The organism is Pedobacter sp. GQ55, assembly GCF_059758925.1.
In genome coordinates this window covers 979,535-1,037,205 of sequence record NZ_JCAXEI010000001.1, presented here as the reverse complement: position 1 = coordinate 1,037,205, position 57,671 = coordinate 979,535, and the positions used below count along the sequence as shown (strand labels likewise).

Sequence of the window (57,671 nt, the reverse complement as noted above, 5' to 3'; positions counted from 1 at the left end):
CCGTAGCATTTATAAGCAGAGACATGAACACGCCGAAACATAAAGACCGTAATTTTTACCATGGAACGAGAGTCTTGTCTTATTACGTAAGATTGGAGACAATTGGACTTTTTGAGGAAAATGAACACGACCATAGTACGTGTCCATTATGTAATAGTAACCTTGACTGGATATACCAAGCATATCTGCTATTCAACGATCCTTAAACACTTTAAATAGAAGTTTAGAATCAACAGCTAGAGAAAAGCCAAGGTTAAAAAGATCTTTCCGGTTCTGTCTCCCAAGGTGGAGTACAATCTTACCGAATTCGGTAAAACACTCATCCAGTTGATCCATTCCATCGGCCTCTGGGGAGACGAACATCAGGAGCGGCTACGCAGGGTCATTTTAAAGCGTATTTCACCATCATCAGGTGAACCGGAAAACACTTGCAAGGAAATTGCGACAGTTAGCGCTGCGTTGTCTCGTTGAACTAGTTCATGTAGCAGTAAACTGATGATTTGGCCATACGCCGTTTTGAAATAATTTCTTTCGCTTTCCATCTCTTCCTCGTTTCAGGATGCTAGTGCGATTAGTTGATTGTCTAAAGTTATACCTACTAATCGCTTGTACAGCGTTTAAAAAACGATGTGATAAAAATCCTTTTACCCTGACTGTCAGTGATTTTTAATATCGCATTGACTAATAATTGTAAATCACCTGTGAAATGTTCCGAAATTCGTACTTTCGGGAGTACAAGGCCTCTTTACTAAATGTAAAGAGGCCTCTTTTTTGTTTAATCATGCACAGTATTATACAATACCCTGTGCTATCATAGCATCCGCAACCTTAACAAAGCCCGCTATATTTGCTCCTTTACCATAATTAACATAGCCATCATCCTCTTTGCCATATTTAACACAATTCTGATGAATCTGAGCTATAATTACTTTTAGTTTAATATCAATTTTTTCGCGATCCCATGAATAACGCAGTGAGTTCTGGGACATCTCGAGCCCTGAAACAGCAACACCACCGGCATTGGCAGCTTTACCAGGAGCGTATAAGATCTTAGCTTTTTCGAACACATGGATAGCATCTGGTGTAGATGGCATATTTGCACCTTCTGCAACACAAAAACAACCATTTTCTACCAAAATCTTAGCATCGTTCTCATTCACCTCGTTTTGAGTAGCATTAGGAAAAGCCACATCACATCTTATACCCCATGGTTTCTCGCCAGCAAAAAATTGGCAATTAAATTTATCTGCATACTCTTTAATTCTTCCTCTGCGGCCGTTTTTTAGCTCCATAATGTACTTAAGCTTTTCTGTGTCTATTCCATCAGGATCATAAACAAAACCTTCCGAATCTGACAGGGTCAATACCTTTGCTCCTACCTCAATACATTTCTCGGCTGTATATTGAGCAACGTTTCCAGAACCTGAAATCACAACGTTTTTTCCTTTTAATGAATTACCTTTCAGCTTCAGCATCTCTTCAACGAAGTATACCACACCATAGCCAGTTGCTTCAGGACGAATTAGACTTCCTCCCCACTCAAACCCCTTCCCTGTTAAAACCCCTGTAAATTCGCCCCTGATACGCTTATACTGACCAAACAGAAATCCTATTTCTCTTGCCCCTACACCAATATCTCCAGCGGGAACGTCAATATCAGCACCAACATGGCGATATAATTCAGTCATAAAGCTTTGGCAGAATTTCATCACCTCAGCATCAGATTTCCCTTTAGGGTCAAAATCTGAACCTCCTTTACCTCCACCCATAGGCAAACCGGTAAGGCTGTTTTTAAATACCTGCTCAAATGCAAGGAATTTAAGTACACTTAAGTTCACAGATGGGTGAAAGCGCAAACCTCCTTTATAAGGACCAATTGCGCTGTTCATTTGAACCCTAAATCCACGATTAATTTCTACTTCACCTTTATCGTTCAACCAAGGCACTCTAAAAATAATAACCCTTTCCGGCTCCGCAATTCTTTCTAAAATCTTGTTTATTTTATACTTAGAATTCTTTTCACTAAAGGGTATTATTGATTCTGCTACTTCATATACTGCCTGCAAAAATTCCGGTTCATGAGCGTTCCGAAATTCTATTTTACTCATAAATGTCTTGATCGATGAATCCATTGATAATTTAAATGTTATAAAAATGATGAGTTGGCTTAAACGTATAAAAATGTGCTAAGCCTGGAAGTCGTAAGTAAGCGGAAAATTCTTTATAGAAAAGTACAATCAATATTGAATTAGTGATTGTGTTATAACATGCTACAATTTCCTTTATTATTTGATTCCTGGATAAAAATATGTTTTTTTATTCTACTAACAAAGAGTAATGCGCTGATCACGGATAAGATCAAAAAAAAGGGCTGTTCTGGATGAACAGCCCCACGATATTGAGTGCGTTATTAGTAACCTGGATTTTGTTTCAACTCACTGTTTCTGTTGATCTCGTCACGGCTAAATGGTCTAAAATAAATCTTATCGTCCCATTTGCGATTTTCTTGTGCGGTTTCTACAGTTGGTGTGTATGTATAATCATAAACTGAAGTATCATAATGGTATTTCCCGGACAAGGTTTGACCTGCCTTGAAGGTGCCTGAAACTTTAATATAAGTTGCTTTTCTACCCAAAGTTGCAGGTGCTATCATCCATCTGCGGGCATCATGATAACGTTGTTCTTCATATGCCATTTCAATTCTGCGCTCATGACGATAAATTTCGGTTAAAACTTCCTTTGAGCTACCGGTAATTGCAGGCATTCCTGCTCTGAAACGAATGCGATTTAACCACAATACAGCCGAAGCAAAATCGCTTAGCTCTATACTGGCTTCAATATAATTCATTACCGCCTCAGTATATCTGAAGAATGGCCATGGCACAAATTGCGGCATAGAGGCATCCACAATATTCGGATCTGGATCTATAAATTTATGTGTATAATAGCCTGTCCAGCTTCCATTCCAGTTTTCAATGGACCCGCCTCTTGTATCAAGCCCTTTAAAACGGATCTTTTTCCCGTCTTCAATAAGATCATATTCACCGGTTTGTATCTGATTGGCAGGATCTACTGAGCCGGAAACTTTATCCCTGGGTTTCCAACCAGCTCCGTCATATAAAACAGTTGCATAGAAACGTGGATCACGATTTTGATAAGGAGCGGATTTCTGTGCAGTATTGGTCCAACTAAATTTAGTTCCATCACTCATCTCATAATCATCAACAAGCAACCCTATTGGCGTGTTACCTGCCCAGTTATGATAGCCATTTGGTCCATTTGCTCTTCCATAGCGTAAGTCACTACGATCTATAAAATATCTCGCAAAAATTAATTCAGAGGCAGCAGCGACATCTATGCCAGGTGCTTTACTACCACCGCCCATAGCTATGCTTTTATAATTATTACGCCCCTCTTCTGCGGAAACCTTTGCTGTAAGGTCTAACTTGTAACCCATTTTGGCATCCATAACTGCTTTTGCTGCATTTTGAGCAGCTCTCCAGCGTGCATTGCGATCGCCTCCATCATACCCTAATAATTCCAGGTTAGCATAACCTGAAATAAGTATAGATTTTGCCTTTAAAGTAGGAACATCATGAAGATCACTTGCTGCATATAACAAAACACGTGATTTCAATGCTAAAGCAGCCAAAGAACTAGTTTGCCCTTTAATCATTGTATGATCTTTTAAGAGATTAAAAGATTCATCACAATCTTTGACAATGAAGTTTACGCACTCTTCATAAGTGGCTCTTTTTACTTTATAATCATCATTAAGTCCATAGCTTTTTGTAATAAGTGGCACAGCACCATAGTACCGTAACAGCTGCTGGTAAAAATAGGCCCTTAAAAAATAAGCCTGCCCCAACAACTTCGATTTTACAGCTTCGTCAGTAATTGCATTATCGGCACCAGTTAACTTTTCTACAGTGATATTACAGGCACGGATACGATTATACATCTGATCATAGCCCCAGGTTGCATGAACCCAACCTAATGTTGTTGGATTAATGGTACTGGCATTAACCAGATCGATTCCTCTATTGGGATGCGTAAAAAGTGACTCGTCTGAAACTGACGACAACATCTGCTCATCAAATCCCCCCACATTTAACCCATTGTATATCTCGGTAACAAAAGCTTGCACCAATGCAGGGTCTTTCCACACCAGATCAGCATTAATTGCTGTTGGCGGATCTACTGCAAGAAAATCCTTTTTACAACCCGATCCGAACAGCGTTATAAGAGCGATGGAAAATATGTATGTATTTCTATTTATAGGTTTCATATAAAATATTTTAATTCTTTGAACTTAAAAAGTGGCTTTAATTCCTGTATTGATAACCCTTGCCTGTGGATAATATTGAGCACTAGAGTTTGTTGATTCAGGATCCCAAATTTTAATTTTATCCAGAGTTACAAGATTTAGCCCATTTACATATACCCTAAGCGCTGTTAATCCGATTCGTTTTACCAATTCCGGAGCAAACGTATAGCCCAGCTCAACATTTTTCAACCTTATATAATTGTTGCTACGCATCCAATAGGTATTACGTGCTGCATTATTAAAATCGGTATAATAGGTTTTACCACGGTTAGATAACCTAGGAAATTCACTACTCGGATTTTCGATGCTCCAACGGTTTTTGTATGACCATTCAAGGAAGTTACCAATATCACCAGATTCAGTTAATCCTACAATCTGTAAACCTCCTGAAGCCCCCTGAACTAAGGCAGAAAGATCGAATCCTTTATAAGCCAGATTCAAGTTAAAGCCCCCGGTAAAGGTAGGTGTGTTGGTTTTATCCATTCTGATTTGATCATCACCATTGATTTTACCGTCACCATTTATGTCCTGGAACTTCATGTCACCCGGCAGCAAATTGCCAGTAAATGCACTATAGTCGATTTCATTTGCGTCAATTTCTGCCTGATCTTTAAAAACCCCAGCATATTGATACACAAGTTCGGTTCCAGTTGGCATTCCAGTTGAACGCTGCCACGCTGGCGCGCCAGGTGTTTCATCCCAGAATATAATCTTGTTTTTAGAATATCCTCCGTTAACACTTACACCGTAGTTAAGTTCGCCTACATTGTCGTTATAGCTCAACTTAAATTCGAAACCTTTATTGTTTACTTTTCCAAGATTCACAGGAGGTAGTTTATCAGTAATACCTGAACTACCAGGGATAGAGTTACCTCTTGCAATAAGAATTTTTGTACGCTTGTTATAAAACGCATCAAATTCAAAGCTTAGTTTATTATCTAAGAATGAAGCGTCCAGACCTACATTGGAGTTGTTTGCTACTTCCCAACCGAAATCTAAATTAGGAACTCGGTTTTCAACTAAAGTTTGGCTTAACTGATCATTGATCACATAACTTCCAAAGCCCATGGTGCTCAGGTATTGATATTCGGCCAGTGCATCACCGAAGTATGCCTCTGCCCCCATCTGACCCCATGAAGCTCTGATTTTCAAATTATTAACAAATCTCACGTTATCTTTAAAGAAAGGCTCTTCAGATACTCTCCAACCCAATGAAAAGCCAGGGAAGAAACCAAAACGTTTGTCTTCCGGAAAGATGTAAGAACCATCGGCTCTCCATAAGAATTCGGCAAGATATTTTTCCTTGTAATTGTAACCCACCCTACCAAAATAACTCAAACGAGCTCTTTTATATAAATTATTTGGGTCACCTGGATTACTGATCGACTGTTCTTTATCGCTACCTGCTAACAGTTCCTGCAAAGCAGTAGAAATAAAGTACCTTCTAAAGGCAGAAAAGCCATCATTGTCAACCTTTTCTCTGGTTACGCCAGCCATTAAACCAATAGTATGATCGCCTATTTTTTTATCATAATTGATCATTCCCATTAAGTTTGTTGCCAATTGCGCTCCAGCGGTTTCAGTTAAACTAGGATCTGTACGTTCAGAACGTACGGAACCAGTAAGCACAGGCGTTACACCATCTGCTTCAAAAGATTTTTTGTCCCAATAATAAAGCGTCCAAGGCGTTTGCCATCTTTTTTGTCTGCCTGCAAATTTATCAATAGAAGCAGTTCCTGTTACTTTTAAACCATCAACCCATGGAATTCTGATTTCTACTTTACCGGTGGTTTGTAAGTAATCTCTGCGATCTCTGTTATAACCTGTAAGGTCTGTAGTTGTCACATATGGGTTATATCCATACTCAATATCAGGCCCTGGTAAACCATTTGGCCAAACCTCTATTTCTGTCGGTTTTCCGCGCATCAACATCCTGAAAACATCCGATGCATTTACAGTAGGGAAATTACGAACTTCCTCTCTACCGGTTACACCTAATGTTGCAGTTACATATTTGTTAATGTTCGCTTCGAGGTTAATCCTCAGATCGTACTGCTGATATCCGGTTGCGGATTTTTTATAATAGCCATCCTGATCCAGATATCCTAGTGAGATAAGGTATTTGATGTTTTCTGCTCCCCCATTAATTTGTAAGTTGTGTTTTTGTTGTGGAGACCAGTTTTTAAGTGTGGTATTAAACCAATCGGTATTAGGGTATCTCAATGGATCTGAACCATCACGTAGCTTCTGCATCTCATCAGGACGATAAGCCGCACTAATGGTATTTCCATTATCAGTGCGCGTATAAGAACCGGTTTCTTTGAATCCTTTCCAGGCCGCACTCCATTGATCCTGAGGCAAGTCGGCGCCGAATATGTTTAATTCATTCAATATTTCAGCATATTGGGATGAATTTGACATTTTAGGTGTTCTGGTTGGCTGTTGCAAGCCATAGCCATAATCATAAGATAATTGTGGTTTTCCAGATTTACCTTGTTTAGTGGTTATAAGGATTACACCATTTGCCGCCCTCGAACCATAAATTGCTGCAGAAGCATCTTTTAGTACCGATACGCTTTCTACATCATTTGGATTTAGGCGTTCTAAACCGCCTGCCCTGTTAGGCACTCCATCGATAACGATTAGGGCATTGTTATTTCCTAAGGAATTAACCCCACGGATGCGGATGGTTGATCCGTCATAACCCGGCTCACCACTTGCCTGAACGGCAGTTACACCCGGCAAACGACCGGCCAATGAGTTAGAAAGGTTTACCGTTGGTGTTTTTGCAAGCTCTGCTCCTTTAACTGAAGTTACAGCTCCGGAAACGACAGCTTTTTTCTGTGTTCCATAACCAACAACCACAATTTCAGATAGTGCCTGTGCACTTTCTACCAGCTTTACATTGATCGTTCCCTGTTTATTAACCGGAATTTCCTGAGTCTGATACCCCATATAAGAGAATACCAACGTACCATTGTCAGGCACCCTGATGCTGTACTTACCTGTTGCATCAGTAGTTGAGCCCGCTGTGCCTTCTTTTAATTTAACACTTACTCCGGGGATGCCGGCTCCATTGGCATCTGTAACCAGACCTTTCACCAAAATATCCGCCGCTGAAGCATTTCTTAGTCTTATCACTACCAGATTATCTTCCAATTCCTGGAACTCCAGATTAGTGTTTTTCAAAAGTAGCATCAGGGCATCAGAAACAAATATCTGACTCTTTACCAGTGTAACATCTTTACTACCCGAAAGGTCATCCTCGCTATATAAAAAGCGTATATTTCCTTTCTTCTCAAGCACATTCAGTGCTTCCTTTAATTTGACTCTGTGCAGCTCTAAATCAACTTTTGTACCTTGGGAGAAGGTTGAGGCTGATACCTGCAAACATAAGACAAACGATGAAACAAAGATCCAGTTTAGCATCATTATTAGTTTTTTGTTGAGAAAGTTGGCACATAGAACTTTATTGCACAGTTCTTTTTTTTTCATAGATTTGTGAATTTCAAAGTTAAAAATCTGTAATAGTAGCATTTAGCTACTCATGAAGGTTTAGGGGGAGAGAAATGTTAGCCGCATTTAACTCCCTTTTTTGTTAGTAAATGATCACGTCATGTTCTTTAAGTTTAAAGTTAAATGGTTTGATTAATTGCATTGCTTTCAGGGTCTCTTCGATTGTTTCATTTTTAAATACACCTGTAAAGCGATAAGATTTTGCTTGCTCGGTTTCAAAGTTGATTTGCACATTGAACCAACGTTCCAGTTTTGATTTCAGATCTTCTAATGATTCATTCTGAAACACAAGCTGACTATCACGCCATGAAGTTTCTTCGATATATTCGTTATTGCCTATTCGCACAGGCACCACATGTTGTATCGTTAGGGTTATGTCCTTTGGCACATCCGGCGAGGCATTAGACTTAACGTGAATAATTTTTTTATTTTCTACCAATGCAAATTTTTCTGACGGACTTAAAAGGATTTTTTGTTCCGATCTGTCGTTTACTGAAAGTTCAATAGAACCGCGAATCAACGTTGCCTCCGCTTTTTTATCAATGGGATAAGCCTTTATGTTAAATGCAGTTCCTAGAACTTTTATGCAAATTTTATCAGTACGTACAATAAAGGGATGAGATTTATGATGAGCTACATCAAAAAAAGCCTCACCTATCAGATAAACAATACGTTTCTTCTTTTGATTAATATTGCTCTCGTACGAAAGCTTACTATCAGAATTAAGCCAAACTATTGTACCATCGGGCAGTTTAATTTTTTTTCGGATACCTTTTCCCGCAACAATCTGAGTATCGGGAGAAAATTTATCAGCCCTATTGTAGTAAAGAAGAGCGGCAGAAACAATAACAAGTAATATTGCAGCAATGCCAATAAGATTTTTATATTTTTTGAAGCCAGTTATTTTTCGTGTTTCCTCCTTATGCCCAAACTCATCACGAAATTTAAGCCTGTGTAACAGATACGCCTGATCTACATCGGGCAAATCGGTTTGTCCTTCTGAGCTCAACCAGAGTTGTTCTAAAAATTCTTCGTAATAAACGGAATCTGGATACCCTTTTATGAGGTCATTCAGCTCTTCCAGTTCGCTTTTTGTGGCTTCACCGGCTAATTTACGAGCTAACAGTTCTATAATTCTGTTTTTATACATACAGATAATCAGGGTAAGTTTATATTGGTTTGTATGTATAGGACAAACCTTTTTAGAAAACTCCCTAGTCTTTCGTAAAAAAAAATAAAAGTTTTTTTACATAAGGTTAAATTCGGCTTTTAAAACAGTGCTCATTTTTTTAATTGCTGTTACCAGATGAGCATCTACTGTTTTAGGAGAGATATTTAAAATAGATGCCGTTTCTTTATAACTTAACCCGTCTTCTTTTATCAACTTAAATACCAACTTGCACTGAGAAGGAAGTTTTTCGGTTGCAACCTCGAGCTTTTTTTTCAATTCATCATTAATCAATATTTGCTCCGGATTCAGGTTGTCAAGAATAATTTCGAATTCAATATCATCAAGAGAGACCCATTCTTGCTTTGAATGTTTGTTAAGCACATTTAGGGATAAATTACGGGCAATTACAAAGGCATAAACTTTTATATTCCTTACCTCCGATAGTTTTTCTCTGTTCCGCCAAAGGGTAATCATAACATCACTAGCCACTTCTTCTGCAAGTTCTCTTGACTTTAATAAACAAAAACAAAAACGATATAAAGAAGGAAACAAAGATTTGAAAAGCTTCTCGTATGCGTTCTCATTATTATACAAAGCAATATGACTTATCAGACTATTTAGGTCGGGTAAATGTTTAGGCATAGGGTCTATATTTGATTAATCCAAATGTATGAATTAAACCATACCATCCAAATCCTAAAGCAATTCACTTGAAATTTACCTGGATATAAGTATCTGTTAGTCAACAATGGGTAACGAGAAACAAAACCTGCTTCCCTCTCCAATGGCACTTTCAACCCATATTAAACCACTTTCTGCAGTGATAAAGTCTCTAGATATAGCCAGTCCTAAACCAGAGCCAGATTTATTATTTCCATCAGTTGGCACCTGAAAATATCTATCAAACAGTCTCTTTTGGTATTGTTCATCAATGCCTTTTCCAAAATCCCGCACTGAGAATTCAATATTTTTTCCTGTTTCAATAACCTGAATTACTACTTTTGATTTTTCGGAACTGTACCTTAAGGCATTGGATAAAAAGTTGATTAACACCCATGCCGTCTTTTCGATGTCTACACTCACATGTGGGAGGTTATTTCTGCTGATCAACTCCAGTTCTATTGATCTTTGTTCTGCCTGAAATCTAACGGCATCCATAGCATAAATTGCTATTTTTCTTGGATCTGTTTTTACAAAATTCAATTGCAGATTACCGGTCTCTACCTGAGCAAGGTCCAACAACTCACTGGTAATTTTTAACAAACGGCTGCAATCTTCTTTAATGTGCTGTACCAGTTCTTTTTGCTCTGGATTCATGCTTCCTACCCGTTCATCATCCATTAATTTTAAGCTCATTTTTATGGATGATATTGGCGTTTTTAATTCATGAGAAACAGTTGCAATAAAATTGGTTTTAGCCTCATCCAATTCTTTAAATTGGGTAATGTTTTTAAGGATATATACCTCCCCTGCTTCCTTACCTGTTTGCACAGTAGCCTGTTCGCTGTTCTCATCATAGCTTGGCACTATAATTTTTCTACGTTCAAGCTGAAAATACGACTCCTTCTCATCAGCATAGATTTTCATTAATTTATCACCGCCGTCATTTTGCAAAACCCTGTTCAACAGGTCATTTTTTTTTCTCAGATCCAGGGCATTTAGCCCTATAACTTCTTTCTCATTTATGCCTATCAGCTGTGCTGCTACTTTATTCATAAACAGCACATCATTTTTCTCATTTAACCCTATAATAGCATCCTGCATTTGCTCAATAATAGCCTCAATTCTAAGTTTTTCAGACTGAACCTTGGCCAGATTACTACTTTCCCATTTATTAAGTTCAGTTGCCATGGCATTAAAAGAAACCGCCAGTTCAGCAAACTCATCAGAGCCATCAAATTCCAAACGCTGTTTGTAGTTCTTTTTACTTATCTCTTTAATTGCTTCAGAAAATTCGCGTAATGGGTTTGCAACAAAACCCGGAAAATTCACAATAAAAGAGAATAAAATAAGAAAGCACATTGATGCAGCAAAGATCAGATACATGCTCGCCCTTTCTACCGCTGCCTGTGCCGCGGCATTTTTTCTGACTATTGCATTCATGTTCAATTGATCAATAGCACTTAATTCAAGTCTGGCCTTACTTACGGCAGCTTGCCGGTGCTCAATTGTAGCTTCTGGTTTAATAATACCCTGATAAGCCGTGTTTAAATTGGCCACCGCAGCACCTTCACCAGGCTCCGTTATATTTTCACCTTCGAGTACAAGTAAGGCTGCAAATTGGTTGGATACAGTTGCCGGCAGCGGCAAGTCATTTACATCAAGTATCGCCCGCATTTTACGTGTAAAGCTTAATGTTTCATAATTATCTTTTAAAATAACCTTAGAGCTAACTGAAATCTTGTTCATGTAGAACAAAGAAATTGCACCGAAGAAGAGAACCACCACGAATAGGAATCCGAATCCGAGGCGTAATTTGGTTTTTATTTTCATTGGAATACAAATTTATTTTTTCAAGTCTTTCAAGATAGAATTACCAGATCTGTTTCGGTTGCAGAAATATTCCGTAAAAGTTGGTTAAAAATAGCGGTTCTCATAATAATCTGAAATAAATTTAAATGTGGTTTACCGATACAGATTGTTGTAATTTCCTTCTCTCTAGAGATATCAATAATGGTTTTTGTAATGTGATCACTTTTTATTTTTATTACTTCGGCGCCAAGCTCTGTCGCCAATTTAAAATTATTAATCAGATGACGTTGTAAATCAAGTTTAATCCTATCCCCGCTTTCCTTGCTACTCTGTACGTAGAGTACAATCCAGGGCGACCGATAATAAGAGGCTAGTCTGGCAGTTTTGCGGATAACAATTTTGGCCGTATGATTATTTGTAGATATACAAGCCATAAACCGTTCTGGTCTCAACTTAATTTGTGAGGGTATTTCGATGCTTATTTTCCGTTCTAAATGATGGGCCACTTCCTTCAAAGCCAATTCTCTTAGTTGTAAGATTCTTTCAGATTGAAAAAAATTACCCAACGCACTTTGAATTTTACTTTTGTCGTAAATTTTACCAGCTTTCAACCGGTCAATCAATTCATCTGCAGTGAGGTCAATATTTACAATTTCATCAGCCGATTCAAGTATTTTATCAGGGATTCGCTCGTTTATAGGAATACCTGTAATTTTCTCAATCTCGCCATTCATGCTTTCCAGATGCTGAATATTTACAGCAGAGATCACACTTATCCCCGCATCCAAAATATCAGAAACATCCTGCCATCTCTTTGTATTTTTACTCCCTTCAACATTTGTATGTGCAAGCTCATCAACAATAACCACTTCAGGGTGGATATTTATAATGGCCTGCACATCCATTTCTTCAAGTTCCTTGCCACGGTAAAAGATCTTTCTTCGCTGAATTAATGGTAAGCCATACAAAAGCACATGAGTTTCTGCTCTGTTATGCGTTTCTATATAGCCAATCTGTATGTCTATTCCATTTTTTAAAAGTGCATGAGCTTCCTGAAGCATCCTATATGTTTTTCCAACACCCGCACTCATACCTATGTAAACTTTAAATTTCCCTCTTCTGGATTTCTTTACCAAATCGAGAAACTTCCTTACAGAACCCGCTTTATTTTCATCTTCCATAATTCAGCTTAGTTAGATTCCAATCAATTAAAATGATACCGCAATACTTGCAGTTACCGCTGCATTATTATTTACAGGCAATTGTTCACGTACAAATATTTCATCCTTACTTTGATATAATTTACCTTCAAGTCTGATTACTGCATTAGCAATTGGAGCATAATCTACATTAAGGGAATAACCTTTTGTTTTAAAACCATTGGGTGTATCTGTAGATATAAAAATACCGCTTTTATCCTGATAATATTCAAACCTTCCGGCCAATGCCCAGGTGCTATTTATTTTATATTGAGCTATAGCAACAGGCGATAAAACTTCTTTTTTCCCACTATCCCCTTTGGTTTTTTGTTGAGTGCCATAATCCAGGCCAAGTGTTAAACCCAATTGCGCTGTTAACTGGAAAATACCATAAACATTGTTATAAAACCGGGTTACTCTTACTGAATCTACTCCTTCGGCACCCAGATAATTGCTATAATTTACCGTTATTTTATCAGTCGGTTTCCAGGTTAGCTGTACCCCTCCTGCAGGCTGACTATTTCCTTCTTGCCTGGTAATGCGTTGCCAGCCATTCAAATACAAAAGTGCAGCAGTAAACTTCCCATCATTTGTTCCGTAAGTAATTTTAGCGCCCGACTCATAGTAAGGGGTATTTTCTGAAGATATGTTTCTTGTTAACACCCAACAGTCTTTCGAAATTGCACTCTCAAATCCAATGTGCGATGAAAACACTCCTGCATCAAGCCATAAATTAGCCGTTTTGGAGAGTTTCACCCCTGCGTTCGCTTCATAAATGTTCTTTAAAACACCGGGTTCAGCAGCCAGATTTGCATTGGTATAAGTACCTGCCATTACTGCAACATTAGCGCGAATACCGCCATTATCATAACTTCCTTTAATGAAACCGAGGTTCAAATTCACTTCGTTATGGCGATTATGTGAATATATAAATCCAGGTCTGTTGTTATCAGCTGGTTTATTAAAGTCGAACCCATAATAGGTTTCTAAATAACCACTCACCTTAATTTTTGACGTTTCTTGACCGTTAGCAAATAATCCTGTTGATAGGGCTCCGGCTAATAATATTATTCTTTTCATTTGTTTATTTATTGTTTTTTAATTGTTGTTGTTTGTTATGCTATCGTCATCTCTCGATCCTCTAGATGACGATAGCTTTAAACAATCCGTCATTGATAATTTATTTCAGGACGATGATCGGCTGAGCACTTCTATTTTTTTAATTCGTCCAATGCAATATTGAGTTTCAATACATTTACTGACGATGGCCCAAACATGCCCATTAAAGGTCCCTGAGTATTTTTCACTACCAATTCTGCTACTATTCTTTCATCCAGTTTACGGTATCCCGCTATTCTTTTGATCTGGATTATGGCACCCTGCTCTGAGATATTCGGATCGAGCCCGCTACCCGATGCAGTAACCATATCTGCGGGGATATCCGCTCTTTTCAAATAAGGATGATATTTCAATAATGTATCAACCCTATTAGACACGTCCTTTAAATAATCCTGATTTGAAGGCCCCTTATTTGAACCACCAGAACCTGCAGCATTATAACCAACAGCCGATGGTCTGCCCCAGAAATATTCGGGTTTAGTAAAAGATTGGCCCAGTGCAGCATACCCTACCACTTTACCATTTTTGGTTATTTTCTCTCCACCCCCATTGCCTTTTGAAAAACCACCGGCAAACGCTACAATAAGTGGATAGATTACGCAAAGCAGTACCATTAGTACTACAGTAAGGCGTATAGATTGTATAATATATTTTTTCATGATTTCTATTTTAAACAAATAATCCTACTACAACATCAATTAATTTGATGCCGATAAAGGGCGCAATAACACCGCCTATTCCATAAATAAAAAGGTTCCTAAGTAACAGGGCACTCGCACCGATGGGCTTATAGGCAACCCCTCTTAAAGCAAGTGGAATAAGGAAAGGAATAATGATAGCATTGAAAATTACCGCAGATAAAATAGCGCTTTCCGGACTATGTAATCCCATTACATTTAAACTTTGCAATGCAGGAATGGAGGCGACAAATAAAGCCGGCACGATGGCGAAGTACTTGGCAACATCATTGGCGATTGAGAAAGTAGTTAAAGTACCCCTGGTAATTAACAGCTGCTTGCCGATTTCAACAATCTCTATAAGCTTAGTTGGATCGTTATCCAAATCCACCATATTTCCAGCCTCTTTAGCAGCCTGAGTTCCACTGTTCATTGCCACACCAACATCTGCCTGCGCTAATGCAGGTGCATCATTGGTGCCATCGCCCATCATTGCTACCAATTTACCCTGGGCTTGTTCCTCTTTAATGTAATTCATTTTATCCTCAGGCTTAGCCTCGGCAATAAAATCATCTACCCCTGCTTTTTCAGCGATAAACCTAGCTGTAAGCGGATTGTCACCGGTAACCATTACTGTTTTAACCCCCATTTTTCGCAGGCGTTCAAAACGTTCGCTGATACCAGGTTTTATGATATCCTGCAACTCTATTACTCCTAAAGCTTTTTCATTTTCCGAAACAACTAAAGGCGTACCGCCATTATTAGCAATAGTTTTAACCTGTTCTTCAATATCCAAAGGAAATGGATTCCCTGCCGCTAAAACAATATTTCTAATGGAATCAAAAGCGCCTTTACGAATCCTTCTTCCATCTGCAGTATCTATCCCACTTGACCTGGTTTCTGCTGTAAATTTGATAAACTTAGCGTCCTCAGGTGCAACTTTAAGTACTTTATTTTCCTGAGCCGCCGCAAGCTCAATAATTGATTTGCCTTCTGGGGTTTCATCAGCAAGCGAGCTTAACACGCAGGCATCTGTAAAGTTTTTAATTACAATTCCCGCTGTGGGGTAAAAGTTAGTTGCCTTACGATTTCCAATAGTAATGGTTCCAGTTTTGTCAAGCAGTAATACGTCAATATCACCAGCAGTCTCGACAGCTTTACCAGATTTTGTAATCACGTTGGCCCTTAAGGCCCTGTCCATCCCTGCAATACCAATGGCAGACAATAAGCCGCCAATTGTTGTTGGTATTAAACACACAAACAATGAGATTAACGCAGCTATGGTTATCGGTGTGTTTGCATAATCAGCAAAGGGTTTTAAGGTCACACAAACGATAATAAACACCAATGTAAAGCTGGCCAGCAATATCGTCAGGGCAATCTCATTAGGTGTTTTCTGACGGGATGCACCTTCTACCAAAGCGATCATTTTATCTAAAAAGCTCTCGCCTGGCTGAGTGCTTACCTGCACCTTAATTTGGTCAGACAATACTTTGGTACCGCCTGTAACAGATGATTTATCACCACCAGATTCACGAATCACAGGAGCAGATTCTCCGGTAATCGCAGATTCATCTATTGTTGCAATCCCCTCAATGATCTCTCCATCTGTTGGAATGATATCACCCGTTTCGCATACAAAAACATCACCTTTTTTAAGTTGATTAGATGAACGCATTTCAATTTTGCCATTGCTTAATACTTTAGCAGGCGTTTCTTCTCTTGTTTTTCTTAAACTATCGGCCTGTGCTTTTCCTCTGGCTTCTGCAATCGCTTCTGCAAAATTGGCAAAAAGCACTGTGAGTAGTAAGATGAAGAAAATACAGAAATTATATAGAGGAGAGCCCTGATCTGTATGACTCATAGAGTATACTGTAACATAAGCCATAATCAGCGTACCTATTTCGACAGTAAACATAACCGGGTTACGAACCATCACTCTGGGATCAAGCTTGATAAAGGATTGTTTTAATGCTGTTTGTACTAAAGCGGGTTCAAATAATTTATTATTCTGAGTTTTCATTTCTACTTTATTAATGTAAAATATTCTGCAAGAGGACCTAAGGCCAAAGCAGGGAAATAAGAAAGGGCATTTAACACCAGGATCACGGCAAAGGTCATCAGGCTAAATGTTAAGGTGTCGGTTTTTAACGTACCTGCAGATTCTGGTATATATTTCTTAGCACCAAGTAAACCTGCAATTGCAATAGGGCCAATTATTGGCAAGAAGCGACCTAGCAATAAAACAAACCCTGTAGCCACATTCCAGAATACATTATTATCGCCTAAACCCTCAAAGCCAGAACCGTTATTGGCATTTGAGGAAGTCATTTCATATAACATTTCAGAAAAACCATGGAACCCTGGATTGTTCAACCAGTTTTTAGGTTGCACTGCCCATGCTACATCGCCATGATTTGTAAATAGGTAACTAGCTATTGCTGTACCAGCCAAAATGAGGAATGGACTTAAAAGCGTTACCAGCGCAGCTATCTTAATTTCCCGTGCTTCTACCTTATGCCCTAGAAATTCGGGTGTACGGCCAACCATCAACCCGGAAATAAACACTGCTATAATCAGGTAAATAAAATAGTTCAACATACCTACACCACAACCTCCGTAAAAGGAGTTAATCATCATTCCCAACAACTGCCAGGTACCCGTTAATGGCATAGAACTGTCATGCATACTATTTACTGATCCTGTTGAAATAATTGTAGTTACGGTACTCCAGTACGCAGAAGCAGTAGGTCCGAACCTAACTTCTTTACCTTCCATTGCACCTGTGGCCTGAGAGATTCCCATTTTTGCAAGAGCAGGGCTCCCTCCCAATTCAGAATTAATGGATGGAATAAGCAGCATCAGCATACCAATAGTCATTACACCAAATATCATCCAGGCCATTTTTTTGCGGCGGATGAAATAACCGAAGGCAATAACCATAGCAATTGGGATGATCACCTGTGCAATCAGTTCAACCATATTTGTTAAGTAGTTCGGATTTTCCAATGGATGCGTAGAGTTTGCACCAAACCATCCACCCCCATTAGTACCCAAATGCTTGATGGCAATAAAGGCAGCAGCAGGGCCCCTGGAAACATTCACAGTATCTCCTTGGACAGAAACAAACTGATCTTTAGGCTCGTAACTTGAGGGACTACCATTAAAGGCAAGTACAATTGCCATTACGAGAGATAAAGGAAGTAAAAGACGTGTAATTGATTTTACAAAGTACTCCCAGAAGTTACCTAGTTTACTCGCTGTTTTATCTCTGAATGCTTTAAAGAACACAACAGCCGCAGCAATACCAGTAGCGGCACTCACAAACTGAAGAAACATCAACACAAAATGCTGTGTTAGGTATGTCACTCCGCTTTCTCCTGAATAATGCTGCAAATTACAGTTAACCACAAAGCTTATGATGGTATTAAAAGAAAGATCAGGAGACATTCCTGGGTTTCCGTCAGGATTCAACGGTAGTTTATCCTGATACATCAATACAAAAAAACCATAGATAAGCCATACCAGATTAATAGTAAGTAAAGCTTTCATGTGTTGTTTCCAATTCATTTCTTCCTTGGTGTTGATTCCGGAAAGTTTATAAATTCCGTTTTCAACAGGTTTTAAAAAGTCTGTCCAGACTTTTTCGCCGGCAAATACCTTAGCCAGGTATTTGCCTAAAGGAACAGCTATTACCAGTGTAAGCAGGTAAGTAGCAATAATTCCAAGTAATTCAGTGTTCATAGCTTTTAATTAAAATTTTTCAGGTTTGATTAGCACATATATCATATAGATGAATACGGCGATTGCGATTAGAAATAATACGATCATAATTTTTAGATTTTTTCGAACCAGTCGATTGATTTGTAAACCACCCAGCAGAGTATCAGCAGGGCTAGAAAGAGTAGTATTGTTAACATTTTAGTATATTTTAGAAACCAATAGCCAAGCTACGTACCAAAGCAGGAACAAAAAACTACAACTCACTGATTATCAATAAATAAAATATAAAACAACAAAAAGAGAATGGAATGAAAATAAAAAACCCTTCCATTTTGGAAGGGTTTTTTATCATTATGAAAGGCTATAGCTTTAAAGCTGAACAGTTATTTTTAGTTCTTCAATTTTGCGATATAGCGTGGTAAGTCCAATGCCTAACAAGCGGGCAGTTTCGGTTTTGTTACCTCTTGTATATTTTAATACTTTAATAATATGCTGTTTCTCAACAAGCTCCATTTTCATGGGATCTGTCTCCCCTACCTGTTGTTCCAAAACGTGAAACTCATAAGGTAACAGATTAGCAGTAACTGAGTTCCCATCTGCAAGAATAACCACACGCTCAATTACGTTTTTTAGCTCTCGGATATTCCCTTTCCAATTGTGCTTAAGGAGCAGCTCAGCAAAATCATCCCCCATTACAAGTTCCTGCTTGTTTACTTTATTCGCAAACTCTTTTAAATAATGTTTGGCGATTAGTAAAATATCTGATTTTCGTTGAGATAAAGGTGGAAGTTCTATCGAAAATACTGAAAGTCGGTAATAAAGATCTAATCTGAACTTCCCACTTTCTGCTGCCGTTTTTAAGTCTCTGTTGGTGGCAGCAATAATACGAACATTTACTTTACTGGTTTGAGTATCTCCTACCTTTATAAAGGTTTGATTTTCCAATACCCGAAGTAACTTTGCTTGCAGATCCAGATTCATCTCACCAATTTCATCCAGAAATAATGTTCCCTCGTTGGCTTCTTCCAGCAAACCCTTTTTATCTCTTATGGCTCCTGTAAATGCACCTTCTTTATGGCCAAACAATTCACTCTCTAAAAGTTCATGATTAAATCCGCTACAGTTTACGGCAACGAAAGGCTTCATTTTCCTTAAACTTTCATAATGTATTGCTTGTGCAAATACCTCTTTTCCTGTACCTGTTTCACCAAGTAAAAGCACAGTTGTATCTGTACCGGCAACCTTTTCTGATAACGCTATTGCTTCCTTAATCGCCTTAGACTGCCCTAATATGCCATTAAAATCATACTTTCTGGCTACTTTATTTTCCAGTTCACTAATCCTAAACTGGAGTTTGGCTTTATCTAATGCTTTATAAACAAGAGGGATGATTTTATCATTATCATCCCCTTTAGTGATGTAATCAAAAGCGCCGTTGCGCATCGCCATTACACCATCTTGTATTGTCCCAAAAGCAGTCAGGTTGATCACCTCGGTATAAGGCTTTATTTTCTTGATCTCTTTTACCAGCTCAACACCATTAATATCAGGAAGTTTTACATCACTAATTACTACATATACATCCTGAGCAGCCAGAATTTTCAGGCCCTCTTTCCCTGTATTTGCCTGAAAAACCTTAAAGCCTTCCAGTTCAATGATGCGTGCCAGCAGGCTACAGATCTTTTTCTCGTCGTCTATTATTAAAACGGTGTTTTGCATCGCTGATAATTTCAACAATATTAGCAATTATTCAAGACAAGTTGCTGCTCGTAGACGGTATCATCTATAATAGAAACGTTAAAAACATCCTGTCTTACCGTAAATCTACACCTTGTATGGTTTCTAATTGTATTTAGAATCTCCTTTTCCGTATAATTATGATCATAAACAATTTCCACGGTGAAGCGGCACTCTTTTGAGTTGCAATTTTGTCCACCATCCATATTTACATTTGTAACAGTCATTTTAACTGGATCTGGAAGGTTAGATTCAATTGGGAATGTATATTCAGAAAACCATAAAATATCTGTTAAAGCACTGCAAATAACATTAGTTCCTTCTGCGCCGGCTGCGAGGCTTAATTTTGGGCAAGCAATACAATCAAGAGTTATTTCGCACTTCTGGCTGGCTGATGTTAACGCATGGACATTAAAATTTTGTTTATAAGGGTCAAATAGCATAGCAGTACATAAGCAATTGCATCTTTTTTTACCCTCAAGAATATTGTAGTTAATGCAGCTTTCACAACCTTCCCAAAAATGTTCATCATGTGTAATTTGGTCGAATGTTACCGGTTCAAAACCCAATTGAGAATTCATTTTCATAATAGCCGCTCCAGAGGTAATGCTAAATATCCTGGCCTCCGGATATATTCTTCTTGAAATTTTAAATATCCTATCCTTAATTGCCTTTGCTACTCCTGCATTTCTGAATTTGGGGGCAACAATTAAACCGGAGTTAGAAACAAAAGAGTTGTTTTCCCAAACTTCAAAATAAGAGAAACCAACCCATTCACCACCCCCGGTTACTGCAATAACTGCTTTTCCTTCTTTTATCTTTTGCCCAATAGATTCGGGACTGCGCTTTGCGATTCCTGATCCTCTGGCAATTGCCGAAGATTCAGTTTCTTTAACTATTTCATCAACATGTTTTATATCAGCGACAGTAGCGATACGAACAAATATCATTTGATTTTCCATTTTTTTAAAAGATTAATGAACGGCTTTATCAAATGAGGTGCCCATATGGAGTTTAAATGCAAGAAATGCCCTTTTCAGCTAAATAAAGCCTCTTAAAGCCTATCGCTTGCCTTTTACCTGACAAAAAGAGTCTTCCAATATGGTATGGTTTATTCCGTTTTGGGTAGGCAAAATGATAAAAAAATAAAGTTTGAAAAAAAAAATATAAATAAAGTCTACAATTTTACTAGACTTTATTCATATTTGTCCCATAGTCATGTGGCCGAGTGGTTAGGTGAGGGTCTGCAAAACCTTTGACGGCGGTTCGAATCCGCCCTTGACGTCCAGTTCAATTTCTACATTGTCTGAATCATTAGATGTTTGGTTAGATCTAAGTTTTGTTTAAAAAGCAGCCAGGTTGGATGACCTGGCTTTGCTGTTTAACAGCAAAAATGTATTCCAGATCAGAAGAAAATTATTGCACAAAGAAACGGGGATACAGCAATCCGCCGTATCCCCGCTATCTAAATTAACGCTCTCATATACATAGACGACTAAATATTCGATTTATTGTATAGGAGGCAAAAAAAATACTATTTTTCATAAAATTCAATTGGGAGCTGGTCGGGATCAGAAATAAAAGTAAAACGCTTACCGGTAAACTCGTCTACACGAATCGGTTCAGCTTCCACACCTTTACGACTAAGCACGCCTACTACCTTATCCAGATCATCAACTTCAAAAGCAAGATGTCTTAATCCTGCGGCTTCTGGCCTTGATGGACGTTTAACCGGATCGGGGAAAGAGAAAAGTTCTATAATGTAAATTCCATTCAATGCAAGATCTAGCTTGTACGACAGCCTTTCTGCTCTATATACTTCTCTAATTATTGTAAGTCCTAAAACATCAGTATAAAATGCTTTCGAAACTTCATAGTCACTACATATTATTGCAATGTGATGGACTTTATTTATCATATTCTCCTTTCGTTTTATTTCGCTCCAATTGTAAGTTTATAAATCTCTCCCTTGTTTCCCGCTAAAAGAATAAGCTTACCCTTTTTTGCTTTTTGGACCACATTGAAGCTTGAGGAGGAAATATTATGCCAGTTCAGTCCCCCATCTTTAGATACATCAGTACCAGATGTGCCAGTTGCCAGTAATAGCTTTGGATTTACATAAGTAACTCCCGAACGGAAACCGCTTACAGGTTTTAGCGGTTTCTTCCAGCGCTGTCCTCCATCGTTGGTCAACAACACATTATTGGCATTCTCTTTATCTTTCAAATAATTTCCACCTACAACTATTCCTTTGTTCTTATCAAAAAATGCGATAGAGAACGGGCCGGTACTGCTTTCCCCCTGTAAAATAGGGCATTTAAAAACCTTCCAGGTATATCCATAATTGTTTGAAAAGTAAATATTAGATACAGCGCCCCCCGTAGCAATCCACACTTTCCCCTTACCCATTGTTTTTATGGTAGATCCGCTGGCCGCGAAGCTGGCTTCACCGGAAGCCATGTTTACTGTCAGATTAGTTGAAACATCTGTCCACGATGCCCCACCATCCCTTGTTCTCAGCAGCTGCATCTTATTCTTGATGGGATCACCAAACGTCATTCCTGTTTGCTCATCCCAAAAGTCCATGCCATCGAGAAAAATTGCAGAGTCGACATTCTTATAATGCTCAGTCCATGTTTTACCACCATCTTTTGTACGTAAAATAAACGCAGGAGCGCCCGCATTTACAACTATGGCCCTATCAGCATCAAAGGCTTCAATGTCTCTGAAATCGAGCGTTTCATACCCAGCCGGCATTATCCATTGCCAGGTTGCACCTCCATCAATAGTTTTTCCAATGCTGCCATTGCTACCACTTACCCAGGCAACCTGATCAGAAACAATAGACATGCCTCGTAAGCTTGTGTTTGTACCACCTGTTAAAGGCGTTAATTCATAGGTTTGCCCATACCCTAATAAGGGCAAAAAAAGTAGGCACCAGATTAGTTTTTTCATTATTTAACTCTTTTCCAAACTTCTGATCTGCCAATTAAAGAGATACCTACATATCCTCTCATGTTTAGCTGACCGTTATCTTTAAGTGTCATGTTGCAGCTATAGGTCTTACCCGACTTAGGATCGTATATAGTCCCGTCAGTCCATTTACTCCCTGCAAAAACAAAATTTTTAAGTATTTCTAATCCTAGTATGGGTCTTGATTTCAAGCTTGCATCAGGATTTTTTAAATCCGTTTTAACAATTCCTTTGTCGTCTTTAGTTTCTTTGAGCCAAACTATTTTACCAAAGTATTTATCTCCCTTTTGGGTGATTTCTACATGAGCCTCACGGGTTGAATTGATCCATTTTCCAAGGATGGCATCCTTGTTTTGTGTAAAACCAGAGAAAGATATTGCCGTGAAAAGCAACAGCAGCGAAAAATATTTCATCATCATAAGTTAGTGTTTCTTAAAGGTAACAAATCAGCCAAAGAATAAGAAAAAAACTTATTCTACCAGCTCCTTTAAAAGAACAGAAGAAATGGCCGCATAATCATCATTAAAATGATGAGTGCCGGGAATGGAGGTTACTTTGATGCCATTTCTCACAAATTTATCCTTAACATCAGCATCTTCTTCTGCCCCAAAAATACACAGGGGTTTTAATGATTTGATCTTTTTCATTTCAGCAATTACATCATATTTATCATTCGAGCGTCCAATGCTAAGCATGTCTGCAATATGAATTTCAAAATCGGCCGTCACATCGGGAGAAAGTGAAAAAACTGCTTTTAAATCGCCTTTCAAATCTGCCGACAACCTACTTGCCAGAAATGGAACAACCGAAGCACCAAAAGAGTACCCCGCGAGTACAAAGTTTTCCTTTCCAAGCTCCTGTTTGTAATAAGCAATAGCCTTGCTTAAATCTACAGCTACACCCTCTGGAGTCTTAGCATTCCAAAAATATTTTTGTGCATCAAGCCCAATTACCGATAGTCCTTTTGATGCCATTGATTCGGCTAGGGATTGATCAAAACTGGTCCAGCCACCATCGCCAGAGATCATAAAAACGAACGGCAGATTATTCTTTTTACCCGATGGGACCAACGTTAATGGCATTTCACCGGAATAGGCTTTTGGTTGTGTAGTTTTAAAGAAATCATAAGCAGATTTTTGTTCATTAAAGGATGGGGCAGCCAATACTTTTTTATATGCTGCGTTAAAATCAGGAAGCCAGTTATTAGCGATAGAGAATCCGTGCCCTACTTTTGTCAATGTTACAAGTTCAGTCATAGGCATACCCTTTAAAAAAGCAGCAGTAGCATCAAATGGACAAGTCTGATCTTTCACTCCATTTAATACAATAAATGGAGCCGTTAAGCTTTTTGTAGCTTCCAGATAATAAGAAACTCCTGGTTTTAAAACATGCTGTGTGAGACCGGCGCCCTTACACATAGGTTTTTTAATATTAATATCAGGGCAAAAGCCTAAAGCTATAGCGCCCTTAAATGTATTTGCAGGAGCTTGTGCCAATATTCCGTATACCAAAACAGCCCCATATGAGTAGCCGAGAAGTACTGGCTTATGATAGTTGGTTAATTTATACTTCTTTTGGATAAAAAGGCTCAGTTCTTCGAAATCTGCTGCCGGATATAAGCACTGAGCAGACACTTTTGATAAATAATTACCATAACGTTTGCCATCAATACCTAACACCAATGCTCCCTGATTGGCAATATTTTTTGCCATATTAATAACTCCATTCTTCCAGCCGCCATCTCCTGAAACGAATAAGGCAACAGAGGTTGGTGTTCCGGTAGGGTGATATACGGTTATTAAACCAAACTTCTTATACGTTACGGAGTCAATTTCGCCAGCTACGCCCTTTGTTATCCACAAACAGATTAGCATAAAGCATAAGGCAACGCATCTTTTCATCATTAGGGTTTAATTACTTTAGTTAAAACATTGGGAACCTGCAAAAGGTCATAATCCTGATCATATATCAAATACTTATTTTGCCATACCGGCGAGAACTTCTCTTTTGATGCGCGCAGTCCCTTGTAATGAGAAAATGACCTGATCTTTTCGTAAGCAAATCTCATAGATCGCTCGGTAAAATTATGCGGTGTTGTAAGGCCCGACAAAGGGGCAAAACCTAAGTTAACTGCACTATAATTCTGTTCCTTAAGGTGGTTGAATAAGGCTACCATAATAAAATCAATAACACCATTAGGAGCATCGGCAGTTTTTCTGATTAAATCGTAAGTTCCCTCGCCCTTTACATAATCAGGTATTACATTTAAAAAGGCAACAATCTTTTCTTCTGTGTTTTCTACCGTGATTATAGTTTGATTTTTCAATTCATCCCATATAAATATACCTTGCGAAAACACTATTTCTTCGCGTTCTGTTTCTTTAAGCCACTCGTCAGATACAGATTTAAGCTTTTGAAGCAAACCATCTTTTATAGGACCATTATAGATCTTTGTGTGGAATCCCTGATCTGAAACTTTTTTTAATGCATTCCTGATAGACTTTCGGCTTCCCCCCTCTAAAGAAAAAGTGGTCAGATCAACTACGCCCTCCTGCCCCAGAAAAAGCCGCTTTTTACCCAACGAAACAAAATCATCCAGGCTTTCTTCCGACACCCTGTAATAAAGGCTTTTCATCCCGCTTTCCATACAATATCGGTCAAACGATTTGATAAAGTCCTGTCTGTTCTCTGGCAGTGTAACCGGAAGCTCCAAAACCACAGCAAAATTACCAGCTATCCGATAGGCAATAAATCCTTCAAATTCATCTGTGGTGTAAATCAGCTTATCTCTATAAGTTTTGAAATAATCAATTGCTGAATTACCATATTTTTCCAGATCAGCTTTAGCCGCTTCAAATTCCTCTTCTGAAGTATCCATTTTCAAAATATATGGCCTGATCAGTGTATAAATTAAGAAGGCTATAGATAAGAATCCACTGATGTTAATTGAAAAAAGGAAACCTCTGGCAAACGCATCTTGCGGTACCAAATCAGCGCTGCCAACTAGTAAAAAATTTTGTAAAGTATATCCGATGGATTGCAGCCAGCTAAAGTCAATATCAAAATGTTTTTCATCAAGGAAATAGAATCCAATAACACCATAAAGCAGAACAGCCAGGATACTTAATAAAGTTGTTTGAATGCCAATGAACCTTAACCTGGAATTGTGTTTTATGTAATACTCTTTTCTTGACCCCATTAAAATAACCAGCACAATTATCGAAAACCCTGCCTCTTCATAATCTATTGCTTTAGTTAAATGCCCTACCAACGAAAGTATACACAAAGCAACCGCAAAGTACCATGCCATTCGCAATCCTTTAAGCATAAATGCGGCTGTCACCAGCAGAAACAATCCGGCAACAAGTACAAAGTAATTGGATACTCTAATGGCCTCTATTGGGAGAAAATCTTTAAGAAATGCAAGCCTCGAGTGGATTGCAGGAGTAAGTACAGAAACAATATTAATGATACCCAACAGCAACAGTAGCAAGGCAGGTACAATTCTCATTAATAGTTTATTAATTTTAAGGAGGAAGCTTAAGGCACCAAGACCCAGTGGAATCCAAAACTCCATAAAGCGGTACAGTAATGTAATTGAAACTGCCGCCGCATTTGAGTAACCCAATCTAATTAAAATAAAAGCCATAGAGGCTTCTACAGCGCCAAGTCCCCTTAAAAAAGGAGAGATAATTAAAAACACAACCGCAACTACGTAGCTGATAGTAGCAAAAATTAAAGACGGGTTCATGTCTAATGCCACCATCGCAATATAGATGTGAATAATGCCAACAACTTCTATCAGCATACTGTAAACGAATGTTGAAAGAAAATATTTACGTTTAATTTTATTGTTTCTAAACTCCGCAGCAAATACTTCAACGGTAGGAAGATATTTAACAATGAGCTTATAAACTACTCCTTTTTTTATAACCGACCTGTACAACAAATAAATACCAGTAATTAACAACAGGGCTGCTAACAAGCCAAACCACTCGCCCTGACCTAAAGTTCCCTCTAAAACGCCATAAACAAATACAGGTATAGCAACTACCAGTACTGACAAAATGCCCACAAAGCCATATATAGATGAAGCAAAATTAATTTGCGACCTGCTTAAACCTTTCCTTTCTATTGGCGTACTAAAAAAGGCTAACGATGAGACCCCTCCTGCCGGCAAAAAGACACTTACAAAGTTCCGTTTTAAAAAAAGGATGGTGCCATCTGCTACTGAGATCTTGCTCGATACCGCTGCAAATGACGATCGGTACATCATTCCATGAATAAATACATAAACTACGCTCAACAACATACCCGCAGTTAACCACCACCATTTTGCCGTTATAAGCAGTTGCTTTACGTGATGTATTTCGCCGCGCTCCTGCTTAATAAACCAAATAGCAAGACCAATAAAAAAAAGAGTAAAAATATAGCTGGAAATGATCTTTCCGTTCTCGCGAATAAAGGGCACAAAAAATTTGAAGCGCTTCATTAATTGGAATAATTATAGTAGCAAAGAAAGTTTTTTTACTTTATAAACTTACATAAAAAGAAAAACATCTGTTTTATATTTCAACAATAAAAACAGATACAATTCAAATTGCATCATAATTTACTTCAAAGGGTCTAATGTCCATTCCCGAGCCATAGCTAAAGCATAGACATCATGTCTGTCTAAGTATTAACTGCCACATACCAAATACTTATAAAAATACCGGTAATTAAATTATTTTTGTGTGTGGAGCGACGTCAGTTTATATCTCTTTCTTGTTTTGCAGGATTTATCAGTTTATATCCTAATTTCCTGACTCTTGCCGGAGAATCTTCGAGCGCTGAAAAAGGTTTTGTAATGACTATAAATGGCAAAATTGAGGCAAACGCGATGGGACTTACCTTACCACATGAACACATTGTTACCGATTTTAAAGGTGCAGAGCCTGATACGCGTCCGGAATATGACAATGAAATAACGGCAAACCTATTGCTTCCTTATTTAAAAGCAGCTAAAAAATCCGGCATCAATACCATTATTGAGTGTACTCCTGCCCATATCGGCAGAAATGTAAAATTACTAAGATTACTTTCAAAAGCTAGTGGCATTAACATCATAACCAATACAGGTTATTATGCAGCAGTGGGGCAGAAATACTTACCCAAACACGCCTTTACAGAGACTAGTGAAGAGTTAGCGGCAAGATGGTTAAAAGAATGGGACAATGGTATTGATGGAACCGATATCCGGCCTGGTTTTATAAAACTTGGAGTAGATAGTGCACCACTGAAACCCATTGAAGAAAAGCTGATTAAAGCCGCAGCAATTGCCCACCTAAAAAGTGGTTTAAAAATAGCCATTCATACAGGAAATGGTGCCGCTGCACGTGAGGAAATCGAGATCCTCATGAAAGCGGGAGTGAGTCCGGAGGCTTTAATATGGGTACATGCACAAAATGATACAACAGGATTTTTCCATGTTGAACTGGCTAAAAAAGGTTGTTGGATTAGTTTAGATGGCATTAATGAAGACAGAGATTCCATTGTTCAATATCGAAATCATATTTACAGATTAAAAGGTGAAGGCCTGTTACATAAAGTATTAATTTCTCATGATGATGGTTTTGCCGTTACAGATGAAGGTGGGAAAGCTGCTTTCAACGCTTTTCAAAATGGCAACTCAACACCTTACCATACCATTTTTGGAGTACTAAAACCCTCCTTATTTGAATTGGGGGTTACACGCGATGAGTTTAAGATGATGACTGTAAGTAATCCGGCAAATGCTTTTCAGATAAAAATCTGCCATCAGGGTTAAATATTAAAGCCGCTCATCGTTTACTTTTTTGAATCATCGGCCGCAATTACAATAAAGCATACGATCAATATTGCACTGTATTCAATCCCTCCTGCTCCATGTTCGCCAACAAACCAACCATTTTCTGCATGTATGATTATAATACCAATGGCAAGCATTATGATGAATCCTATTGAAATCCATTTCCTGAAATATCCGGCAAGGAGCAATAGCCCTCCCATTATTTCAAATGCAGTAATTCCCCAAACAAAAGCGGTGCCGTACACAAAGCCCTTACCGTTTAGAAAGCCCCCAAATCGCTCAATAGTTCCACCAGTAATTCGAACAATGGCATGAGCAAAGAACAACATACAAGTAAATACCCGTAAAAGAACCAGACTTTGGCCTAAGGTGATAAAAGGGAATGATTTCATTTTGAGATTGGTTTCCATAAATATATAGAAACCAATCTCAATTATTTTATAGTTTCTTTTACTTCACCACAGGCGAGCATGTTTTCACCAAAATAAGGGTTCTTAATCTCTTTTTGGTTGCTTAACCACGATGCTCCTTTATCATTCAAAGCCATTGGGCAATAATCTACATATACCTCACCGGAACTTAAACCAGATGCCTTTACTCTTTCTATAAAGTTTGTGCTCAATTCAGCATATGCAATTCTCTGCGCATCAATATCAGTTGCTGATCCTATTTTTGCTACTAGTGTTGCTAAAGAAGCGCCATTAGCTAAATCTTTTGAACCTAACTCAATTGCATTGGCTGCCACCTTTGCCTCAGCCAGGTCGCCTTTAACAAGTGCGTTGGTTAAATGAACATAATGCTGATAAACCGCATTTAATTTATCGTCTTTTAAACTTACCGCAGCGGTACTCTTTTCTGTAGCTGCACCATGCCCTTCGCCTGCGGCATGATTGTGACCTTCATGCGCATTTGATTCTGCTGTTTTTTGCGGGTTATTGCATGCAGTAAATAAGGTTACTGCTGCCAAAGTGATAACGAAATTAGTTACTGTTTTCATCTTCTTCTTTTTTAATGATTGTGTGTCTATTATTATTTTATTTTTAGTCCTTCAACAGGATTTTTTCCTTTTTTAAGGATGTACTCACTATATAAAAGATAAGCTCCTGTTACGACAACCTGATCTCCATTTTTCAGGCCTTCGGAAATTTCTACTTCATTATTATTCTCCTGTCCTGTTTTTACCAATCTGGGCTCAAAGCTGTCTTTACCATTTTTAACCCACACGTGCATGCCTTTACCATCTCTTATAACCGCATCAACCGGTAAAGTCAACACATTACTTTTACCTGCTGCAGGCAAAAAAACATTTGCCTGCAGGCCAGGCTGCCATTGATTTTGAGGATTAGCAATACTTCCCCTGATCTGTGTAAGCTGCGTTCCGGATTGAAGAGATGGAGTAATAAAGCTAATTGTCATTTCCTGTGGCTGATCTTCCCATCCGGCAATAACTACTTTAACTTTCTGCCCCATCTTTATATTTTTTGCCTCGTTTGGATAAACATCGGCCTCAACCCATAACTGGCCATATCCTTCCAGTCTTAAAATCGGACTCCCTTCTGTTACATACTGACCCTGAGTTACTGATAACTCAGCAACCACACCACCCTCGGGTGCATAAAAAACTACATATGGATCCTTCTTTTGAATTTTAACAAGCTGCTGTATCTGACTTTCAGATTGCCCGTACAACAGTAGTTTCTGTTTTGCAGCGGCAACAATCTGCCGTTCTATTTTATCTCCCTGGAATTCTTTCTCCTGGGCTATTGCCATCAGGTATTCCTGCTGAAGTGTAGCCAACTGCTCTGAATAAAGCTTGTATAAAGGTTGCCCTTTACCAACCTTAACACCGGTTTCCCTTATGTACAATTGCTCTATTCGGCCGGCAATTCTGCTAGAGATATAACTGCTTTGCTCGGGGTTAACGGTAAGCCTTCCATTAAGCTGCTTAGCTCCTGAAAGGTTACCTTCGCCAATCAACATAGTAGTAATATTTGCCAGGGCTTGTCGCTTTTCATCTATTTTCAGTACCTTTTCATTGCTGTTTTTTTCAAATCGAACCAGGTCCATTCCGCAGATCGGACAAGTACCCATCTCATTTTTTATCACCTGTGGATGCATCGGACAGGTAAACGTTTGCTGTTTCGCTGCAGTCATTTTACCCTTTGATTTATCCTCACTGCTGCAGGCAGCAATGAATATCGATGGAACCAAAGCCAGTAAGGCAATCTTTTTTATAAATAATTTCCGTTCCATAACTTAATTTCCTTTGTTCTCAGTCATTTTTATGAAGCTTTCGCTGTCTACCAAATAAGCTGCTTTTTTGCTTACCTCCCAGCTGCTGATGTCTTCTTTAATCTGTATCATCCCGGCAATGGTAATCCCCGACTTTACAACTTTAGGGGTAACCACATTACCTTCCTTTTTAAAAACCACTGTTTTATTACCCAGTGATACTGCGGCAGATTCCGGCAGCCACCATGAGGCCGGCAGCAGTACAGGAATTCTGGCAGTAAGTAGCTCACCTACCCTAAAGTTTGGTTTATTAAGGTAAGTGCGGGCAATAGTAAAGTTCACCCCATCTTTAAAAACGGGCTGTATCATACCTATACTAGCATTCTGAATAGTACCTTTATCAGCAGTTTTATAGAATAAAAATCGATCTCCCTTTTTTATAAGCGATGCCAGAGCAGGCTTTAAGGAGAATTCAGCGATCAGTTGGTTAGCATTATAAATGGTAAAAAGCGATTGGCCGGCACTCACATATTGTCCGGCGCGTAAAAATACAGGAGAATTTACAGGCACTGCGCTTGCAGGAGTAGCGGCAGATGAGCTTCCTCCACCTCCCATATTGTCCATTCCGTCGCTACCAGATGATGGTGCAGCTACACTTGGTGAAGCGACTGGTGCCGCAGATTTTTCAAGTATGTACCCATCAGCATTGCTATACACCGGAATGCGGTAGTTTACCTTTCCTGTTTTTATTAGCTGATTAATACTTGCAGCACTCATCCCCAACAACATCAATCGCTGCTTTGCACCTTGGAGCATCATCTGATCAGTTCCTGTGCCCTTTAGGAATAGTAATTCCTGTTGTGCGGCAGCCAGGTCCGGAGAATAAACCTCCATTATCAATTGCCCTTTTTTAACAGGCTGGTAATTGTATTTGATCAGCAATCGTTCTATTCTTCCACTCACTCTGCTTGCAATGCTGTTCTGATTTCTTGTATCGTAATTGATTATGCCCTGGGCCTCTACTGTAAATATTTTGGTGCCATATTCAGCCTTAATTACAGGGAGTGTAGATACGACCTGCTCATTTGAGGGTTTCAGCAAGTGAGAAAGGTTACTGTCAATATTTACAACACCAGGATCATCATGATTCACGTGCTTATGGTCATTACCTCTGTTACAAGAGCTAATTATCAAGGCGCCGATCAACACCATTGCAACCCATCCGTAGGCATGCCGCTTAGCGATATAATTCTCTCTCATAATCGGCTATCATTAAATAAAGTTTCAATTTCTCGTCCAAAACACTGGTTTGCATCATAGTAAGTGCTTCCCATGAATCAATTACCTCAGGGAGTTCCATTTTATTTTCACGGTAATTTAAAAAGTTCACATCCAGTGATTTTTGCAGTGTTGGAATAATCTTGCTTTCCATAGCATCAATACGCTTTTGCATGGATTGGATTTCGAATTGCATACCATAGAGCATTCCTTGGGTTTCCTGTAACATGGCAGCCTTTTCTTTATCCATCGCCTGCACTTCATATTCCATTCCTTTTACTTCTGATTTATACATTTTTGAAGACCATGGGGCAATCGGAATGCTTACCATCCCCATTACACTAAAAGCCTTCGGCATCATCTTGGTTAAAGGCGACATATGATCGAACCGCAGCTTAAAATCGGGTCTGCTTTGCTTTTTCATTGCTTCAATATTCAGCTGCATGGATTGGATATTGTAATCCATCTTCTTAATATCATTTCTGGCCAGTGCCAAACTCCCGGTATCAATAGCATTTGCCTGCACAAACTTTGGGTGATAACTAGTATCAATAGCTATATCTGCATTTCCCGGCTGGTTCATTAAACTATTTAACCACGCCCTGGATTTAGCAATATCACCTTCCTGCATGCGGATCATATTTCTGTTTTCCTCAAGTTTTGCGGTGGTTTTATACACGCTACCCAATTTCGATTGATTAAAGGGATACCTGATTTCTTCAATCTTCTTCATGGTTTGCATGATTTTTTCATTCTGTTTCAGCACTTCTATTTTTTGTACTGAAACCAGCCAACCGAAATACAACCGCTTTGCCTGCGTTTTATATTCATTTAAGGTAATGCCACGGGTTTCATTCTCTGCCTTACCCTTCGATTCGATATAGCGCCTGTTGGCGTTTAATTTAGATAGGTTTGGAATATCCTGTTCCAGCTGTATCATTACAGATCCTTTATCCCTATCGTCCATAAGTTCCTGACCGGGATAAGGGGTCATAAATGTACCCACACCAATCATTGGTGCCATCCAGGCAGTTGCCGCTTTAGCGGTATGTTTATAGCTCTCGGCCTTTAAACCATACGATTGCAGCAACAGGTTATTTTTATCTATACGGTGCAAAATCGTATCCAACGAAAGCACCTCTCTTTGTTGTGCTGTTGTGTAAAATGGCAGCAGCAACAATATCCATGTTAATTTTTTAATGATGTACATCGTGAACCTCCAGTTTTCCATATTTCCTCAATTCATACTCTTTGGACATTAAAAAGATAAGTGGTGTAACCAACAGGATGTGTGTAGAAGAGGTTAGCACCCCACCTATCATTGGCAGCACTATTGGTTGCATTACATCTACCCCAACACCACTGGCCCATAACACCGGTACCAATCCGAATAGCGACACACAAACCGTCATAAGCTTGGGTCTCAACCTTTTTGCTGCACCATGAATTACATATTCTCTAAGGTCTTCCTTGGTAATTGTCTCGCTCGAATTACCTTTTAATTTGATCAGTTGTTGCATCCCATCATTGAGGTAAATTACCATCACAATCCCCGTTTCCACAGCAATCCCAAACAGGGCTATAAAACCTACAGCTACGCCAACAGACAAATTCACTCCCCAGAAATAAATCATGTAAGCACCCCCAATTAAGGCAAAAGGAACAGTGATCAGACTTAAAAATGCCTCTCTTATAGAGCGAAATGCAAAATAAAGAGAGAAGAAAATGATCACCAAAACTACCGGAGCAATCCACATCAATGTTTGCTTACCCCTTATCAGGTTTTCATACTGGCCGCTCCATTCCAGAAAATAACCCTCGGGAAGAACGCCCTTCTCTTTATTCAGCTTTTCCATTGCATCTTTAACCGTGCTGCCCAAGTCTCTATCGCGAACGTTAAACATTACAGCACCACGAAGAATAGCATTATCGGAGCTGATCATTGGCGGGCCATCTTCAAACTTCACATCGGCAACTGCCGATAAAGGAACTTCACCAAAAGAAGCTGATTGAAGAGGGATTCTTTTAATGCGCTCCACACTGTTACGGTATTCCTGAGCAAGGCGTACGCTGATAGAAAAACGCTGTCTGCCTTCAATGGTATTACCAATAGTTGCTCCACCAAGTGCACTTTCAACAACCTGATTAACGTCGTCTACGTTTAAGCCATACCTGGCCAACTCTTCTCTTTTTACATCAATAGACAGGTATTTACCACCTGTAATGGGCTCTACAAATAAATCGCTTACCCCAGGCGTACCTTCTAATGCTGCTTTTACCTTTTCTGATACCGAAGCAATAGTATCCAGGTTTTGTCCGAATACTTTTATTCCGACATCGGTACGGATACCGGTAGCCAACATATTGATCCTGTTGATGATCGGCTGTGTCCACCCGTTTACCACACCCGGAATTTGAAGCTTGGCATCCAACTCCGCCACAATATCCTTTTTAGTGATGCCCTTCCTCCATTCACTTTTTGGTTTTAATGTAATGATCGTTTCGATCATACTAATCGGCGAATTATCTGTAGCGGTATTTGCTCTTCCCGCTTTTCCAAGAACCTTATCTACCTCAGGTATGGATTTAATAATCTTATCCTGCACCTGTAATATCCGTTTAGCCTCTGCATTTGAAACATCAGGCAAGGTTACCGGCATAAACAAAATACTTTGCTCATCTAATGGTGGTATAAACTCCGTTCCTAGATTTTTAAGCAAAGGAATTGTGATTAGCAAAGCGATGATATTAATGGCAATAGTTGTTTTTCTCCATTTCAATACCGTTCTGATAATTGGTTCATATACTTTTTCTAAAACCCTATTTACCGGGTTTGCATGATCAGGTCTGAATTTCCCTTTCATAAAGAAGGAGATCAGTACAGGAGCCAGTGTAATCACCAAAAAAGCATCAACAATCATGATAAATGTTTTGGTATAAGCCAGCGGGTGAAACAATTTACCCTCCTGTCCGGTGAGCATAAATACCGGTAAAAAAGAGGTTATGATAATTACCGTAGCAAAGAATACACCTCTGGATACCTGTTTGCTGGATTTAGTGATCACCGCGAGGCGATCTTCTTCGCTAATCCAATCCGGAGATTTGCGAAACATATTTTTAAACCAGTTCATCATGATGCTGTCGTTTTATTTTGATCCTTTTCCCACTGTTCGTATCGCTCTGCCAAATGCTTATAAGCATTTTCACTCATGATAATTCCATTGTCTACAATTACCCCAATGGCCAGTGCAATACCGGTTAGGGACATAATGTTGGACGAAATATCAAAGGCATTGAGCAGGATAAAACTTGCGGCAATTGTAATAGGAATTTGTATAATGATACTTAGTGCACTGCGCCAATGAAAGAGGAATACAAATACGATTAGGGATACTACGATCATCTCTTCAATCAAAGTGTTTTTTATGGAGTCTACAGATTCTTTAATCAGTTCACCTCTATCATACACAATATCAAATTTTACACCCTTAGGCAAGCCTTTTGACACTTCCTTCATCTTTTCTTTCACCCGATCAATTACCTCCGCAGCGTTTTCGCCATAGCGCATTACTACAATACCGCCTGCACGTTCGCCCTTACCATCCTGATCAAATATGCCTAATCTGGTTTCTCCAGTCATCTGAACCGTAGCCAGATCAGATACTCTTATTGGTGTACCGTTCTGATTCTTTACCGGGATATTCGAAATTTCTTGAATGGATTTGAGGTAGCCCGATGTTTTAATGATATAGCCCATGTCGCTCATTTCAAACTTTCGCCCGCCCGACTCGTTATTATTACTCCTAACTGCAGCTATTACCTGAGGCACAGTAAGTTTATAATACAATAACTTGTTTGGGTCTATCGAGATTTGATATTGTTTCTGAAAGCCACCAAATGAGGCAATTTCACTTACTCCGGGAACGGTTTGCAAAGCGAACTTTACATACCAATCCTGTATTGCACGCTGCTCGCCCAAGTCCATTTCCGGAGCATCTAAGGTATACCACAATACGTGGCCCACTCCCGTTCCATCAGGACCAAGTTGCGGAGATACACCTTCTGGCAAGGTTCGGGATATGGTACTGATCCGTTCCAAAACCCGCTCTCTGGCCCAATAAACATCAACATCGTCTTCAAAAATCACGTAGATAAAGCTCATCCCAAACATGGAAGAACCTCTCACATACTTAATCTTAGGAATCCCCTGCAAATTGGTTACCAGCGGGTAAGTCACCTGATCTTCAATTAACTGTGGCGATCTGCCCATCCACTCTGTAAATACGATCACCTGATTTTCTGAAAGATCAGGAATCGCATCTATTGGATTTTTTTGTACGGAGAAAACTCCCCATATAAATAACCCTGCGGAAAGTACCAGCACAATAAATCTATTGCGCATCGACCATTCTATAATTTTATGTACCATTTATAATAACCCTCTTTCTTTTAGTTATTTTTTGTCTGTACTCTTTCTATCGTATTGGCAGCATGAAGGTAGTTTGCTATAATTTTCTTGTTTGGCTGTAACCTTCTGGGTATCATGCCCTGCCGCTGCAACTTTTTGTTGAATGCCTTCAGTTGTAATTTTGGTACTATCGTAGCTTACCGTTAATATTTTAGATTTTACATCCCATACAGCTGTATTAACACCATCAATTTTAAGGGCAGTTTCAATGCTTTTTTTACACATCCCACAGTTTCCTGATACGTTAATTTTTTCGGTTTTAGATTGTGCAAATACAGCACTACCAAGGAAAGTCAAGCCGACTACCAAAAGAGATCTTAATGAGTTCATCTTAATACGTTTTAAAGAAAATGATATAAATAAATTTGGGGTTACAGTAATGCTGCAACCGGGGCACGAATGTGCCAGGCATTAGAAAAGAAAGAGGGTATTATATTCTGTAGGTACAGTTTTTTAGATAAACAGGCACACGCTGTCCGTTAGGTGGTGCATTGCTTAATGCTTCCCTTATAATTTTAACAGGCACCATGGCCTGATAATTAAGAAATAATTCGGGTAATATAATGGCTGCCGACGGCTGATCAAATTTATAAACCGCTTGATTTACTTTTTGAGAACTCTCAACCTTAACCTCGTGCTTAACATCTTTACAGCATGATTTCTTTTTAGATTCGGCCAAAGGCATTTTACAGAAATCACATAATTTGCCAGATTGTTTTGTCATGCTCCAGCTTACCAGCTTGTCCATGCAATAATGAAAATGCACAGCTGCCCCACTGGAGACACCCAGGTAGAAAATGGCAAGTATGGTAAGCAGTGTTCTTTTCATTATAGCTCAAAGATTGGAAAAAGAACGGAAAAACATTTACATAATTCCGTTCTTTTTTTATATCACGATTTATTTACCGCACGTTTAGGCTTTATCCAGTACAGATAATCGCTCAATACACTTAATCAAACTGTCTCTCCAATAAGGTACCTCGATTCCAAAAGTTGCTTTGATCTTTGTTTTATCCATTACAGAGAACTTAGGTCGGCGAGCTCTTGTTGGATAAGCAGAAGTTGGAATTGGGCCAACCTTTACTTGTGTATTACTGATGTCAAAAATTCCTTTTGCAAAATCAAACCACGAGATTGATCCTTCATTACTATAATGATATACCCCATATTCCGTTTTACCAGAAGCAATAACATCCAAAATCGCACCGGCCAAATCAATAGCATAAGTTGGTGAGCCAATCTGATCAGCAATGATATTTAACTCATCACGGTCCGCTCCCAGTTTCAACATGGTTTTCACAAAATTATTTGCATACTCAGAGTATAACCAGCTGGTACGAATAATGTAATGTTCATTCAGATTATCTATAATATCTGTTTCGCCTTCAAGCTTAGTCAGGCCATATATGCTAATGGGTTTTGCTAAATCATCTTCTTTTAATAATTCCGGAATAGCGCCTTCAAAAACAAAGTCTGTAGAAACGTGAACTAATTTAGCACCAAATTCTTTACAGAGCAAAGCGATATTTAATGCCCCCTGCTTGTTTATTAATCTGCACAGATCCACATCATCTTCAGCTTTATCAACAGCCGTATAAGCAGCACAATTGATTACATATGCCGGTTTTTTCTCGGCAAACAATGCCTTTAGTTTCTCAACATCAAGGATATTTGCTGCACTTTCATCCGGGAAGTCTAATGTATTAACATTTCTATTTGTGGCAACTGCCTTAAGACATTGTCCTAGTTGTCCTGATGCTCCTAATACTAGTGTTTTCAATCTAAAATTGAGTTATGGGGTTAGCTATTACTTTTTCCAAAAATAGCATTATAATGGAAAACTTGCGCTTAAATCATTTATTAGGAATTCATATTCCATTCCTCATGGAGCATCGAATATAAAACCAGGTCTAAAAATCTTCCATTCACCTTTTCTGACTGCCTTAAAATCCCTTCTTGCTGAAAACCCAGTTTGCATGGAATTGCCTGACTTTTCAAATTCAAAGTAGCTGCTTTGATCTCAATACGATGTAATGCCAGTTCCTTAAAACCATAATCAATTAATGCCTTACAAGACCGGATCATGATACCGCGGCCTTGTGCACTTTCTGCCAACCAGTAGCCAATTGCTGCACTTTGATTAAAAACATTCAAATAATGCAAGCCAATTCTGCCTGCTGGCTGATCATCAAGCATGATCACAAAGCTGACTTCAAGGCCCTGTTCATAAAGCTGCTCACATTTCCTGATGTAAGTGATAAGGTTCCCTACAGATTGCATGTTGGGCACCCAGGGTAAAAACTCAGATAATTGCGCCCGACTGCTGTTTATAGCTTCCAACAAACCTTCTGCATGCTTCACGGCTGTTTGCTCCAGTCTGATATTTTGATCAATTGTTATTACCATTTCTTCTACACCTTATTTACTTTTCATATACGCCACTGATTGATCTATCATCTTGGTTAATACTTGTATATTAACATCGGTCAGTTTTTTAAGATAAATACAGCCTTTCCCTATTTTATGCTTACCCAATTGCAGCAGCAAGTTTTCTTTATCTTCAAAATCACAAGCCATATACAAAACAATAGCAGTACTTCGCGGAGAAAATCCGATCAACGGGGCATCTCCCTGATGACCACTGGCATATTTGTAATGATAACTACCAAAGCCTACAATTGAGGTCCCCCACATTTTAGGTTCATATCCCGTCTGTTTTTCCATCAGTGCAGCGATCAGATAGCAATCTTTTCGCTTTAGAGAATCTGCCACTTTTTCCAGGAAATCACGAACATCCAGATTTGTGGCAACAGTTTTATTTTTAGCCATAAGATGAAATTAATAAAACACTTTCCAATTAACAAACCGGCCAAAGTATTAGGCATAGCAAAACAACATCGCCCTATCCCCAATCCCATCATCTCGACCACAGCTAAGGATCGGTCATTGATAATTTACTCAGGACGAGATGAGGATAGCACGAGAGTCGGTTGGTGACCATCATTAGTTTTTGATTTTTAAAGATTATTTTTTGAAACCAGGTGAACGAAAAAGTTGTTTCAATATCAGATGCTATTATTTTAAATCAAAAAATATGAAAAAGATAAGACCCTGTTTGTGGTTAGACCATAATGTTAAAGAGGCAATTGACTTTTACACCTCCGTATTTAAAAAATCAAAAGTGCTTAATACCAGCTATTATCCAAAAGATGCACCTGGTTTTGGCGGGGAAATACTGGCCGTAGATATGGAAATAGAAGATCAACAGTTTATATTGTTAAACGGAGGCCCACAGTTCAAATTTAACGAGTCAGTTTCCTTTGCTATTGAGGCCAATACACAGGAAGAAATTGACTACTACTGGAAAAACCTTGTAGCTGGAGGCGGTGAAACATCACAGTGTGGATGGTTAAAAGATCAATTTGGTTTATCATGGCAGGTATCGCCGGCTATATTAGGGCAACTTTTACAAGATAAAGATGCAGATAAAGCCAAACGCGTAATGGATACAATGATGAAGATGACCAAGATCATAATCAAAGATCTGGAAGATGCTGCAAAAGGGTAATTTACCTATCTACCCGTATCTGGTACGCAACCGACCAGATGCAGGCAGTTCAAGATTAAAAGATCAAAAATTCAGCTTTCATTCATTAGTTCCGATATTACTTACTAACTAATACTGTAAAAAAAGGTTCTTAATTCTTCAGCAAAAATATCGGGCACTTCCAGTGCAGCAAAATGCCCACCTTCTTTCATCTTCTTAAAGCTGACCACATTTATAAAACGTTCTGCCCATTCTTTGGGAAACTGTGCTTCCCTTGGGAATATGGCTACACCTGCGGGCACATTACTTTTCTGCAATGGTTTCGAGCCATTCCATTGCGCTATAGCATCCACTTTATACATTCTAACGGAAGTAGCTACGGTTTGTGTTATCCAATAAATCATAACATTAGTGAGCAATTCATCCCTTCCGCCAAATGCCTTTTCTAAAATCTCAGGAGAAGCACCGGCGTTGCCAAAGCTAATTATCCAAGCAGCAAGTGCAACAGGCGAATCGTTCAAACCGTAGGCTATTGATTGTGGTTTAGTGGAGTGTAGCATAGCATATGCGCCTTCACTGTACCACCACTGTTGGACAAATTGCTGAAATTGCTTTTCAGCCTCTGTCATAGTATTAGGATCCTCCTGTCCCATAGGATAACCAATATCTGTAAAATGTACACCGGCGACTACCCCGGGATATTTAGACGCTAATGCTTTGGTAACTCCCATTCCCACATCGCCACCGGCAGCATAAAATTCTTGATAACCTAACTTTTCGGTCATCAATACTTTCCATAAATCAGCGACTGCTTCACTGGACAGAGCAATCTTTTCAGAAAATCCGAAACCTGGAATAGATGGGATAACCAGATCAAAGTTTTGATCACCTTCGGTTAATAATGGAATGATTTTGTGAAAGCGATAGTAACTATCCGGCCAGCCGTGGGTCAGTAGAAGCGGTTTGGGGTCATTACCTTTCCCTTTAATATACTGAAAATGAATTTTCACACCATTCACATCAGCAATGTACTGTTGGTATTTATTGAGTTTCGCTTCTTGTTTTTGCCAATCGTACTTATTGATCCAGTAATTCACCAGTTCTTTCATATAAGTTTCGCTGGTACCAAAGTTCCAGTCGGAGCCTTCCGCCTCACCAGGCCAGCGGGTATTTTTCAATCGATCTTTTAAATCATCTAACACTGGCGGAGGCACCGATAAATTAAATGTTGCTAAGTTTTTCATTATTGATGTTTTTATTTCGACATCTATCGAATTTACTTAAAACCCTTGTCACTAACAAGCATAGAAAACGTATAAACAAGTACTCGTATAGCAAATTTATGGTGTCAATCCACCCTCGTCGATCGTGATCAGTCTACGGAATTTTGCAGGTGTGTTAACCGGGGCGTCAGCGGGGTAGCTAATGTAATTCAGTTTAAGGGTGTCGCCAGCAATACTAAAGGTGGCATTTTCGTAAAGTGCGTAATTTGTAGGGGTCCTTTGAACTGGTTTTCCTGGTTCCTGCTCCAGCTTTTCAGTAGTAGTTATGTTTAATCTGTCGCCTTGGATCTGGTAAGTTCCGATGAACCGGGTGCTACTTCCATCGCTAAGGCCAATAGTAAGAAAAAAGCTATTGTCGTTGGCGAAATTCAGGGATCGCCTCAGTCCGTTCAGGTCCATTTCCTCCCAGTTTCCCTTTATAAGATTTTCGGGATTTACATTCCTGTCTTTTTTACAGGAGAAGAAGCTAAGGGAAAATAAAAGTAATACTGAAATTGTAGTTGTCAAGATTTTCATAATCAAAGTGCTGGTTTGTTATTGATGTATACGAGTACATTAGCCGTAACGCTACAGCTTCAATAACAATTCTTCAAAAAGGCAAAAACCCTCACATCGAGGTCACTCTTTCGCCTCAATATCGTGATCAAGTAAGGCATTTTTGTAACCAAGTGAATAATTAATAGCCCCCCATGCAGTTAGCATGGTAATAATATCTTCCTCTTTTAATGGGCCTGTAATTTGATTTTTACAAAATTCCAGGTATTCTGTTTCGGTCATAATCTCTACAGTTCTCTATACAAATTAAAAAAACTCCCCATATGAGAAGTTTTCTTTAGTACCCGCAAATGTACTATTATCGAAGAAATTTAAAGAGGATAAAAAAAGGAATTTGTCGTATTCTGCCCTTATTTAGTCGTATATACACCACCAAAAATTAATTTTTCTAGCGAAATTTGTATTATTAAAAGAGAAAGGCGGGTACATAAGTTAAATCAATACCTCAAAACACAATTGAAAATGAATACCAGTATGAGTAAAGTAAAAGTTGCATGTTTTTCTATTTCGCTAGATGGATTTGGTGCAGGCACCAAACAAGATCTAACTAATCCTTTGGGAATAAGAGGCGAGGAACTTCACAACTGGATTTTTCCAACAAGAATGTTTGGGAAGATGATAGGTAAAGATGAAGGAAGTGATGGTACAGATAATGAATTCGTGGAGAAGTCGTTCGAGAACATGGGCGCCTGGATACTGGGGCGAAATATGTTCGGACCCGTTCGTGGACCATGGCCAGATAATGAGTGGAAGGGCTGGTGGGGCGAGGAACCACCTTACCATGTTCCAGTATTTGTTTTAACGCATCACGCTAGAAAACCTGTGATCATGAAAGGAGGAACAACGTTTTATTTTGTTACCGATGGTATCGAATCTGCGTTGGAAGAAGCCAAAAAAGCCGCGAACGGAAAAGACATTCGTATCGGTGGCGGGGTTTCAACGATAAGGCAATACTTACAAACAGGCCATATTGATGAGCTACATCTAGCAATTTCACCTGTCTTCTTAGGTTCAGGAGAACACTTATTTTCGGGAATGGATATGGCGGCTCTTGGCTACAATCAGGTACAAAGAGTGGCCGGAGAGAATGCTACACACATTATCATAAAGAAAGGATAACTAGACAGGTGTTCCACTTAATAATGGAACACCCGTACTAAATAATAGGAAGATCAACGTTTTTTTATTCTCTTAGCTTCATCTGAAACTCTAGCAAAATACTTATCTCTTTTGCGTTTTTCATGTTCAGAAGTAGAAAAATACCAAGCTTCTTTTCGCAATTTGAGGTAACTGTTGTACACTTCAAATTCTAAAAAACCGTTGTTTATAGCTTCGACAACTGCACAGCCAGGTTCATCGACATGCGTACAATTCTCAAAACGACAGGATTCTGCAAAATCAGAAACATCGAATATATCTGCCAGTGCTTCAGGATTGTCCGAGGCTAAACCAAATTCTCTTACGCCCGGCGTATCTATTAAGATACCACTATCATCCATCAGAACCATTTCTCTTCGGGTTGAGGTATGTCGCCCTTTGCCTGAGGATTTGCTTATTTCAGATGTAAAAAATACTGTCCGTTCACATAATGCATTGATTAAGGAACTTTTCCCAACCCCTGATGATCCCACAAATACAATCGATTCTCCTTGCTTGATAAATTTTCGCACAGGAAGTATTGTTTCGGGAGAAAGAATACTTGTGAAAAATATTGGCATTTGGTGGACAATATGTTTCAGCGATTCATCTACCTGATGGCGGCTAAACTCCAAATCGGATTTAGTGAGTATCAATATCGGTTGAATATTTTCTTCTAATACCTGAATCATAAAACGCTCCGTTCGGCGAACGCTGAAATTGCCATCAAGGCTTTGTACAATAAACGCCTTATCAACATAGGATGCAATAGCTTGCCTGTCGGATATTGTACCACTCTTTCTTCGGTACAGTGTATGTTTACGCGGTAAAATATCAACAATTATTCCTTTGTTGTCGTCAAAAGGCTGAAAAATAATCCAATCGCCTGTACACGGAAGTTCAAATAATGACCTTCCATAAAGCAAATTACCGGTGAGTTCGCACAATAGCAGCCCCCCCTCGGTAATCACCTCATAATTGGTTTTGTTTACTGCGGAAACACGACCATGAAAAAGATGTTTGTATTGTGAGGTTTGTTTGAGTTGGAACAGACTGTCGTTCCAACCGTATAATGATAAGTTATTCACTACTTATAATTTAAAATGATGAAATAAAATTGCTTAATTCTCTATCATCCGGACGGTTTGCTCCATAGAAATCACCTTTGGCAATACGGAAACTACCAAGTTGGCGACTTTAGAAACACGACACCCGGAATCAGGCAATCATTCCAATCGCTAAACTATAATATGTGAATAGTTGTCTTTGCATAAGACACGAAAGTACAAAAAAACTAATTCAATGCCTTAATTCTAATTAAACGCTAAAAATTTTATGATTTACAGTCGTCTTCTTATGACTACTGTAAAAAACACGTTGTATTCAAACATTAAGCTTATAAGATTGTAACTTACCTGGCATTAATCCAAATCGCATTATGTTTTCAAAATTTTATAAACCACTAGCCCTAGGCATCGCCCTTCTATCGTTAAATGCGTCCAGCATGGCACAAACCGGCAAGCCGGTTGAAAAAAACAAGGCCAATAGCGACTATAAACCTGCCTTCGCAGGACAAACCCGTATTGGCAGCGTTAAAACCAAAACTCCGTATACCGCTAAAGTCATCAGCACCGAGCTAAAGGGCCCCTGGGGTATGCAGGCTTTACCCGACGGCCGTTTACTGATCAGCAGTAAACCGGGAACCATGCAAATATTGACAACTGCCGGTAAAATTGATAAAACCATTACTGGTTTCCCGGAAGTACAATTTCAGGGACAAGGTGGTTTACTGGATGTGAACATTGACCCTGATTTTACCAAAAACCGCATGGTTTACTGGACCTACGCGCAGCCGGGCGAAGGAGCTACCCTGGCTGTAGCTAAAGGTAAATTATCGGCAGATGAAACAAAACTGGAAAACGTGAGCGTGATATTCGAAGCCAGCCCGCGTTTTAAAGGTGCCGGCCAGTTTGGTTCACGTTTGGTGTTTGATAAACAAGGCAATATCTTCATCAGCTCTGGTGACCGTCAATCGAACGATATCCGCGCGAAGGCGCAGGACCTAAACGCGACCACCGGTAAAATTATCCATATTACTAAAGACGGCAAACCTGTTGCCGGTAACCCGTTTATAAGCCAGGCCAATGCTAAGCCAGAGATATATGCCTATGGATTGCGTAATCCAGATGGCCTGTCGATTAACCCCGTTAACGGCGACCTCTGGGAGACAGAATTTGGCCCCCGTGGTGGCGACGAAATTAATTTAATTAAACCAGGTGGCAACTACGGCTGGCCTTACGTGACTTATGGCATTGAATACAGTGGTGAAAAGGTCTACGATGGTATACAACAGAAAGAAGGTACGGTGCAGCCGGTTTACTATTGGGATCCCGTTATCTCGCCGGGCTGCATGATGTTTTACACCGGCAACATCGCTGAGTGGAAAAACAACCTCTTTATAGGGGCACTAAGTGGGCAACACATCATTCGTTTGGTCATAAAAAACAACAAAGTTGTAGGTGAGGAACGTTTGCTTTCCGATAAAAATGAACGCTGGCGTTGCATAGCCACCGGTAAAGATGGTGCTATTTACGCAGCAACAGACAGCGGTAAATTATACAAGCTGGCTAAGCAATAATTGTATCACCCTCACTCATACGAAAATTGTAGCATTGAGTATGGAGGTTAAACCTTATGACATCCAAACAAAACGCCTGTAAATAAATTATTTACAGGCGTTTAAGCAATTACTTAAAAGATCAAAAAAGGTGACAGATCATATTATTTATTGCGAACGCTTTGGAGCAGATGGTATGGATAGCCCATTTCTGCAGCAATAAGAGTTTCCCATCCATATTTTCAAAGGCATGGAATAGTTACGACATTATCGTTCTTCAGCGCTTCGGGTCCATAAATTGACCAATACGTTTTAAATTATTTCTTTCATACTTTCGGTAAAAAAATCAATTTCTTCAATTGTATTGTAATAGTGAGGTGATGCCCTAACTGCCCATTCAACACCCTTCTCATCAAAATCAATTATACCAAACTGCCTGTAACTAGGCACCACGTTAATTTTTCTTTTGAGCAACTCACTAACAATTAATTTGGGGTTTCCACCCTTTACATGAAAAGTTATTAAACCACCCACTTCGGGCCCTTTATCAAGTACTGTTACTTTATCGATTTGGGAAAGCCGATCTGCTAGATTAGCTGACAACAATTTTACCTGTTGCCATATCTTATCTTCACCAATATTGAGACAATACTCAATGGCCGTAGCCGTGCCTAAAACCGTCGAATAGGCAAACTCCCAGTCTTCGTACCTGATCGCTGTGGGTTGTTGTTGATACTCATCCCTGCTTTTCCACTCGGCACCCCTCATATCAATAAACATTGGTTCTAAGCCGGTATGCAACGCTTTATCAGAAATATACAAGGCGCCGGTGCCACGGGGCCCCCGCAGAAATTTCCGGCAGGTAACGCTCAAAAAATCGCATTTTAATTCTTCTACATCTAACTTCATTTGTCCTGCTGACTGGCAGGCATCTATAATATACCAGGTTTGGCCTTGGTGTTGTTGTATATATTCATGATAGATTTTGGCGATATCTTTAACCGGTTGTACCAGACCAGAGTTTGTGGGGATGTGGGTGATAGCGAAAAGCCTTGGTTTATATTTTTTTAACTTTTCTTCTAGGTCATTTAAATCAACGCCGCCGATTGCTGCATTATCTATCCTGACAATTTTAACACCCAACCTTTTTTGCAGAGATAAAAACTGTATTTGGTTCGATACAAAATCATCGTTATCCGTTAGTATAACATCGCCCGGTTCAAATGGGATGGACGATAAGGCCCTTGTATAGGCATCGGTAGCGCTGGCCGTAAAAGCAATATTGGAAGGTTTACAGTTAAATAATTTTGCGGCTTGCGTATAGAAGTTTTGAATCGCTGATGCCCTTAGCGCAGCTGCTTCATAGCCACCAATTTGAGACTCCAGCTTAATATGGTCAAGCTGTACCTGGGTTACGATATCAGGCATTAGCCCCGAACCGGCATTATTTAAATGGAGGACATTTTTTGTTCCCGCCGTTTCCTTCCTGAACTTTTCAACTTCTGCTGCTGTGAACGCACTGTTTGAAGGTAATATAATCTGTTTATTTGTATTCATTGTATTAATTTTTGATGCTTAACTATATTCGGCAATACATTCAATTTCCACCATCGCGTTATAAGGCAAACCTTTTACAGCGATCGTGCTACGGGCAGGGCGATGATTGCCAAAACACGCTGCATACGTCGCATTCATTTGAGGAAACAAGGCCATGTCCGTTATAAATACATTTGTTTTTACAACATTGATCAAGGTAAGGCCTGCGGCCTGTAATACGATTTCCAGGTTATCAATAACCCGTTTGGTTTGTTCTTCGATAGTGACCGCTTCGATTTCCATAGTATTAGGATCTATCGGCGTTTGACCGGAGCAATACAATAAATTGCCTGTTCGTATGGCCTGTGTGTACGGTCCGATGGCTTTGGGCGCCAATGCTGTAAATATTTGTTCCATATCATTAGTTTTCTTAACGCAAAATTACCGGCGCCACGCTGATTAATTTCTTCGTAATTCAATGATGTACAATTAAATTATTTATTTTTATAAAAAAAATGGGTAAAGTATGCATATGCTTGATGAGTTTGATAAGAAGTTACTGCGACTACTTCAACAGAACAACAGGTTAACTGCAGATGAGCTCAGCATGCAGGTCAGTTTAAGTCAAAGCGCGATACAGCGAAGGCTAACGAAGTTGCGAAACGAGAAAATTATTGAAGCAGATGTTTCTATCATTTCGGCTTCAGCAATTGGAATGGCTATTACTTGTATCGTGGATGTAGTATTGCACGAGGGTAGCTCAAAAGACATTGAGAAATTTAAGCTTACCATGCGTAACTGTACAGAGGTTGCACACTGCTATTATGTTACGGGTACTTATGATTTTGTGTTGATCGTCAATACAAGGGATATGGGTCATTTTGAAGCCTTTTCTAAAACGCACTTGATGGATAATCCTAACCTTAAGCATTTTTATACCCATGTGGTGATGGACAAGGTGAAGGTGAGCTATGGCGTTGTTATTTAATAGTTTTAAGTAATCGCCGGTATTTATATATCTTTTTTGTCGGCATAATTTATTGTCGTCGCTACATTTGCGACTCCAATCTATCCAGCGTTTCAGACGATATCTCCAGATAGGCTGCTAAATTGATCTTTGATAACCGCTGAATAAGTCCAGGATTGCTTTTAAGCAAGTCCCGATAACCTCCAGTAGCATTTTGGGTGAGTAGGCCGTTCAATCTGGAATTGATCACCGTCAATCCGTACTCCAGAATGTAGATATACATTTTATCCCATGAAGGAATCGTCTCACCTAAGTTAAAGAAGTCATGATGAGAAATAACTAATAATTCTGATTTTTCAGCTGCTTGTATGTATTCTGAAGACGGCTCCCGTGATATAAAACTTGACGTTAGGAAAGTCTGCTCAAATGCCATGAACCGTGTGATTGGACTATGATTCTCACTGCTGTAATATAATCTAAGGCATCCCTTATTGATAAAAAATAGTCGGCTGGCTAACGCCTCTTTCCAGTAAATCATCATGTTTCTCTACCGTTAATGTTTTAAAGCAGGAAGACCACAGCTACTAATTGCTCCTCATCCAGGTCGGTTATTTTCGGTATTAAATCTTCTAGCACCGTTGTCATTATTGCTATCGCGTAACTAAAATTCAATGTTGCAGCAAAACCTTTCAAGAAACGTTGACATAGGTCAAAATCCACCTAAAGTTGGAACTTCAGGATAAGAAAATTAGAAACTTAACGCTGCTTAATTATCTGCATAAAAAGACCTTCAGATGATTTTAAAGGTCTTTTTAAATTTCCAATGCGATTATTTTCGGAGAACTTATCGAATATTGGATAAGCTGGATGTACCGATCAAAAAGGATTACGTAGAACATTAGAAGGGTTGTACCCAATTAAAAGAGTTATCCAACACTTGAAATGGGTCTATCGGTGTTACCCTCAGGCGCAATCTGCCCCTTACTTTGTCGTTTCTACCCCGCCTTGTTAGCAAAAAAGATCTTGATATTTGTTTAAACAATAAACTAATTATGATGAGCAATACCAAAAAAGTAGAAGAGTTTATGGCTAAACTCGAACACCCATTGAAAGCGGAAATGGAAGCAGTACGCTCCATAATTGTAAACGCCAATCCAAAAATCGAAGAAGACGTAAAATGGGGAGGCCCCAGCTTCGCCTATAAAGAAGAACTGGCCACTTTTAACCCCAGGATCAAAAACTATGTCGCACTAATCTTCCACAAGGGCGAGCTATTGAATATCAAATCTGACTTTCTGGAGACCGCGACCAAAGGAAAGGTATACGCCAAGTTTTATTCCATGCAGCAGGTGAGGGAAAACAAGGAACTGCTTGAAAAAATGGTGCATACCTGGATTGCACTCATGGACAAATAGGCTGTACCTGTAGGCCTTGCAAAAGGCATGAAACTAACTCTTTCTCATTGGCTATACCACTGCAAAAGCAATAGCAGCAATCCAATCAAAAGGCTCAGAGGTGAATACAACCTGGTATCATTCCTTGCAAAAGCGGTCTTGCGGTACCGCTTAAAAAAGCCTACATAATTAAACTCCCCAATCGCCCTGAGTATAAAGATTCCCGAAAGCAGCCAAAGCCCGTAATGGTCTAACCATTGCGGTAAATGTACTTTTAGCAAGCTGCCTTTAATCAACACCAATAGTCCAAAGCTAAACAGACCTGCGGCAACAATCAGTGTCGGCAAAATACCGGGCATGACTCCCCTAGTTTCTTCATCTTTAGTTGGAAAAACTGCCTCACTTCCCCACCTTCCACCCAAAGCCCAATACACATGGACCGCTGAAAGAAAGAGAAAAACGCCAAACAAAATAATCGCGATCAGAGTATTCATATCTTTATCGTGTTAAAGATAGTATTTCAAAGCAAATAGCTAAAACACCTCACTTTAAGTACAAACCAGTCCGCATCAGTAAATCGAACTAAACATGTTTATCATCATGTTTTTTCGGGTTAATTTCCGACTCGGTGATCTCCTGCTCCATTTTTTTCTGATTCTTCCTATTGCGGCTGATCAAAAAAATGACCAGCAAAATCACCAGCAACACAACCACCCCTTCCACTATGCTATTCCTCTCCATAAATACCTGTTAATTAAATCTTCAAAAGCCAAGACCGAAAGCCTATATCAGAAACAATCCGCCTAAAGGATTGTTTAATCAACAGATAGGCTAATCTCTTAAATCAACCATCCCATGGAAAAGAAACTAAAAAGAATCCAAAACAATGGATTTGTCACTTAAACAGTTTAGCAAAGGGAGTTTTCGTCTGCTCCCAGATGCAGACAAAAAATGGGGTTAGCTTACACCATCCCCATTTACAACATCATTTTTAAACAAATCTTATTTATTTGATCTTTTGTCCTTATTTATATCCCTCGTTTTGTGTAAGATTACTGTTTTTAACGATTTCATTATAAGGAATTGGAAAGAGCGAATGATAAGGTTTAACATTTTTTGCGCCCTCCACATTTTCAGTAGAAATAGCAGCGATGGCGTCAGTCAATTTATTCCAGCGACTCAGATCCCACTTTCTTTGAAATTCCCCAACGAACTCTCTTGCTCTTTCATCCATAATAAAACTTCTCAATTGTTGCTGATCCTTATTATTGTCCAAATCTGGTAAGCCTGCTCTCTTTTCAATCATGTTGAGATAAGTAATCGCTTCAGAATTACCCAGTTCATTGGATGTCTCTGCAAGAATCATAATTACATCGGCATACCTCAGGAAATATAGATTTTTTTCACTACTTGTACGATTTGCAGTAAGATCCCAGAATTTGGGCCCAAACCAGGGACGACCGGGTATCGGGCCCTTTGTAAAAGTTTGCCCATTAAATCCCCAGGATAGTGAAACTTCTCTCCTTTGATCTTCGGGCTTATATAAATCCACTAACAACTGCGAAGGATAATATTCAGGATATGACTGTAGAAGCGTAGTTCCAAAATTAACCCCGCCATAAGTTCCGCCTTTGGCATCACCTAACGGGAAAAACCAGGTGTAAAAGGAATTAACAACAAAATTCTGATTGGTCTCCGCATTGCGTTTATATTGTATCTCAAAAATGGATTCCTCATTGTTCTTGCTTTTATTATAAGGATCGAATAAATCCGCGTACTTGGGAAGAAGCATATATTGGCCGTCTTTCTTTACCTGAAGGGCAGCATCATATGCATTGAAGAGGTGGCCTACTTTGATAAAGGTGTGGTGAAGGAAGTTGAAGGGATTAAAAATGTTGCTTTCGGTTTAAGTATGGGCGACTTGGTAGGAAATAATCCTGATCTTTTTAAGCCTTATATTAAGGCGGTTCAGAAAATTGGAATTCCCTGGTACAATTTGATGGGAAACCATGATATTAATTTTGATGTTACAGATGATAAAATGTCTGATGAATCCTTTGAAGCGCATTTTGGACCTACCGACTATGCTTTTAATTATGGAAAGGTGCATTTTATTGTTTTGGATGATATCTTATATCCCGATCCAAGAGGCGGAAAATCCTATTGGGGTGGTTTTAGAAAAGAGCAGATCGAGTTTGTTAAAAATGACCTGAAGTTTGTTCCTAAAGATAAATTAATTGTTCTTGCTTTTCATATTCCTATGGGCGAGGCCGGAAATAACAATGGCTTCAGAGAAGAAGATAGAATTGCCCTTTTTGATCTTTTAGCTGATTTCCCTAACACCTTGTCACTTTCAGCACATACACACAACCAGAAACAGATATTCTTTACCAGCAAAGATGGCTGGAAACAAGATAAAGCTCACCATCATTATAACGTAGGGACTACCTCCGGTAACTGGTACTCTGGCGAACTTAATGAGCAGGGTATTCCCATTTCTACAATGAGTGACGGTACGCCAAAAGGATATGCCTTTATTAATTTTAAAGGTAACCAGTATGATGTAGATTATAAGGTTGCTGGTAAAGAAAAGACATACCAAATTGAAATTTCTGCACCAAAGGTGGTAGAACATAATAAGAAAACCTCTGCGGGAATTTATGCTAATTTCTTTATGGGTTCAGAAAATGACAAGGTGATTTATCGGGTGGATAATGGCCGATGGAAAAAGATGGAATATATTCAGGAAAATGATCCTGCTTTCCTAGGTGTATTGCATAAATGGGACCATACAGAAACGTTATTGTCTGGCAGACGTCCTTCTGCAGCGGCGGAAAGTAAACATTTGTGGAGAGGAACTGTACCTAATGAATTGGCGCCAGGCGAACATACCATAGAAGTTAAGGCAACAGATATGTTCGGCAAAAACTTCACCGAAAGAAAGACCTATCAAATTATTAAACGACAATCATTTTTTGAGATTTCACCCTTTTATAGCTAAGGATAGTTAATTAAACAGAAGTACACAGGTTGTCGTAAGCTAACGCTACCAGAATAGTTAGTTTTAAACCCATGGTGATCTGTTGCCGGTTTTCCGCAATCAATCCGGCAGCAGGACCCTAGGCGGGACTATTCACTGAATCCAGATCGGGTAATCATACGCGATTATCTTCTTTTCTCCCCTATAAAAGGCAAAAATATAAGCGGTTTTTTGGGCAGAGACGTCCAGGTGTCCCAGCAGGACCAGCATCAGAATTATTATTGCTTTATTACTTCTAGTTTACAAAAATGTCTTTTGAATGGTGTTAACCTGGTCGTTGTAGAACCTGGATACACTTTGCAAACCTGTAACTGCTGCAGATATATTGGTAAAAGAACCAATAAGGTTTTTAAGTGTACAAATAAAAATTGAAAAGTTGATGTGATAGATGCGGACTTTAATGCCGTTCAAAACATCGCTTTGCTTGGGGTTGCCGTAAATCTACCCGAAAGATGCAATAGGTATAGTTGTACTGTACATTATTGATGTCTGAAGCTCAATCCATCATAAAGTGTGGTTGGGTAGTTTACTACCCATAAAGAATTGGACAGCGTCAATGGTATGATCGACCTGATTTCCCCGGAAGTCGCAAAAGACCACTATCAAATAGATCGCTATCCTTTCTTTATTGAATTCTACCTCAGTGGCTTTGCCAGTGGATATTACATTATGACCGAGATCCTCCCCCTACTCATGGATGAGCTGCTTCCGCAGGGAATTTTCAGGGTCGGAATAGGGATCAACCGGAAAAACATTGCGGCAAGAAAAGTGCTGGAAAATGCAAGCTTTACTACAATGCCTCTTTTGATCTGATCCAGGATCTATATGAAAGCCGCTAGTCGGCATTAAAACAGGTCATTACAAAAACGGATAGGCCGTCGTCCTTTTCACCTCAGACAATGCCAGAAAACTCTGTACGCCCCCCACATAAGGCAAATTACTGATCTTCAGCTTCAGAAACTGGTCATAGTCGGCCATACTCGGCAGGACCACCTTGAGCATAAAATCATAATGTCCGGTCAGATGATAACACTCCATCACCTCAGTATAACTGATCATTTGTTCCTTAAACATCGTCAAGGTATGTTCCAGGTGATTGGTCAGGTTAATATGTGGAAAAGCAATAAAAGTCCCGCCGACCTTTTGCAGATCAAGTAAAGCCACCGTAGAACCGATAAACCCCTCTGTTTTTAATTTTCTGATCCGTTCGGTGACCGGATTGATTGATTTGCCTACCCGGTCTGCAAGCTCCTTAAAAGGCATTCTACCATCAGCCTGCAACAGTTTCATTAGCTCAAGATCAGTTTGATCCGGTTTAAAAGATTCCATCCTCATAATAAGTTTTTGGTTAGTATGGATCCGGCAATTCAGCAAAGCCAGACCTCAAGACCAAAAGTATACAAACGGCACCAAATCTGGTAGAACGTAAAAATCAGCTGAAAACCAGCAAAACTCCTACCCCATAGTGTACCCGGTACGCATCTCTCGACAAACAAAAAAACAGAATAATGTTTCCTTAAAACAGGCTCCCCATGCTGATACAGAATTAAATGAGGCAAGAATACGCCTTAACAGTAAAATTTACCAAATTCACGAACACAATACCAATAAAACACTAAATAACAGAACTTTACAACCGAAATACCAACCAAATTTTTCAAAAATGAACGGAAATAAAAAACACAATTTCGGCGCGGGGCCATGTATTCTGCCCGAACCTGTATTGCGAAAAGCAGCCGAGGCGATCATAGACTGGAACGACATGGGCCTTTCCATACTGGAAATCTCCCATCGTTCCCCTGAGTTTGAGAGCGTCATCCGTAAAGCACAATTACTGGTCAGGGAATTATTACAGGTGCCCGAAAGTTATGCCATTTTGTTCTTGCAGGGAGGCGCTAGCACACAGTTCAGCATGGTCCCCATGAATTTACTGCAAGGGAAAAAAGCAGCCTACCTGGATACTGGTTATTTTGCCAGCAAAGCGATCAAAGAAGCCCGGCATTTCGGAACACCTGTTATTGTGGCCTCCTCAGAAGACAAAGCCTATAATTATATTCCCGACTACTTTGAGCTTCCCCGCGACGCCGCCTACCTGCACCTGACTTCCAACAACACCATTGAAGGTACCGAGCAGTTCGAGTTTACCAAGCAGCCTATCCCTGTAGTCTGCGACATGTCCTCAGATATTTTCTCCAGGATGATCGACATCCGCAAGTTTGACCTGATCTATGCAGGAGCACAAAAAAATATGGGGCCAGCAGGAATGACCATGATCATCATCAAAAAACAGCTGATGGAAAGTATATCCCATACGCTCCCATGCATGTCTGATTACCGGATCTTTGAGACCAACAATAGTCTTTATAATACCCCACCCGTTTTTGCTATTTACACCACTATGCTCAACCTGCTTTGGCTAAAGGACCAGGGAGGGGTAATCGCAATTGAGCAGAAGAATATCCGAAAAGCCATGCTCTTATATAACGAACTGGACCAGAACCCGCTTTTTTATGGTCTTGCCCAACCTGCACACCGTTCCAGGATGAATGTAACCTTTAAGCTTTATGACCAGTCACTTGAAAACGAGTTCCTAAAGTTTACCGCAGAAAGGAACATCGTGAGCATCAAAGGTTACCGCACAGTTGGCGGCTTCAGGGCCTCCCTCTACAATGCGCTGCCACTGGAAAGCGTCCAGGTGCTGGTTAAAGCAATGCGCGATTTCGCCTTTGAAAATAGAAAACAGAAAGAATCCATTGTACGGGAAGAACCGGCATTGACTCACAACTGATAACAGCGATGAGAGAGATCAGAATAGAACAGGCCTACACCAAACGGGACGAGGATTCCCTGAACAGGTATTTAGTGGATATTGGCAGAATACCGCTCATCAGCCCTGAGGAGGAAGTCCAGCTGGCCAGAAGGATAAAAGCAGGGGATCAGGCTGCAGTGCATAAACTGGTCAGGGCAAACCTCAGGTTCGTGGTTTCGGTAGCCAAGAAATACCAGGGCCAGAGGCTACCGCTGAGCGACCTGATCAATGAAGGCAATATCGGATTGATGAATGCAGCCCGGAAATTTGATGAAACCAAAGGATTTAAGTTTATTTCCTATGCGGTATGGTGGATCAGACAGGCGATCATGCTGGCCATGACAGAAAATACCAGAATGATCCGGGTTCCGATGAACCAGGTACTGGCCATTCAAAAGATCAGGAACCATCAGAGTCTGCTGGAACAGTTACTGGAAAGAGAGCCAACCAATGCGGAAATAGCCGAAGCAGCCGAAATGCAGGAAATGGCCGTAATTGATCACCTGGGCCGCAACACCATTACCAAATCGCTTGACGAAAAAACGGGCCATGATACCGAGCTGGATTTTTGTAGCTTCCTTCCCGACCCTAATGCTGAGGCTACCGATGAAGAAATGACCCGCCAGTCCATACAAGCTGACCTGAATAAACTCCTGGGTTTTCTGACAAAAAGGGAAAAAAGAATCATCGGAGCGCTATTTGGCCTAAATGGCAGCAGGCTGATGTCCATGGAAGAAGTTGCAGAATGCAATGATCTGAGCAGAGAAAGGATAAGGCAAATCAAAGCGAATTCCATCACAAAGCTTAAAAAACATGCGCCAGAAAGGTTTCTGGAACATTTCCAGAGATAAATGGTTTATGTAATATAGAGGTCTTACTCATGCTCTGTTGTATTTTATACAAACGCGTAGCCATTTCAAAACGTTCTTTATAGCTTCTTTTTAGACCTTCTCTTAAAAGTTCCAATTCGGCCTGGTCAAATGCTTGTTTCCTTTTGTCCATGAAATATTGACCTTACAACTGTATCAAATTTACATGAAATGCTTGTCATTTAACAAGAAGGGTTGCAGATATTAACCTGTAACCCCTTTAATAACTTTCCTAAGAAACTCTAACACTATACAAACACAGTGTTATATTTCAATATTCGATTATGCCTTGTGAAACTTAAAAAGATATGAAGAGATTGAGTTGGTAATCAGTCAGATATTTTCAAAGACTTGATCAGGCCATCAGTAAATTCAAAATGGTATTTAAACACAATAGGACTGCCGTCAAATGTTCCAGAGATTCTGGCACTTAACAAACCCAGTTCACCAGAACCAGAATATCCAATGGGTTCCATAACAGTCTGATATTTTTCGTTCACCTCTTCAGTCCACGCTTTGATCTCATTTCTGCCGCGATGATTTTTGCCCTCATCGAAGACAACGGCGTCTGGGGTAAAACAGTTTGCATATGCAGTGCTGTCATGGGCATTCTGTGCTTTCACTAATGCCGTAATAAGATTTGGTAAATTCATTGTATTATTTTTAAGGTTATTAAATAGTTGATATCGTTCCGCCATCAATTACATACTCGGTCCCGGTTAGGTAACCTGCTCTTGGAGAAACCAAAAACCCAATGAGCTCCGCCACCTCTGCCGGTTCAGCAGGTCTGCCGAAAGGTATGCCCCCGAGTGCATCCATCACGCTTTGGGTTGCCTGTTCTATTGTACCATTTGAACTTGCCGAAATTCTTTCCATCATCCTGATTGCAGAATTGGTCATTATCCACCCAGGCGAAACGGTAAGCACTCGAATACCTTTAGGCGAAACCTCCTTAGATAAGCCTTTGCTGTAATTGATCAATCCTGCTTTTGCCGCAGCATACGGTAAAGTAGAATCGTACAAAGGCAACCTGCCCTGTATACTTGCGATGTGAATGATGACCCCATTTCCACGATCGATCATCTGTGGTAAGAAGCCACGGTCTAAGCGGACTGGGGCAAGCAGGTTTGCCCTAATGGTAGATTCCCAGTGCTCATCCGTCAGCTCAGCAAATCCACCGCCTGGCGTTTCTGAA

General features: G+C 39.5%; 57 protein-coding genes and 1 tRNA gene (1 of these 58 cut by a window edge). 13 read left to right on the top strand and 45 right to left on the bottom strand.

What is annotated here, in order from left to right; genetic code table 11:
• Positions 1-261 precede the first annotated feature (261 nt).
• Positions 262-471, top strand: coding sequence for a winged helix-turn-helix transcriptional regulator (locus AC6CH7_RS04390; protein WP_498261562.1), 210 nt, complete (start codon positions 262-264; stop codon positions 469-471).
• 320 nt (positions 472-791) lie between these two features.
• Here AC6CH7_RS04390 and gdhA read toward each other — a convergent pair whose 3' ends face one another.
• The 14 genes from gdhA to AC6CH7_RS04320 form a co-directional block, all read right to left on the bottom strand.
• Entirely contained in the window at positions 792-2,132 is a 1,341-nt protein-coding gene (gdhA, locus tag AC6CH7_RS04385) for an NADP-specific glutamate dehydrogenase (RefSeq protein ID WP_498261519.1), read from the bottom strand.
• A gap of 278 nt (positions 2,133-2,410) precedes the next feature.
• Positions 2,411-4,288 carry a RagB/SusD family nutrient uptake outer membrane protein gene (locus AC6CH7_RS04380; RefSeq protein ID WP_498261518.1) on the bottom strand — a complete coding sequence of 626 codons (1,878 nt, stop codon included), beginning with the start codon at positions 4,286-4,288 and terminating at the stop codon, positions 2,411-2,413.
• A 24-nt stretch (positions 4,289-4,312) separates the two neighbouring features.
• Positions 4,313-7,822: a SusC/RagA family TonB-linked outer membrane protein gene (locus AC6CH7_RS04375; protein ID WP_498261517.1), complete on the bottom strand. Its 3,510-nt coding sequence runs from the start codon at positions 7,820-7,822 to the stop codon at positions 4,313-4,315.
• Between the two features lie 103 nt (positions 7,823-7,925).
• Positions 7,926-8,993 carry a FecR family protein gene (locus AC6CH7_RS04370; RefSeq protein WP_498261516.1) on the bottom strand — a complete coding sequence of 356 codons (1,068 nt, stop codon included), beginning with the start codon at positions 8,991-8,993 and terminating at the stop codon, positions 7,926-7,928.
• A gap of 96 nt (positions 8,994-9,089) precedes the next feature.
• Positions 9,090-9,656, bottom strand: coding sequence for an RNA polymerase sigma factor (locus AC6CH7_RS04365; RefSeq protein WP_498261515.1), 567 nt, complete (start codon positions 9,654-9,656; stop codon positions 9,090-9,092).
• Between the two features lie 96 nt (positions 9,657-9,752).
• Complete coding sequence (locus tag AC6CH7_RS04360; RefSeq protein ID WP_498261514.1) at positions 9,753-11,507, bottom strand: ATP-binding protein; 1,755 nt, start codon at positions 11,505-11,507, stop codon at positions 9,753-9,755.
• 29 nt (positions 11,508-11,536) lie between these two features.
• Positions 11,537-12,667, bottom strand: coding sequence for a sensor protein KdpD (locus AC6CH7_RS04355; RefSeq protein WP_498261513.1), 1,131 nt, complete (start codon positions 12,665-12,667; stop codon positions 11,537-11,539).
• Positions 12,668-12,694: 27 nt separating this feature from the next.
• Positions 12,695-13,765, bottom strand: coding sequence for a porin (locus AC6CH7_RS04350; protein WP_498261512.1), 1,071 nt, complete (start codon positions 13,763-13,765; stop codon positions 12,695-12,697).
• Between the two features lie 131 nt (positions 13,766-13,896).
• Positions 13,897-14,463, bottom strand: a complete 567-nt coding sequence (locus AC6CH7_RS04345; protein WP_498261511.1) for a K(+)-transporting ATPase subunit C — start codon at positions 14,461-14,463, stop codon at positions 13,897-13,899.
• Between the two features lie 10 nt (positions 14,464-14,473).
• Complete coding sequence (kdpB, locus tag AC6CH7_RS04340) at positions 14,474-16,504, bottom strand: potassium-transporting ATPase subunit KdpB (protein WP_498261510.1); 2,031 nt, start codon at positions 16,502-16,504, stop codon at positions 14,474-14,476.
• Positions 16,505-16,506: 2 nt separating this feature from the next.
• The gene (kdpA, locus tag AC6CH7_RS04335) at positions 16,507-18,225 is read right to left on the bottom strand and encodes a potassium-transporting ATPase subunit KdpA (RefSeq protein WP_498261509.1); all 1,719 of its coding nucleotides are present in this window, start codon (positions 18,223-18,225) and stop codon (positions 16,507-16,509) included.
• Between the two features lie 9 nt (positions 18,226-18,234).
• Complete coding sequence (gene kdpF / locus AC6CH7_RS04330; RefSeq protein ID WP_099441084.1) at positions 18,235-18,312, bottom strand: K(+)-transporting ATPase subunit F; 78 nt, start codon at positions 18,310-18,312, stop codon at positions 18,235-18,237.
• A gap of 261 nt (positions 18,313-18,573) precedes the next feature.
• Positions 18,574-19,923 carry a sigma-54-dependent transcriptional regulator gene (locus AC6CH7_RS04325; protein ID WP_498261508.1) on the bottom strand — a complete coding sequence of 450 codons (1,350 nt, stop codon included), beginning with the start codon at positions 19,921-19,923 and terminating at the stop codon, positions 18,574-18,576.
• 20 nt (positions 19,924-19,943) lie between these two features.
• Positions 19,944-20,903 (bottom strand): GNAT family N-acetyltransferase, encoded by a 960-nt coding sequence (locus AC6CH7_RS04320; protein ID WP_498261507.1) that lies wholly within the window; start codon positions 20,901-20,903, stop codon positions 19,944-19,946.
• Positions 20,904-21,155: 252 nt separating this feature from the next.
• Between AC6CH7_RS04320 and AC6CH7_RS04315 the strand changes: the two genes are divergently transcribed.
• Positions 21,156-21,229: transfer RNA gene (locus AC6CH7_RS04315), tRNA-Cys, on the top strand.
• Positions 21,230-21,475: 246 nt separating this feature from the next.
• Here the strand turns inward: AC6CH7_RS04315 and gloA2 are convergent.
• The 5 genes from gloA2 to AC6CH7_RS04290 are packed head-to-tail and all read right to left on the bottom strand — an operon-like array spanning position 21,476 to position 27,406.
• Positions 21,476-21,859: an SMU1112c/YaeR family gloxylase I-like metalloprotein gene (gene gloA2, locus AC6CH7_RS04310; protein WP_498261506.1), complete on the bottom strand. Its 384-nt coding sequence runs from the start codon at positions 21,857-21,859 to the stop codon at positions 21,476-21,478.
• 14 nt (positions 21,860-21,873) lie between these two features.
• The gene (locus AC6CH7_RS04305) at positions 21,874-22,896 is read right to left on the bottom strand and encodes a WD40/YVTN/BNR-like repeat-containing protein (protein ID WP_498261505.1); all 1,023 of its coding nucleotides are present in this window, start codon (positions 22,894-22,896) and stop codon (positions 21,874-21,876) included.
• Positions 22,896-23,327: a DUF2147 domain-containing protein gene (locus tag AC6CH7_RS04300; protein ID WP_498261561.1), complete on the bottom strand. Its 432-nt coding sequence runs from the start codon at positions 23,325-23,327 to the stop codon at positions 22,896-22,898. Before AC6CH7_RS04300 ends, AC6CH7_RS04305 begins: the two co-directional genes overlap by 1 nt.
• Positions 23,328-23,384: 57 nt before the next feature.
• On the bottom strand, positions 23,385-24,818 hold the full coding sequence (locus tag AC6CH7_RS04295) for an AcvB/VirJ family lysyl-phosphatidylglycerol hydrolase (protein ID WP_498261504.1): 1,434 nt from the start codon (positions 24,816-24,818) through the stop codon (positions 23,385-23,387).
• On the bottom strand, positions 24,818-27,406 hold the full coding sequence (locus AC6CH7_RS04290) for a phosphatidylglycerol lysyltransferase domain-containing protein (RefSeq protein WP_498261503.1): 2,589 nt from the start codon (positions 27,404-27,406) through the stop codon (positions 24,818-24,820). The genes AC6CH7_RS04295 and AC6CH7_RS04290 overlap by 1 nt, the downstream gene beginning before the upstream one ends.
• Positions 27,407-27,652: 246 nt before the next feature.
• Here AC6CH7_RS04290 and AC6CH7_RS04285 point away from each other — a divergent pair, with 246 nt between their 5' ends.
• On the top strand, positions 27,653-28,723 hold the full coding sequence (locus tag AC6CH7_RS04285) for a phosphotriesterase family protein (RefSeq protein WP_498261502.1): 1,071 nt from the start codon (positions 27,653-27,655) through the stop codon (positions 28,721-28,723).
• 20 nt (positions 28,724-28,743) lie between these two features.
• On the opposite strand, the gene AC6CH7_RS04280 is transcribed toward AC6CH7_RS04285, so the two are convergent.
• The 12 genes from AC6CH7_RS04280 to AC6CH7_RS04225 all read right to left on the bottom strand — a co-directional run bounded on the left by AC6CH7_RS04280 (position 28,744) and on the right by AC6CH7_RS04225 (position 39,551).
• Positions 28,744-29,136 carry a DoxX family protein gene (locus tag AC6CH7_RS04280; protein ID WP_498261501.1) on the bottom strand — a complete coding sequence of 131 codons (393 nt, stop codon included), beginning with the start codon at positions 29,134-29,136 and terminating at the stop codon, positions 28,744-28,746.
• A gap of 41 nt (positions 29,137-29,177) precedes the next feature.
• Positions 29,178-29,741, bottom strand: a complete 564-nt coding sequence (locus AC6CH7_RS04275) for a DUF3347 domain-containing protein (protein ID WP_498261500.1) — start codon at positions 29,739-29,741, stop codon at positions 29,178-29,180.
• A gap of 32 nt (positions 29,742-29,773) precedes the next feature.
• A complete protein-coding gene (locus AC6CH7_RS04270; RefSeq protein ID WP_498261499.1) occupies positions 29,774-30,997 on the bottom strand; it encodes an efflux RND transporter periplasmic adaptor subunit in 1,224 nt (407 codons plus the stop codon).
• 3 nt (positions 30,998-31,000) lie between these two features.
• Positions 31,001-32,236, bottom strand: coding sequence for an efflux RND transporter periplasmic adaptor subunit (locus AC6CH7_RS04265; RefSeq protein WP_498261498.1), 1,236 nt, complete (start codon positions 32,234-32,236; stop codon positions 31,001-31,003).
• On the bottom strand, positions 32,214-33,464 hold the full coding sequence (locus AC6CH7_RS04260) for a TolC family protein (RefSeq protein ID WP_498261497.1): 1,251 nt from the start codon (positions 33,462-33,464) through the stop codon (positions 32,214-32,216). Before AC6CH7_RS04260 ends, AC6CH7_RS04265 begins: the two co-directional genes overlap by 23 nt.
• The gene (locus AC6CH7_RS04255) at positions 33,451-35,388 is read right to left on the bottom strand and encodes an efflux RND transporter permease subunit (RefSeq protein WP_498261496.1); all 1,938 of its coding nucleotides are present in this window, start codon (positions 35,386-35,388) and stop codon (positions 33,451-33,453) included. The genes AC6CH7_RS04260 and AC6CH7_RS04255 overlap by 14 nt, the downstream gene beginning before the upstream one ends.
• Positions 35,385-36,683, bottom strand: a complete 1,299-nt coding sequence (locus tag AC6CH7_RS04250) for an efflux RND transporter permease subunit (RefSeq protein ID WP_498261495.1) — start codon at positions 36,681-36,683, stop codon at positions 35,385-35,387. Before AC6CH7_RS04250 ends, AC6CH7_RS04255 begins: the two co-directional genes overlap by 4 nt.
• Positions 36,684-36,707: 24 nt before the next feature.
• Complete coding sequence (locus AC6CH7_RS04245; protein WP_498261494.1) at positions 36,708-37,052, bottom strand: heavy-metal-associated domain-containing protein; 345 nt, start codon at positions 37,050-37,052, stop codon at positions 36,708-36,710.
• Between the two features lie 100 nt (positions 37,053-37,152).
• Positions 37,153-37,551: an HYC_CC_PP family protein gene (locus AC6CH7_RS04240; RefSeq protein WP_498261493.1), complete on the bottom strand. Its 399-nt coding sequence runs from the start codon at positions 37,549-37,551 to the stop codon at positions 37,153-37,155.
• An 84-nt stretch (positions 37,552-37,635) separates the two neighbouring features.
• On the bottom strand, positions 37,636-38,502 hold the full coding sequence (gene rfbD, locus AC6CH7_RS04235) for a dTDP-4-dehydrorhamnose reductase (protein ID WP_498261492.1): 867 nt from the start codon (positions 38,500-38,502) through the stop codon (positions 37,636-37,638).
• 80 nt (positions 38,503-38,582) lie between these two features.
• A complete protein-coding gene (locus tag AC6CH7_RS04230) occupies positions 38,583-39,128 on the bottom strand; it encodes a GNAT family N-acetyltransferase (protein ID WP_498261491.1) in 546 nt (181 codons plus the stop codon).
• Between the two features lie 12 nt (positions 39,129-39,140).
• Positions 39,141-39,551, bottom strand: coding sequence for a DUF1801 domain-containing protein (locus tag AC6CH7_RS04225; protein WP_498261490.1), 411 nt, complete (start codon positions 39,549-39,551; stop codon positions 39,141-39,143).
• 265 nt (positions 39,552-39,816) lie between these two features.
• Here AC6CH7_RS04225 and AC6CH7_RS04220 point away from each other — a divergent pair, with 265 nt between their 5' ends.
• Positions 39,817-40,290 (top strand): VOC family protein, encoded by a 474-nt coding sequence (locus tag AC6CH7_RS04220; protein WP_498261489.1) that lies wholly within the window; start codon positions 39,817-39,819, stop codon positions 40,288-40,290.
• Positions 40,291-40,394: 104 nt separating this feature from the next.
• On the opposite strand, the gene AC6CH7_RS04215 is transcribed toward AC6CH7_RS04220, so the two are convergent.
• The 3 genes from AC6CH7_RS04215 to AC6CH7_RS04205 form a co-directional block, all read right to left on the bottom strand.
• The gene (locus AC6CH7_RS04215; RefSeq protein WP_498261488.1) at positions 40,395-41,513 is read right to left on the bottom strand and encodes an epoxide hydrolase family protein; all 1,119 of its coding nucleotides are present in this window, start codon (positions 41,511-41,513) and stop codon (positions 40,395-40,397) included.
• A 96-nt stretch (positions 41,514-41,609) separates the two neighbouring features.
• On the bottom strand, positions 41,610-42,068 hold the full coding sequence (locus AC6CH7_RS04210; RefSeq protein WP_498261487.1) for a hypothetical protein: 459 nt from the start codon (positions 42,066-42,068) through the stop codon (positions 41,610-41,612).
• 102 nt (positions 42,069-42,170) lie between these two features.
• A complete protein-coding gene (locus tag AC6CH7_RS04205; RefSeq protein ID WP_498261486.1) occupies positions 42,171-42,329 on the bottom strand; it encodes a hypothetical protein in 159 nt (52 codons plus the stop codon).
• Between the two features lie 252 nt (positions 42,330-42,581).
• Between AC6CH7_RS04205 and AC6CH7_RS04200 the strand changes: the two genes are divergently transcribed.
• The gene (locus AC6CH7_RS04200) at positions 42,582-43,226 is read left to right on the top strand and encodes a dihydrofolate reductase family protein (protein ID WP_498261485.1); all 645 of its coding nucleotides are present in this window, start codon (positions 42,582-42,584) and stop codon (positions 43,224-43,226) included.
• Between the two features lie 53 nt (positions 43,227-43,279).
• Here the strand turns inward: AC6CH7_RS04200 and rsgA are convergent, their stop codons facing one another.
• A complete protein-coding gene (gene rsgA / locus AC6CH7_RS04195) occupies positions 43,280-44,332 on the bottom strand; it encodes a ribosome small subunit-dependent GTPase A (RefSeq protein WP_498261484.1) in 1,053 nt (350 codons plus the stop codon).
• 350 nt (positions 44,333-44,682) lie between these two features.
• Between rsgA and AC6CH7_RS04190 the strand changes: the two genes are divergently transcribed.
• Positions 44,683-45,882 (top strand): PQQ-dependent sugar dehydrogenase, encoded by a 1,200-nt coding sequence (locus AC6CH7_RS04190; RefSeq protein ID WP_498261483.1) that lies wholly within the window; start codon positions 44,683-44,685, stop codon positions 45,880-45,882.
• A 291-nt stretch (positions 45,883-46,173) separates the two neighbouring features.
• On the opposite strand, the gene AC6CH7_RS04185 is transcribed toward AC6CH7_RS04190, so the two are convergent.
• On the bottom strand, positions 46,174-47,418 hold the full coding sequence (locus tag AC6CH7_RS04185) for an aminotransferase class V-fold PLP-dependent enzyme (protein ID WP_498261482.1): 1,245 nt from the start codon (positions 47,416-47,418) through the stop codon (positions 46,174-46,176).
• A gap of 18 nt (positions 47,419-47,436) precedes the next feature.
• Positions 47,437-47,814 (bottom strand): Rid family detoxifying hydrolase, encoded by a 378-nt coding sequence (locus tag AC6CH7_RS04180; RefSeq protein WP_498261481.1) that lies wholly within the window; start codon positions 47,812-47,814, stop codon positions 47,437-47,439.
• Between the two features lie 109 nt (positions 47,815-47,923).
• Here AC6CH7_RS04180 and AC6CH7_RS04175 point away from each other — a divergent pair, with 109 nt between their 5' ends.
• Positions 47,924-48,385, top strand: a complete 462-nt coding sequence (locus tag AC6CH7_RS04175) for an Lrp/AsnC family transcriptional regulator (RefSeq protein WP_498261480.1) — start codon at positions 47,924-47,926, stop codon at positions 48,383-48,385.
• A gap of 61 nt (positions 48,386-48,446) precedes the next feature.
• Here AC6CH7_RS04175 and AC6CH7_RS04170 read toward each other — a convergent pair whose 3' ends face one another.
• Positions 48,447-48,905, bottom strand: a complete 459-nt coding sequence (locus AC6CH7_RS04170) for a Crp/Fnr family transcriptional regulator (protein WP_498261479.1) — start codon at positions 48,903-48,905, stop codon at positions 48,447-48,449.
• A 511-nt stretch (positions 48,906-49,416) separates the two neighbouring features.
• Between AC6CH7_RS04170 and AC6CH7_RS04165 the strand changes: the two genes are divergently transcribed.
• Positions 49,417-49,779 (top strand): DUF1801 domain-containing protein, encoded by a 363-nt coding sequence (locus AC6CH7_RS04165; protein ID WP_498261478.1) that lies wholly within the window; start codon positions 49,417-49,419, stop codon positions 49,777-49,779.
• A gap of 44 nt (positions 49,780-49,823) precedes the next feature.
• Here AC6CH7_RS04165 and AC6CH7_RS04160 read toward each other — a convergent pair whose 3' ends face one another.
• From AC6CH7_RS04160 to AC6CH7_RS04150, 3 genes are all read right to left on the bottom strand, one after another.
• On the bottom strand, positions 49,824-50,252 hold the full coding sequence (locus AC6CH7_RS04160; RefSeq protein WP_498261477.1) for a DUF3995 domain-containing protein: 429 nt from the start codon (positions 50,250-50,252) through the stop codon (positions 49,824-49,826).
• Positions 50,253-50,340: 88 nt separating this feature from the next.
• On the bottom strand, positions 50,341-50,499 hold the full coding sequence (locus tag AC6CH7_RS04155) for a hypothetical protein (protein WP_498261476.1): 159 nt from the start codon (positions 50,497-50,499) through the stop codon (positions 50,341-50,343).
• A 283-nt stretch (positions 50,500-50,782) separates the two neighbouring features.
• The gene (locus AC6CH7_RS04150) at positions 50,783-51,550 is read right to left on the bottom strand and encodes a RagB/SusD family nutrient uptake outer membrane protein (RefSeq protein WP_498261475.1); all 768 of its coding nucleotides are present in this window, start codon (positions 51,548-51,550) and stop codon (positions 50,783-50,785) included.
• A gap of 3 nt (positions 51,551-51,553) precedes the next feature.
• On the opposite strand from AC6CH7_RS04150, the gene AC6CH7_RS04145 reads away from it, so the two are divergent.
• The 3 genes from AC6CH7_RS04145 to AC6CH7_RS04135 all read left to right on the top strand — a co-directional run bounded on the left by AC6CH7_RS04145 (position 51,554) and on the right by AC6CH7_RS04135 (position 53,611).
• Entirely contained in the window at positions 51,554-52,759 is a 1,206-nt protein-coding gene (locus tag AC6CH7_RS04145; protein ID WP_498261474.1) for a calcineurin-like phosphoesterase C-terminal domain-containing protein, read from the top strand.
• Positions 52,760-52,987: 228 nt separating this feature from the next.
• Positions 52,988-53,170 carry a zinc ribbon domain-containing protein gene (locus AC6CH7_RS04140; protein ID WP_498261560.1) on the top strand — a complete coding sequence of 61 codons (183 nt, stop codon included), beginning with the start codon at positions 52,988-52,990 and terminating at the stop codon, positions 53,168-53,170.
• 171 nt (positions 53,171-53,341) lie between these two features.
• The gene (locus tag AC6CH7_RS04135; protein ID WP_498261473.1) at positions 53,342-53,611 is read left to right on the top strand and encodes a hypothetical protein; all 270 of its coding nucleotides are present in this window, start codon (positions 53,342-53,344) and stop codon (positions 53,609-53,611) included.
• Between the two features lie 45 nt (positions 53,612-53,656).
• Here the strand turns inward: AC6CH7_RS04135 and AC6CH7_RS04130 are convergent, their stop codons facing one another.
• Entirely contained in the window at positions 53,657-54,127 is a 471-nt protein-coding gene (locus tag AC6CH7_RS04130; protein WP_498261472.1) for an Lrp/AsnC family transcriptional regulator, read from the bottom strand.
• A 334-nt stretch (positions 54,128-54,461) separates the two neighbouring features.
• Between AC6CH7_RS04130 and serC the strand changes: the two genes are divergently transcribed.
• Together serC and AC6CH7_RS04120 are read left to right on the top strand one after the other, a co-directional pair.
• Positions 54,462-55,586, top strand: a complete 1,125-nt coding sequence (gene serC, locus AC6CH7_RS04125; RefSeq protein WP_498261559.1) for a 3-phosphoserine/phosphohydroxythreonine transaminase — start codon at positions 54,462-54,464, stop codon at positions 55,584-55,586.
• 8 nt (positions 55,587-55,594) lie between these two features.
• Positions 55,595-56,458 (top strand): sigma-70 family RNA polymerase sigma factor, encoded by an 864-nt coding sequence (locus AC6CH7_RS04120; RefSeq protein WP_498261471.1) that lies wholly within the window; start codon positions 55,595-55,597, stop codon positions 56,456-56,458.
• Here AC6CH7_RS04120 and AC6CH7_RS04115 read toward each other — a convergent pair.
• The 3 genes from AC6CH7_RS04115 to AC6CH7_RS04105 all read right to left on the bottom strand — a co-directional run.
• Complete coding sequence (locus tag AC6CH7_RS04115; RefSeq protein WP_498261470.1) at positions 56,412-56,609, bottom strand: hypothetical protein; 198 nt, start codon at positions 56,607-56,609, stop codon at positions 56,412-56,414. The genes AC6CH7_RS04120 and AC6CH7_RS04115 overlap by 47 nt on opposite strands.
• Before the next feature lie 196 nt (positions 56,610-56,805).
• Positions 56,806-57,129, bottom strand: a complete 324-nt coding sequence (locus tag AC6CH7_RS04110) for a nuclear transport factor 2 family protein (RefSeq protein WP_498261469.1) — start codon at positions 57,127-57,129, stop codon at positions 56,806-56,808.
• 19 nt (positions 57,130-57,148) lie between these two features.
• Positions 57,149-57,671, bottom strand: the 3' portion of a protein-coding gene (locus AC6CH7_RS04105; protein ID WP_498261468.1) for an SDR family oxidoreductase. Its footprint extends 269 nt past the window's final position; only the last 523 of its 792 coding nucleotides appear in the window; the start codon falls outside the window, past its right edge; its stop codon occupies positions 57,149-57,151.

Excerpts from the sequence above, each read along its gene's own strand:
- gdhA (WP_498261519.1), bottom strand. The coding sequence starts at position 2,132 with ATGGATTCATCGATCAAGACATTTATGAGTAAAATAGAATTTCGGAAC.
- AC6CH7_RS04380 (WP_498261518.1), bottom strand. The coding sequence starts at position 4,288 with ATGAAACCTATAAATAGAAATACATACATATTTTCCATCGCTCTTATA.
- AC6CH7_RS04375 (WP_498261517.1), bottom strand. The coding sequence starts at position 7,822 with ATGAAAAAAAAAGAACTGTGCAATAAAGTTCTATGTGCCAACTTTCTC.
- AC6CH7_RS04370 (WP_498261516.1), bottom strand. The coding sequence starts at position 8,993 with ATGTATAAAAACAGAATTATAGAACTGTTAGCTCGTAAATTAGCCGGT.
- AC6CH7_RS04365 (WP_498261515.1), bottom strand. The coding sequence starts at position 9,656 with ATGCCTAAACATTTACCCGACCTAAATAGTCTGATAAGTCATATTGCT.
- AC6CH7_RS04360 (WP_498261514.1), bottom strand. The coding sequence starts at position 11,507 with ATGAAAATAAAAACCAAATTACGCCTCGGATTCGGATTCCTATTCGTG.
- AC6CH7_RS04355 (WP_498261513.1), bottom strand. The coding sequence starts at position 12,667 with ATGGAAGATGAAAATAAAGCGGGTTCTGTAAGGAAGTTTCTCGATTTG.
- AC6CH7_RS04350 (WP_498261512.1), bottom strand. The coding sequence starts at position 13,765 with ATGAAAAGAATAATATTATTAGCCGGAGCCCTATCAACAGGATTATTT.
- AC6CH7_RS04345 (WP_498261511.1), bottom strand. The coding sequence starts at position 14,463 with ATGAAAAAATATATTATACAATCTATACGCCTTACTGTAGTACTAATG.
- kdpB (WP_498261510.1), bottom strand. The coding sequence starts at position 16,504 with ATGAAAACTCAGAATAATAAATTATTTGAACCCGCTTTAGTACAAACA.
- kdpA (WP_498261509.1), bottom strand. The coding sequence starts at position 18,225 with ATGAACACTGAATTACTTGGAATTATTGCTACTTACCTGCTTACACTG.
- kdpF (WP_099441084.1), bottom strand. The coding sequence starts at position 18,312 with ATGATCGTATTATTTCTAATCGCAATCGCCGTATTCATCTATATGATA.
- AC6CH7_RS04325 (WP_498261508.1), bottom strand. The coding sequence starts at position 19,923 with ATGCAAAACACCGTTTTAATAATAGACGACGAGAAAAAGATCTGTAGC.
- AC6CH7_RS04320 (WP_498261507.1), bottom strand. The coding sequence starts at position 20,903 with ATGGAAAATCAAATGATATTTGTTCGTATCGCTACTGTCGCTGATATA.
- gloA2 (WP_498261506.1), bottom strand. The coding sequence starts at position 21,859 with ATGATAAATAAAGTCCATCACATTGCAATAATATGTAGTGACTATGAA.
- AC6CH7_RS04305 (WP_498261505.1), bottom strand. The coding sequence starts at position 22,896 with ATGAAAAAACTAATCTGGTGCCTACTTTTTTTGCCCTTATTAGGGTAT.
- AC6CH7_RS04300 (WP_498261561.1), bottom strand. The coding sequence starts at position 23,327 with ATGAAATATTTTTCGCTGCTGTTGCTTTTCACGGCAATATCTTTCTCT.
- AC6CH7_RS04295 (WP_498261504.1), bottom strand. The coding sequence starts at position 24,818 with ATGATGAAAAGATGCGTTGCCTTATGCTTTATGCTAATCTGTTTGTGG.
- AC6CH7_RS04290 (WP_498261503.1), bottom strand. The coding sequence starts at position 27,406 with ATGAAGCGCTTCAAATTTTTTGTGCCCTTTATTCGCGAGAACGGAAAG.
- AC6CH7_RS04280 (WP_498261501.1), bottom strand. The coding sequence starts at position 29,136 with ATGAAATCATTCCCTTTTATCACCTTAGGCCAAAGTCTGGTTCTTTTA.
- AC6CH7_RS04275 (WP_498261500.1), bottom strand. The coding sequence starts at position 29,741 with ATGAAAACAGTAACTAATTTCGTTATCACTTTGGCAGCAGTAACCTTA.
- AC6CH7_RS04270 (WP_498261499.1), bottom strand. The coding sequence starts at position 30,997 with ATGGAACGGAAATTATTTATAAAAAAGATTGCCTTACTGGCTTTGGTT.
- AC6CH7_RS04265 (WP_498261498.1), bottom strand. The coding sequence starts at position 32,236 with ATGAGAGAGAATTATATCGCTAAGCGGCATGCCTACGGATGGGTTGCA.
- AC6CH7_RS04260 (WP_498261497.1), bottom strand. The coding sequence starts at position 33,464 with ATGTACATCATTAAAAAATTAACATGGATATTGTTGCTGCTGCCATTT.
- AC6CH7_RS04255 (WP_498261496.1), bottom strand. The coding sequence starts at position 35,388 with ATGATGAACTGGTTTAAAAATATGTTTCGCAAATCTCCGGATTGGATT.
- AC6CH7_RS04250 (WP_498261495.1), bottom strand. The coding sequence starts at position 36,683 with ATGGTACATAAAATTATAGAATGGTCGATGCGCAATAGATTTATTGTG.
- AC6CH7_RS04245 (WP_498261494.1), bottom strand. The coding sequence starts at position 37,052 with ATGAACTCATTAAGATCTCTTTTGGTAGTCGGCTTGACTTTCCTTGGT.
- AC6CH7_RS04240 (WP_498261493.1), bottom strand. The coding sequence starts at position 37,551 with ATGAAAAGAACACTGCTTACCATACTTGCCATTTTCTACCTGGGTGTC.
- AC6CH7_RS04230 (WP_498261491.1), bottom strand. The coding sequence starts at position 39,128 with ATGGTAATAACAATTGATCAAAATATCAGACTGGAGCAAACAGCCGTG.
- AC6CH7_RS04225 (WP_498261490.1), bottom strand. The coding sequence starts at position 39,551 with ATGGCTAAAAATAAAACTGTTGCCACAAATCTGGATGTTCGTGATTTC.
- AC6CH7_RS04220 (WP_498261489.1), top strand. The coding sequence starts at position 39,817 with ATGAAAAAGATAAGACCCTGTTTGTGGTTAGACCATAATGTTAAAGAG.
- AC6CH7_RS04215 (WP_498261488.1), bottom strand. The coding sequence starts at position 41,513 with ATGAAAAACTTAGCAACATTTAATTTATCGGTGCCTCCGCCAGTGTTA.
- AC6CH7_RS04210 (WP_498261487.1), bottom strand. The coding sequence starts at position 42,068 with ATGAAAATCTTGACAACTACAATTTCAGTATTACTTTTATTTTCCCTT.
- AC6CH7_RS04205 (WP_498261486.1), bottom strand. The coding sequence starts at position 42,329 with ATGACCGAAACAGAATACCTGGAATTTTGTAAAAATCAAATTACAGGC.
- AC6CH7_RS04200 (WP_498261485.1), top strand. The coding sequence starts at position 42,582 with ATGAGTAAAGTAAAAGTTGCATGTTTTTCTATTTCGCTAGATGGATTT.
- AC6CH7_RS04190 (WP_498261483.1), top strand. The coding sequence starts at position 44,683 with ATGTTTTCAAAATTTTATAAACCACTAGCCCTAGGCATCGCCCTTCTA.
- AC6CH7_RS04185 (WP_498261482.1), bottom strand. The coding sequence starts at position 47,418 with ATGAATACAAATAAACAGATTATATTACCTTCAAACAGTGCGTTCACA.
- AC6CH7_RS04180 (WP_498261481.1), bottom strand. The coding sequence starts at position 47,814 with ATGGAACAAATATTTACAGCATTGGCGCCCAAAGCCATCGGACCGTAC.
- AC6CH7_RS04175 (WP_498261480.1), top strand. The coding sequence starts at position 47,924 with ATGCATATGCTTGATGAGTTTGATAAGAAGTTACTGCGACTACTTCAA.
- AC6CH7_RS04170 (WP_498261479.1), bottom strand. The coding sequence starts at position 48,905 with ATGATGATTTACTGGAAAGAGGCGTTAGCCAGCCGACTATTTTTTATC.
- AC6CH7_RS04165 (WP_498261478.1), top strand. The coding sequence starts at position 49,417 with ATGATGAGCAATACCAAAAAAGTAGAAGAGTTTATGGCTAAACTCGAA.
- AC6CH7_RS04160 (WP_498261477.1), bottom strand. The coding sequence starts at position 50,252 with ATGAATACTCTGATCGCGATTATTTTGTTTGGCGTTTTTCTCTTTCTT.
- AC6CH7_RS04155 (WP_498261476.1), bottom strand. The coding sequence starts at position 50,499 with ATGGAGAGGAATAGCATAGTGGAAGGGGTGGTTGTGTTGCTGGTGATT.
- AC6CH7_RS04150 (WP_498261475.1), bottom strand. The coding sequence starts at position 51,550 with ATGCTTCTTCCCAAGTACGCGGATTTATTCGATCCTTATAATAAAAGC.
- AC6CH7_RS04130 (WP_498261472.1), bottom strand. The coding sequence starts at position 54,127 with ATGGAATCTTTTAAACCGGATCAAACTGATCTTGAGCTAATGAAACTG.
- serC (WP_498261559.1), top strand. The coding sequence starts at position 54,462 with ATGAACGGAAATAAAAAACACAATTTCGGCGCGGGGCCATGTATTCTG.
- AC6CH7_RS04120 (WP_498261471.1), top strand. The coding sequence starts at position 55,595 with ATGAGAGAGATCAGAATAGAACAGGCCTACACCAAACGGGACGAGGAT.
- AC6CH7_RS04115 (WP_498261470.1), bottom strand. The coding sequence starts at position 56,609 with ATGGACAAAAGGAAACAAGCATTTGACCAGGCCGAATTGGAACTTTTA.
- AC6CH7_RS04110 (WP_498261469.1), bottom strand. The coding sequence starts at position 57,129 with ATGAATTTACCAAATCTTATTACGGCATTAGTGAAAGCACAGAATGCC.